The 55713-nt window shown below is 69.8% G+C and carries 56 protein-coding genes; 27 read left to right on the top strand and 29 right to left on the bottom strand.

Features of this window, described 5'->3' with window-relative positions; genetic code table 11:
- The first annotated feature begins 131 nt into the window (after positions 1-131).
- Positions 132-2825, top strand: a complete 2694-nt coding sequence (locus Aco03nite_RS47110) for a CBS domain-containing anti-phage protein (protein ID WP_203808700.1) — start codon at positions 132-134, stop codon at positions 2823-2825.
- Between the two features lie 1027 nt (positions 2826-3852).
- Positions 3853-4086, top strand: coding sequence for a hypothetical protein (locus Aco03nite_RS47105; protein WP_203808698.1), 234 nt, complete (start codon positions 3853-3855; stop codon positions 4084-4086).
- A gap of 81 nt (positions 4087-4167) precedes the next feature.
- Here the strand turns inward: Aco03nite_RS47105 and Aco03nite_RS47100 are convergent, their stop codons facing one another.
- The gene (locus Aco03nite_RS47100; protein ID WP_203808696.1) at positions 4168-4464 is read right to left on the bottom strand and encodes a chorismate mutase; all 297 of its coding nucleotides are present in this window, start codon (positions 4462-4464) and stop codon (positions 4168-4170) included.
- A gap of 76 nt (positions 4465-4540) precedes the next feature.
- On the opposite strand from Aco03nite_RS47100, the gene Aco03nite_RS47095 reads away from it, so the two are divergent.
- Positions 4541-4765: a hypothetical protein gene (locus tag Aco03nite_RS47095; protein ID WP_203808694.1), complete on the top strand. Its 225-nt coding sequence runs from the start codon at positions 4541-4543 to the stop codon at positions 4763-4765.
- 32 nt (positions 4766-4797) lie between these two features.
- On the opposite strand, the gene Aco03nite_RS47090 is transcribed toward Aco03nite_RS47095, so the two are convergent.
- The 3 genes from Aco03nite_RS47090 to Aco03nite_RS47080 form a co-directional block, all read right to left on the bottom strand.
- On the bottom strand, positions 4798-5568 hold the full coding sequence (locus Aco03nite_RS47090) for a HoxN/HupN/NixA family nickel/cobalt transporter (protein ID WP_203808692.1): 771 nt from the start codon (positions 5566-5568) through the stop codon (positions 4798-4800).
- Positions 5565-6272: a hypothetical protein gene (locus tag Aco03nite_RS47085; protein ID WP_203808690.1), complete on the bottom strand. Its 708-nt coding sequence runs from the start codon at positions 6270-6272 to the stop codon at positions 5565-5567. Before Aco03nite_RS47085 ends, Aco03nite_RS47090 begins: the two co-directional genes overlap by 4 nt.
- Positions 6273-6355: 83 nt before the next feature.
- On the bottom strand, positions 6356-7009 hold the full coding sequence (locus tag Aco03nite_RS47080) for a Type 1 glutamine amidotransferase-like domain-containing protein (protein ID WP_203808688.1): 654 nt from the start codon (positions 7007-7009) through the stop codon (positions 6356-6358).
- 59 nt (positions 7010-7068) lie between these two features.
- Between Aco03nite_RS47080 and Aco03nite_RS47075 the strand changes: the two genes are divergently transcribed.
- The 4 genes from Aco03nite_RS47075 to Aco03nite_RS54930 all read left to right on the top strand — a co-directional run bounded on the left by Aco03nite_RS47075 (position 7069) and on the right by Aco03nite_RS54930 (position 10233).
- The gene (locus Aco03nite_RS47075) at positions 7069-7419 is read left to right on the top strand and encodes a CATRA system-associated protein (RefSeq protein WP_203808686.1); all 351 of its coding nucleotides are present in this window, start codon (positions 7069-7071) and stop codon (positions 7417-7419) included.
- Entirely contained in the window at positions 7400-9040 is a 1641-nt protein-coding gene (locus Aco03nite_RS47070; protein WP_203808684.1) for a CATRA conflict system CASPASE/TPR repeat-associated protein, read from the top strand. Before Aco03nite_RS47075 ends, Aco03nite_RS47070 begins: the two co-directional genes overlap by 20 nt.
- Positions 9041-9101: 61 nt before the next feature.
- Positions 9102-9650 carry a Pycsar system effector family protein gene (locus Aco03nite_RS47065; protein ID WP_239146011.1) on the top strand — a complete coding sequence of 183 codons (549 nt, stop codon included), beginning with the start codon at positions 9102-9104 and terminating at the stop codon, positions 9648-9650.
- A 181-nt stretch (positions 9651-9831) separates the two neighbouring features.
- The gene (locus Aco03nite_RS54930) at positions 9832-10233 is read left to right on the top strand and encodes a DUF6896 domain-containing protein (RefSeq protein WP_373872696.1); all 402 of its coding nucleotides are present in this window, start codon (positions 9832-9834) and stop codon (positions 10231-10233) included.
- Between the two features lie 5 nt (positions 10234-10238).
- Here the strand turns inward: Aco03nite_RS54930 and Aco03nite_RS47055 are convergent, their stop codons facing one another.
- Positions 10239-10862: a DUF998 domain-containing protein gene (locus Aco03nite_RS47055; protein WP_203808679.1), complete on the bottom strand. Its 624-nt coding sequence runs from the start codon at positions 10860-10862 to the stop codon at positions 10239-10241.
- Between the two features lie 96 nt (positions 10863-10958).
- On the opposite strand from Aco03nite_RS47055, the gene Aco03nite_RS47050 reads away from it, so the two are divergent.
- The 4 genes from Aco03nite_RS47050 to Aco03nite_RS47035 all read left to right on the top strand — a co-directional run bounded on the left by Aco03nite_RS47050 (position 10959) and on the right by Aco03nite_RS47035 (position 20171).
- Positions 10959-12464: an AfsR/SARP family transcriptional regulator gene (locus Aco03nite_RS47050; RefSeq protein ID WP_203808677.1), complete on the top strand. Its 1506-nt coding sequence runs from the start codon at positions 10959-10961 to the stop codon at positions 12462-12464.
- Positions 12465-12566: 102 nt separating this feature from the next.
- Complete coding sequence (locus Aco03nite_RS47045; protein ID WP_203808675.1) at positions 12567-13598, top strand: hypothetical protein; 1032 nt, start codon at positions 12567-12569, stop codon at positions 13596-13598.
- A 73-nt stretch (positions 13599-13671) separates the two neighbouring features.
- Positions 13672-14460, top strand: a complete 789-nt coding sequence (locus tag Aco03nite_RS47040) for a siderophore-interacting protein (protein ID WP_203808673.1) — start codon at positions 13672-13674, stop codon at positions 14458-14460.
- Between the two features lie 239 nt (positions 14461-14699).
- On the top strand, positions 14700-20171 hold the full coding sequence (locus tag Aco03nite_RS47035) for an ATP-binding protein (protein WP_203808671.1): 5472 nt from the start codon (positions 14700-14702) through the stop codon (positions 20169-20171).
- Positions 20172-20244: 73 nt separating this feature from the next.
- Here the strand turns inward: Aco03nite_RS47035 and Aco03nite_RS47030 are convergent, their stop codons facing one another.
- Positions 20245-22170 (bottom strand): Xaa-Pro dipeptidyl-peptidase, encoded by a 1926-nt coding sequence (locus tag Aco03nite_RS47030; protein ID WP_239146007.1) that lies wholly within the window; start codon positions 22168-22170, stop codon positions 20245-20247.
- A 205-nt stretch (positions 22171-22375) separates the two neighbouring features.
- On the opposite strand from Aco03nite_RS47030, the gene Aco03nite_RS47025 reads away from it, so the two are divergent.
- Positions 22376-22747, top strand: a complete 372-nt coding sequence (locus Aco03nite_RS47025) for a YciI family protein (RefSeq protein ID WP_203808669.1) — start codon at positions 22376-22378, stop codon at positions 22745-22747.
- A 41-nt stretch (positions 22748-22788) separates the two neighbouring features.
- On the opposite strand, the gene Aco03nite_RS47020 is transcribed toward Aco03nite_RS47025, so the two are convergent.
- From Aco03nite_RS47020 to Aco03nite_RS47010, 3 genes are read right to left on the bottom strand one after another with little or no spacing between them, the layout of a single operon-like run.
- The gene (locus Aco03nite_RS47020) at positions 22789-24510 is read right to left on the bottom strand and encodes a glycoside hydrolase family 3 protein (protein WP_239146006.1); all 1722 of its coding nucleotides are present in this window, start codon (positions 24508-24510) and stop codon (positions 22789-22791) included.
- A gap of 10 nt (positions 24511-24520) precedes the next feature.
- A complete protein-coding gene (locus Aco03nite_RS47015; RefSeq protein ID WP_275415988.1) occupies positions 24521-25018 on the bottom strand; it encodes an MFS transporter in 498 nt (165 codons plus the stop codon).
- A 25-nt stretch (positions 25019-25043) separates the two neighbouring features.
- A complete protein-coding gene (locus Aco03nite_RS47010) occupies positions 25044-26276 on the bottom strand; it encodes an RNA-guided endonuclease InsQ/TnpB family protein (RefSeq protein ID WP_203808667.1) in 1233 nt (410 codons plus the stop codon).
- Between the two features lie 25 nt (positions 26277-26301).
- Here Aco03nite_RS47010 and tnpA point away from each other — a divergent pair, with 25 nt between their 5' ends.
- Positions 26302-26718, top strand: coding sequence for an IS200/IS605 family transposase (tnpA, locus tag Aco03nite_RS47005; RefSeq protein ID WP_203808665.1), 417 nt, complete (start codon positions 26302-26304; stop codon positions 26716-26718).
- An 8-nt stretch (positions 26719-26726) separates the two neighbouring features.
- On the opposite strand, the gene Aco03nite_RS47000 is transcribed toward tnpA, so the two are convergent.
- Positions 26727-27518, bottom strand: a complete 792-nt coding sequence (locus Aco03nite_RS47000) for an MFS transporter (protein WP_203808663.1) — start codon at positions 27516-27518, stop codon at positions 26727-26729.
- A gap of 121 nt (positions 27519-27639) precedes the next feature.
- Between Aco03nite_RS47000 and Aco03nite_RS46995 the strand changes: the two genes are divergently transcribed.
- Positions 27640-28320, top strand: a complete 681-nt coding sequence (locus Aco03nite_RS46995) for a TetR/AcrR family transcriptional regulator C-terminal domain-containing protein (RefSeq protein ID WP_203808661.1) — start codon at positions 27640-27642, stop codon at positions 28318-28320.
- Here the strand turns inward: Aco03nite_RS46995 and Aco03nite_RS46990 are convergent.
- From Aco03nite_RS46990 to Aco03nite_RS46970, 5 genes are all read right to left on the bottom strand, one after another.
- Entirely contained in the window at positions 28294-28863 is a 570-nt protein-coding gene (locus Aco03nite_RS46990) for a DUF998 domain-containing protein (RefSeq protein WP_203808659.1), read from the bottom strand. The two genes, Aco03nite_RS46995 and Aco03nite_RS46990, sit on opposite strands and share 27 nt — an antisense overlap.
- Positions 28864-28897: 34 nt before the next feature.
- A complete protein-coding gene (locus Aco03nite_RS46985) occupies positions 28898-30301 on the bottom strand; it encodes a hypothetical protein (protein WP_239146005.1) in 1404 nt (467 codons plus the stop codon).
- A 289-nt stretch (positions 30302-30590) separates the two neighbouring features.
- A complete protein-coding gene (locus tag Aco03nite_RS46980; protein ID WP_203808657.1) occupies positions 30591-30950 on the bottom strand; it encodes a hypothetical protein in 360 nt (119 codons plus the stop codon).
- A gap of 212 nt (positions 30951-31162) precedes the next feature.
- Entirely contained in the window at positions 31163-31480 is a 318-nt protein-coding gene (locus Aco03nite_RS46975; protein ID WP_203808655.1) for a hypothetical protein, read from the bottom strand.
- 28 nt (positions 31481-31508) lie between these two features.
- Positions 31509-31856: a hypothetical protein gene (locus tag Aco03nite_RS46970; protein WP_203808653.1), complete on the bottom strand. Its 348-nt coding sequence runs from the start codon at positions 31854-31856 to the stop codon at positions 31509-31511.
- 128 nt (positions 31857-31984) lie between these two features.
- Between Aco03nite_RS46970 and Aco03nite_RS46965 the strand changes: the two genes are divergently transcribed.
- Positions 31985-32368 (top strand): DUF1801 domain-containing protein, encoded by a 384-nt coding sequence (locus Aco03nite_RS46965; RefSeq protein WP_203808650.1) that lies wholly within the window; start codon positions 31985-31987, stop codon positions 32366-32368.
- Positions 32369-32417: 49 nt separating this feature from the next.
- On the opposite strand, the gene Aco03nite_RS46960 is transcribed toward Aco03nite_RS46965, so the two are convergent.
- Positions 32418-32933, bottom strand: a complete 516-nt coding sequence (locus Aco03nite_RS46960; RefSeq protein ID WP_203808648.1) for a hypothetical protein — start codon at positions 32931-32933, stop codon at positions 32418-32420.
- 96 nt (positions 32934-33029) lie between these two features.
- Here Aco03nite_RS46960 and Aco03nite_RS46955 point away from each other — a divergent pair, with 96 nt between their 5' ends.
- The gene (locus Aco03nite_RS46955) at positions 33030-33353 is read left to right on the top strand and encodes a YciI family protein (RefSeq protein ID WP_203808646.1); all 324 of its coding nucleotides are present in this window, start codon (positions 33030-33032) and stop codon (positions 33351-33353) included.
- Positions 33350-35212 carry a DUF6596 domain-containing protein gene (locus Aco03nite_RS54605; protein WP_203808644.1) on the top strand — a complete coding sequence of 621 codons (1863 nt, stop codon included), beginning with the start codon at positions 33350-33352 and terminating at the stop codon, positions 35210-35212. The genes Aco03nite_RS46955 and Aco03nite_RS54605 overlap by 4 nt, the downstream gene beginning before the upstream one ends.
- On the opposite strand, the gene Aco03nite_RS46945 is transcribed toward Aco03nite_RS54605, so the two are convergent.
- The gene (locus Aco03nite_RS46945; RefSeq protein WP_203808642.1) at positions 35161-36288 is read right to left on the bottom strand and encodes a M20 metallopeptidase family protein; all 1128 of its coding nucleotides are present in this window, start codon (positions 36286-36288) and stop codon (positions 35161-35163) included. The two genes, Aco03nite_RS54605 and Aco03nite_RS46945, sit on opposite strands and share 52 nt — an antisense overlap.
- 89 nt (positions 36289-36377) lie before the next feature.
- Here Aco03nite_RS46945 and Aco03nite_RS46940 point away from each other — a divergent pair, with 89 nt between their 5' ends.
- On the top strand, positions 36378-37169 hold the full coding sequence (locus Aco03nite_RS46940) for a hypothetical protein (protein ID WP_203808640.1): 792 nt from the start codon (positions 36378-36380) through the stop codon (positions 37167-37169).
- A gap of 102 nt (positions 37170-37271) precedes the next feature.
- On the top strand, positions 37272-37532 hold the full coding sequence (locus Aco03nite_RS46935) for a hypothetical protein (RefSeq protein ID WP_203808638.1): 261 nt from the start codon (positions 37272-37274) through the stop codon (positions 37530-37532).
- Here the strand turns inward: Aco03nite_RS46935 and Aco03nite_RS46930 are convergent.
- Positions 37517-38332: an SDR family oxidoreductase gene (locus Aco03nite_RS46930; protein ID WP_203808636.1), complete on the bottom strand. Its 816-nt coding sequence runs from the start codon at positions 38330-38332 to the stop codon at positions 37517-37519. The genes Aco03nite_RS46935 and Aco03nite_RS46930 overlap by 16 nt on opposite strands.
- An 83-nt stretch (positions 38333-38415) precedes the next feature.
- On the opposite strand from Aco03nite_RS46930, the gene Aco03nite_RS46925 reads away from it, so the two are divergent.
- Positions 38416-38988, top strand: a complete 573-nt coding sequence (locus tag Aco03nite_RS46925) for a TetR/AcrR family transcriptional regulator (RefSeq protein WP_203808634.1) — start codon at positions 38416-38418, stop codon at positions 38986-38988.
- A gap of 281 nt (positions 38989-39269) precedes the next feature.
- On the opposite strand, the gene Aco03nite_RS46920 is transcribed toward Aco03nite_RS46925, so the two are convergent.
- The 3 genes from Aco03nite_RS46920 to Aco03nite_RS46910 are packed head-to-tail and all read right to left on the bottom strand — an operon-like array spanning position 39270 to position 41215.
- A complete protein-coding gene (locus Aco03nite_RS46920; RefSeq protein WP_203808632.1) occupies positions 39270-39623 on the bottom strand; it encodes a hypothetical protein in 354 nt (117 codons plus the stop codon).
- Between the two features lie 18 nt (positions 39624-39641).
- Entirely contained in the window at positions 39642-40460 is an 819-nt protein-coding gene (locus Aco03nite_RS46915; RefSeq protein ID WP_203808630.1) for a hypothetical protein, read from the bottom strand.
- The gene (locus tag Aco03nite_RS46910) at positions 40457-41215 is read right to left on the bottom strand and encodes a hypothetical protein (RefSeq protein WP_203808628.1); all 759 of its coding nucleotides are present in this window, start codon (positions 41213-41215) and stop codon (positions 40457-40459) included. Before Aco03nite_RS46910 ends, Aco03nite_RS46915 begins: the two co-directional genes overlap by 4 nt.
- 174 nt (positions 41216-41389) lie before the next feature.
- On the opposite strand from Aco03nite_RS46910, the gene Aco03nite_RS46905 reads away from it, so the two are divergent.
- Genes Aco03nite_RS46905 through Aco03nite_RS46890 form a run of 4 tightly spaced genes read left to right on the top strand, consistent with a single transcriptional unit; the run spans position 41390 to position 44821 of the window.
- Positions 41390-42373: an ABC transporter substrate-binding protein gene (locus tag Aco03nite_RS46905; RefSeq protein ID WP_203808626.1), complete on the top strand. Its 984-nt coding sequence runs from the start codon at positions 41390-41392 to the stop codon at positions 42371-42373.
- A complete protein-coding gene (locus tag Aco03nite_RS46900; protein WP_203808624.1) occupies positions 42370-43089 on the top strand; it encodes a class I SAM-dependent methyltransferase in 720 nt (239 codons plus the stop codon). Before Aco03nite_RS46905 ends, Aco03nite_RS46900 begins: the two co-directional genes overlap by 4 nt.
- Entirely contained in the window at positions 43086-44066 is a 981-nt protein-coding gene (locus Aco03nite_RS46895; protein WP_239146004.1) for a FecCD family ABC transporter permease, read from the top strand. The genes Aco03nite_RS46900 and Aco03nite_RS46895 overlap by 4 nt, the downstream gene beginning before the upstream one ends.
- A complete protein-coding gene (locus Aco03nite_RS46890) occupies positions 44063-44821 on the top strand; it encodes an ABC transporter ATP-binding protein (protein WP_203808622.1) in 759 nt (252 codons plus the stop codon). Before Aco03nite_RS46895 ends, Aco03nite_RS46890 begins: the two co-directional genes overlap by 4 nt.
- Here the strand turns inward: Aco03nite_RS46890 and Aco03nite_RS46885 are convergent.
- The gene (locus Aco03nite_RS46885; RefSeq protein ID WP_203808620.1) at positions 44775-45923 is read right to left on the bottom strand and encodes an alpha/beta hydrolase family protein; all 1149 of its coding nucleotides are present in this window, start codon (positions 45921-45923) and stop codon (positions 44775-44777) included. The genes Aco03nite_RS46890 and Aco03nite_RS46885 overlap by 47 nt on opposite strands.
- A gap of 184 nt (positions 45924-46107) precedes the next feature.
- Between Aco03nite_RS46885 and Aco03nite_RS46880 the strand changes: the two genes are divergently transcribed.
- Entirely contained in the window at positions 46108-46320 is a 213-nt protein-coding gene (locus Aco03nite_RS46880; RefSeq protein WP_239146003.1) for a DNA-binding protein, read from the top strand.
- Between the two features lie 61 nt (positions 46321-46381).
- Here Aco03nite_RS46880 and Aco03nite_RS46875 read toward each other — a convergent pair whose 3' ends face one another.
- Genes Aco03nite_RS46875 through Aco03nite_RS46855 form a run of 5 tightly spaced genes read right to left on the bottom strand, consistent with a single transcriptional unit; the run spans position 46382 to position 52131 of the window.
- Positions 46382-46846, bottom strand: coding sequence for a GNAT family N-acetyltransferase (locus tag Aco03nite_RS46875; protein ID WP_203808618.1), 465 nt, complete (start codon positions 46844-46846; stop codon positions 46382-46384).
- Positions 46843-48558: a dipeptide ABC transporter ATP-binding protein gene (locus tag Aco03nite_RS54470; protein ID WP_203808616.1), complete on the bottom strand. Its 1716-nt coding sequence runs from the start codon at positions 48556-48558 to the stop codon at positions 46843-46845. Before Aco03nite_RS54470 ends, Aco03nite_RS46875 begins: the two co-directional genes overlap by 4 nt.
- Positions 48558-50207 carry an ABC transporter substrate-binding protein gene (locus tag Aco03nite_RS46865; RefSeq protein WP_203808614.1) on the bottom strand — a complete coding sequence of 550 codons (1650 nt, stop codon included), beginning with the start codon at positions 50205-50207 and terminating at the stop codon, positions 48558-48560. Before Aco03nite_RS46865 ends, Aco03nite_RS54470 begins: the two co-directional genes overlap by 1 nt.
- A gap of 41 nt (positions 50208-50248) precedes the next feature.
- Positions 50249-51241: an ABC transporter permease gene (locus Aco03nite_RS46860; protein ID WP_203808611.1), complete on the bottom strand. Its 993-nt coding sequence runs from the start codon at positions 51239-51241 to the stop codon at positions 50249-50251.
- Positions 51238-52131: an ABC transporter permease gene (locus Aco03nite_RS46855; RefSeq protein ID WP_203808609.1), complete on the bottom strand. Its 894-nt coding sequence runs from the start codon at positions 52129-52131 to the stop codon at positions 51238-51240. Before Aco03nite_RS46855 ends, Aco03nite_RS46860 begins: the two co-directional genes overlap by 4 nt.
- 180 nt (positions 52132-52311) lie before the next feature.
- Between Aco03nite_RS46855 and Aco03nite_RS46850 the strand changes: the two genes are divergently transcribed.
- Positions 52312-53169: an alpha/beta fold hydrolase gene (locus Aco03nite_RS46850; protein ID WP_203808607.1), complete on the top strand. Its 858-nt coding sequence runs from the start codon at positions 52312-52314 to the stop codon at positions 53167-53169.
- Here the strand turns inward: Aco03nite_RS46850 and Aco03nite_RS46845 are convergent.
- Both Aco03nite_RS46845 and Aco03nite_RS46840 read right to left on the bottom strand, forming a co-directional pair.
- A complete protein-coding gene (locus tag Aco03nite_RS46845) occupies positions 53145-53954 on the bottom strand; it encodes a class I SAM-dependent methyltransferase (protein ID WP_203808605.1) in 810 nt (269 codons plus the stop codon). The genes Aco03nite_RS46850 and Aco03nite_RS46845 overlap by 25 nt on opposite strands.
- The gene (locus Aco03nite_RS46840; RefSeq protein WP_307837684.1) at positions 53951-54787 is read right to left on the bottom strand and encodes a helix-turn-helix transcriptional regulator; all 837 of its coding nucleotides are present in this window, start codon (positions 54785-54787) and stop codon (positions 53951-53953) included. The genes Aco03nite_RS46845 and Aco03nite_RS46840 overlap by 4 nt, the downstream gene beginning before the upstream one ends.
- Positions 54788-54952: 165 nt before the next feature.
- On the opposite strand from Aco03nite_RS46840, the gene Aco03nite_RS46835 reads away from it, so the two are divergent.
- The gene (locus Aco03nite_RS46835) at positions 54953-55591 is read left to right on the top strand and encodes an SDR family oxidoreductase (RefSeq protein ID WP_239146002.1); all 639 of its coding nucleotides are present in this window, start codon (positions 54953-54955) and stop codon (positions 55589-55591) included.
- Positions 55592-55713 lie beyond the last annotated feature (122 nt).

Below are 55713 nucleotides of genomic sequence, written 5' to 3'. Positions count from 1 at the left end.
CGGTTTACGTGGACCAGCTTTTGCCTCCGGAGCGTCTTGTCGCGCGATCACGCGCAGGCTGGCCAGCCGTCGGCGGTGTAGCAAGCGGTTGGGTATCGTCGCCGTGGTCGTGAAGTCCGTAGGCTGTGTGGGTGGCGATCCACGATGAGAACAACTCGGCAACGCCGTCACCAGACCGCATGGGTTCCTCGTCACCCGCGCAGGCTCTGCTCCGCCCGCCCCAGGCTCAAGCTGTGGAAGCCGTCATGGCGTTTCTCGCCACTGAGAATCCACGTCGGGCACTGCTCCAGGTGCCGGTTGGCTTCGGTAAGACGATCATCATCGCTGAGCTGTGCTCGCGACTAGTGGAGACGAGGCGAGCACGGAAGATCCTGGTGGTCACCGATTTGAGGTCGGACACGGCAGCCATCTTTGACGTTCTTCGCCGTTACCACCCGGCTGGTGCTCACGGTCGTTTGGATGGGTCGCTCTACGTCGATGAGTACGTCGGCGGTGTCTCTGTACCGGGAAACGTCGTGGTGGCCACCAGCCAACGCCTTCTGAGCCACGTGAAAGCCCATGCGCAAGGTGACCAAGATTCCCCGCTCGCCGACGATGGCCTCGACGGAATCGACGTTGTTCTCGTCTACGAGTCTCAACGGGCAACGCTATCCGCTCTGGTCGAGTTTTCGGACAAGATAGCTGCTCCTCTTATCGCCTTCGGCTTCAGCGCTGATGAGCGGACGCTCGACTTGTTCGGAGGGGACCTGCTCTGGAGATATACCTTCGAGCAAGCATTATCCGACGAATACAACATCCCTCCTCGCATCTATCGTCTGACGCACGCGCTTGAGACATCTGTAAGGTCAGACGAACCATGGGCGCCGATCCGGGAGGTCGTGACGGAGTTCCGGGACAAGCTGTTCTCGGAAGCCTTCCCGGACCGGACGATAGTCCCGAAGACGGTGATATTTGCAAAGAGCAGCGCGCACGCGGATGCCGTCGTTGAAGCTTGCCAGCGGGTATTCGAGGAGGGGCCGGACTTCGCGGTGAAGATTACCGCTCATGTGGTGAACCCCCGGGAAATTCTGCACCGCTTCCGCAGGGATCCGGAGCCCCGAATCGCCGTCACGGTCGATATGTTGGCGTCAGGCGTCGACTTACCCGCCGTGGAGTGTCTCGTTTTCCTGCGGCCTATCAGGTCGGAGCTGTTGTACCAGCAGATGTTGGGTCGAGGGACCCGAATCATCGCCGGTGACTCACTGCGGGCGGTGACGCCCGATGCTACCGAGAAAACCTATTTCGCTGTCTTTGACGCGGTCGGGGTCACGGACGAAGGACACTTCGCTACGGCCGACCGGGTACCTCGGCAAGATCATCACCGTCTCACCGCACGACGGTTCCGTCTGTCGGATCTCCTGGCCGGTGGTGTCCTGTCGGTTGGCGCATACCTCAGGTACAAATCCCCCGGCACCGGATCGGTCACGACGGCAGTGGTGCGTGACGACGGCGGTCTCGGCTTCCTGGACGGCCGAGTGTTCTCGTCTCCTTCTGCCGCAGCATTAGCCGTGGCAGGTTATCCGGTCAATGGGTGGACCGCCTGGGTTACGGAGGAAGAAGACGCGCCCCTGGACCAGTTGCGACAAACGATGCTCAGCGCAGCTGTGGACGACCTTGACAGATTGGCCCAAGAGTCCGCGGCCCTCCGTAAAGCTGCCGATGCTGAGGAGCAGGGAAGCCCCGATGAGCCGGACTCCGAGGTGGGTAGCGAGACCGAAGATCGGGTCAGGTGCCTGGCCGAGCTGCGGAGATTGCGCCGGGACGCGGATGCCGGCATGGCGCACACGCTCAGCGTCCGGGAATTCATCGGTCTTTGGGGCGCCCGCGGACGTGACGCCCGGCTGATCGAAATAATCGAAACTGATCTTTCAAACCACGGTCTCGTCACAACTCCGGACTTCCGCCTGGTCACTTTAGAGGAACAGGTCACGGTCGAGGTGTCGGTCGCCGCGGCCCCCTCGCCGCAGGCTACCGCCGAACCTGACATCGTGGGTGGTCCCCTGAGGGAGACACCCGAGACGACGGAGATCATCGAGGCGACGGAGCCCTCGAAGATGCGGCAACGGCCAGAGCGCGGTCTGGTGGTCGGCAACCTACCCTCCGCGAGTCTAGGCGTCGAGTCGGTGAAACCGGCGGCCACGATCGAGCAGGCAATCACGACGATGCTGCTTCACGACTATTCGCAGCTGGCGGTGATGTCCGGGCAGCGGAACCTAAGCGGCGCAGTTACTTGGAAGTCGATCGCCAAGGCACGTCACCAGAAGCGGGACGCTCCTTTGTCCGCCGCCGTCATCCCGCCAGAGGAGGTGAGTTATGCGGATGACCTAATCGACGTCTTGCCCAAGATTACAGCTCATGACTTCGTCTTCGTTCGGGGACCGCATAATGCCATCTCGGGGATCGTCACTGCCAGTGATGTTGTGCAGATCTATGGGATGATGACGTCGCCGTTCTTCATCATCGGCGAGATCGATCAGACTCTTCGCTGGATCATTGAGGAGTCCATCGATATCGAGCGGGTTCAGACGCTTTGTGACGCGGACGGGACACGCCAGATCGACGGCTTCTCCCGGTTGACGATGGGCGACTACCAACGAGTCTTGGAGAACCCCGATGCATGGGCTGCGCTTGGTTGGCCACTGGACCGAAAGGTGTTCTCGCAACAGCTTAGGATCATCTGCGAAATACGGAACAACATCATGCACTTCAATGGCGACCCCCTACCCCACGAAACGGTCACCATGTTGAAGAACTTCCTGTCTCTGCTCCGCGAGTACTGCCCCTGACAGTTTGCCCGGCTACGGTTTGTGGCCGGGAGCCGGCAAGGTGCTCCGCGGGTGAAGGAACAGTGCGGTAAGACAACGGGCCTTTCTGGTCGGTCCTTGAGCAGATGGTGCTTCCAACTTGCTTCCTGTCGGGCGTCTTGCCGGTCGTTCTGGGGTGAATCGGGCTTTCCTGCCTCTCGAGTGTTGAACAAGGGAGGGCTGTTGCAGAGTGGTACGTCGCACTGGGCGGGCCGGCGCCAGAGGGGTGGCAGGAGACCTGCAGGCAACGCTATCCGGGCTGGTCGAATCGGCGCCCGATCGATAGCCATGCAGGTGCACAGGGCCAGCGGCCCCCGGTTACCCCCCAGAACTGCCCGTGAACGGTAACGTTGGGTGGTAAACGATGACCGGTCTCCGGAGGTATTCGTGCAGTTCAACCCCAAGTTGCGGCGATCGATGACAAGTCGATGATAACCGCGTGTTGGCACAAGGGGCCGCAGGTTCAAATCCCGTCAGCCCGGCCGTTGGAAGCCCTGATCAGTGCGGATGCGGTCAGAGTTCGGCCTGATCTGCGTGCGTGCGTGCCTCACGGCTGAGTGCTCGGATGGTTGAGCGAGTCCTACCGTGCCTTGGATGCGGCCGGCTGCTCCCGGACTACCTACGAGCGCTGAACCTGATGCTGGTGAAGGCGTTTGTCGACGGGAAGATACGGGTTGCCTTACGTTAACGATGAACTGGAGAGATGTCTCTTTTGCTCGCGGAGAAGGTCGAGCGTTGCTGTGCCGTCCGGACGGCAGGCTGCGCTCCTCCACGAACATCCGGCCAGGATTCTCAGGACGGCTGTTGGCGGGCCGATGGGCGCGTCGTGACAGCTCTTCAAAGCTCCGCGGTCTCCACCGGCGGCGAGCGCGACTGGTTCAAGACCTGCACCTTCATCGGAGTGTTCGACGTGGGCGCCGCGAACCGGAGATGAACCCTTACGTCGATTGCGCAATACTCTGCGGCGTTCGGCGCATCCTGTCTGGAGGCGTACCCGATTATGGAAATCATGCAGTACGTGTCTGACTCTGGTAGCCGTTCTCGGAACCATAGTTGGTGGAACTTCGAGTTCCCGAACAATCGGGGCGCCAGCGTTCGTCCATCGCAAACGGCATTTCGTTTTGATGTTGACTTCGACCTGGAAAACGGCAAGGGCCATGACCTGGTCCGTGGGCTTGATTCGATGGAGGTGGAAGCACTGTTGATCGAGATAGCGAGTAGTGCTCCGGCTGATTCTGATTGACACCGGCGCTCATGGTCTTTGGTCGGCCGCCGTCAATCAGATTTGATGGCGTCGGTGTGAGGCTGGTGTCGTGCCGGCCGGTCAGCCCTCGGTGAGCCGGCGGTGTTCGACGGTCTCCATGTCGATGTATGCCTGGATCATGTCGCGGTAGATCCGCTCCACCAGGTCGGGGTCCGCGCCGGCTTCGTCGGCCAGGGCCCGGACCCGGGCCACCACCTGCGCCACCCTCTCCGGCGCCCGCACCGAATGCCCGTCGGTCTTGAGTGGGGCGGCGCGGCGAACCAGGTCCTCGCGCCGGGCGAGCAGGCGGACGAGGTCTGCGTCCAACTCGTCGATCGCGGCGCGGATACCGGCCAGCGCCGACGTGGTGTCTTTCATGCCGGAAATCTTTGCACGCCCCGCCGCAGCCCGGTACGCCGTGAGCCGGACCGCTGACGCACGGAAGGGGAGGCCGATGAGCCCGACGCCGGAGCTGTACTGTCGGCAGGCCCCGGCCCGCGACGACACGTTGATGGTCGACTACCCGGCCGCGGTCGGCGACTGGGACCTGTTCCTGCCGCAGCGCCTCCTGGTGGTGATCGAGCACGGCGGCCATCACCTCGACCACACTCGCCCGGCCCTGCTCGCCGCGGTTGTCGAACGGGGCCTGGCTTCCCTGCGTCTGTCCCCGGGGCCGTGAGAGGCACCCGTGCGGGGGAGGTAGGAGGGCGGTCAGGCCAGGCCGGCGAGGTGTACCGCGGCGACGGTGACCAGGCCGGCCCCGAAGAGGGTTACGCCTCCGGCTGCGAACAGTGGGGTGACCTTGGTGGCTTTCTGCAAGAAGGCGTAGGTGCGGGAGCTTCGGGTCACCAGGGAGCTGCCGGCCACCGCCAGGGCGCCGACGCCGAACAGGACTACGGCCATGCCGATGCCGAAAGTGATCACCATCAGCAGGGCGAAGCCGGCTCGGCCCAGGAACAGGCCGGTTACCAGGACCAGGAACGCTGCCGGGGAGGGCGTGAGCCCGCCGGAGATGCCGAGCAGCAGCAGGCCGGGGCGCCGTTCGTGGTCGTGTGAATGGCCGTGATCGTGGGAGTGGCCGTGGTGATGGTGGTGGTGGCCGTGGTGGTCGTGGTCGTGGGAGTGCCCGTGCAGGTGGCGGCGGAGCATCCACGCGCCGGTGGCGATCACCAGGACTCCGGCGGCTATCTGCAGCCACGTCGTCAGGGTCTCCAGTTGCATCACGTCGGACAGGGACAGGAACGTCCACGCCACGCCGATCACCAGGACCGACACCGTGTGCATGACCGCTACTGATCCGCCGAGCCAGGCGGCGTCGCGGATCCGGCCTCTCGTGCCGGCCAGATAGGCGGCGGCCAGGGTCTTGCCGTGGCCGGGCATGACCGCGTGCCACGCCCCGGCGAGGAAGGCGAAGACAAAGGCCAACGGCGTGATTCCCGGTACGTTGATCAGGTCCTGCATCCGGTCGGCGAAACCGTTCACGACGCCACCCGCCGGCGCAGCGAAGGACGGCGCAGCGAAGGACGGCGCAGCGAAGGACGGCGCGAGGAGCGGAGCAGCCACGTGCCGGCGGCCAGCAGCAGGATTCCGCCGAGCACTGCTGCGATCTGCAGGAACGCGTCCCGGCCGCCCGCGGTTTCGGTCAGTGCCCAGACGTGGCTGTCGTTGTCCCGGTCGTAGACGGCGCGTTCCCCGTTCGAGCCGGTCGCCATGGTCCGGTAGGCGGGGTGCAGGTCGGTCAGCATCCGGACCGCCACGGTCGCCTCGGTCACCGGGCGCCCGCAGGTGAAGTCGGCTGTCGCACCCTTGAGGGCCAGGGCGAGCACCGGCTCGACCGTACCGGCGCAGGGGGTGGTCCCGTCGTTGACCGTGATCCTGTCCAGCAGGTAGCCGGTGAACTCGCGGGAGGCGCCGACCACGCCCGGGTCGGTGTACCGGTAGTCGACGGTGCCGTCGGCGCGGGCCCGGTCCGGCGGGATCAGGCCGAGCGACATGCCCAGTACGGTCAGATCGTCGGGTCCACCGACGCGCCATTTCACGCGTACGACATCAGGCCTTTGATCGTCGAGAGAGACGACCACGGTCTGCGGGTCACCGAACGGATGTGCGGACGCCGGATCGGGCGTCGTGACGACCGCCCCGATCACGGCCAGCGCGATCAGGGCGCGGAGGTATTGCGAAGACACGCCGGACAGTGTCCGTGCCGGTGGTCGACAGTAGAACCGGTAAAAGATGATCTTCAAGCGTCGGCTGTGTGAACAGCCCGGCATCACCGATGGTGCTGCCAGACCCCCTCGGAGACCACGTCCACCTCGTCGCCGCGTACCCGAACGGCTGAATCGTCGTCGAGCAGGTAGAGCGGGAAGCCGGCGGTCGCCTCCAGGTTCTTCGCCCAGGCGTCGTCGCGGTCCGGGAAGTCGGGGGAGTGCAGGTGCGGCTTGAGGTACCAGTCGAACCGGGCGAACGGCGAGGTGACGTCCTGCTCGCCCAGCGCGTGCAGGTCGGCGAGGTCACCCATCACGGCCGCGGAGTGCGCGTTCAATGCCCGGCTGAAGATCATCGAACCGGCGCTGGCACCCACCCACACCTTCTCCGCGACCAGGTCGAACAGTTCGGGGGAGAGGCTGCGGGCCAGGTGGTAGTGGTTGCCGCCGGTCGCGTAGACGACGTCGGCCCGCGCCAGCCGCCCGGCGACCACGGCGTCCGGCAGCCCGTTGAGGGCGAGCAGGCTCAGCTCGTTCCAGCCGAGCGCGCGCAGCCGGGCCAGATCGTCGAGCATCCATCCGTGATCGCCGGGCTCGGCCACCGTCGCGGTCGGCAGGACCACCACGTTCGCCTCCGCGAACGGCTTGCCGAGCAGGTCACGCAGGGCCTCGACGAGCGTGTTGTTGCTCAGGCCGCAGGAGGTCAGGAGAAGGCGCACCGGCGTCAATCTACCGGGCGTCGTGTCCTGTCAGTGTGCGCCGGGACACACTACGATGGGTGATCGTGGACGGACACTGGGATACCGAGACACTGGAAGACGCCCTGGCCGTGCTGGGCGACCTGCCGCTGTGGATGCTCCCCACCGAACGCTGGAACCAGATCGGGACGATCCTCGACCGGATGGAGCGGGCCTTCACCGCCGGGGACGACGAGGAGCTGCGCCGGGCCACCACCGACCTCGAACTGTTCGGGCCGGTCCGGGTGAACCGGATCGGCACCCGCGAGGTCGACCGGCCGGACCCGTCGATCACCGAACGGCAGAACCGCCTGGTGAACGCGATCGGCGAGGCCCTGCCCAGCACGTCCGGCCGCGACCTCGGCGGTGGTGATGACCGGGTCACCCGCTGAGCAGGAGTTCATCGCCCATCTCTTCGCCCCGGCGGACGGGCCGCACGCCGGCACCGCCCGGGGTCAGCTCGCCGGGATCTGGTCCCGGTGCCGCACCGAACTGCGGATGACCGAACCGATCCGGGGTGTGCCCGCCGTGGACCTGCCCGGCCAATGGCCCGGAACCGGGCCCTTCCAGGTCGTCGCCGCCCAGCAGGACCTCGGCTCCGACAGGCAGGCCATTCTGCGGCGCAGCCACGACGTGCTCAACCTGTCGGTGGTGTTCGCGTGGCCGATCGGCGCGGGCCGGGAGCGGCTCGGCCCGGCCGTCCCGTTCGGCTGGACCGACTACCTGCGCTGGTGGGAACAGCTCACCGTGGACGGTGTCACGGCGATGCTCGGCACGGCGCTGATCCTGCAGGGCAAGACCCCCGCCCCGGACGCCGACCCGGTCACGCTCGCCGACGGGGCCCGGGCGGTTCTGCCGGCCACCTCCGGGGACTCGCCGGGCTGGTGGCGGTCCGAACGGCGTACCGGCGCGGGAATCGTCCTCTGGGAGATCTCGCCGCTCGGCGACGACCCGGACCGTCGCCTGGTCGTCCTGTCCGGTCTCGATCAGGACCGCGAACTCAGCGACCTGACCTGGTCCGACGGCAGTGTCACCATCCCGCCGCTCGGGCGCTATCTGATGCACGCCGCGAAACTGCGCTACGAGTCGCGGCTGCGCGGTGACGGCGCCGGCCTGCGCGCCCTGCACGACCAGGTCAGTGCGCACCTCGGCCCACCTGCCGGTCCCGCGGACCTGCTGGCCGGCGACGTGGAGACGGTGGCCGGAACCCTCCACGAACTGCGGAACCTGCTGCGTACGGCCGAGATCGCGGCCGCCAACATGTCCAAGGCGTTCACGCCCCGGCTGGACGGTGACGAGATCGCCGCGGCGGTTCTGGAACGGGTGCCCGACGACATCGCCTACCTGGAGAACCTCGCCAGGCGGCTGGACACGGTCCACGGTTCCCCGGCCGGTCCGTTCCGGTCGGTGCTGCGAGCCCCGGAGCCTCCTCCCGCACCCGTCGTCGCCGACCGGCTCGACCTGCGGATGTGCCTCGCGGTCGACATCGTCGCCTTCACCCGCCGGTCCGGGCCGGCCCGATCGCGCGCTCAGGAACGGCTCGTCGCGATCATGCGCGCGACGTTCGGCCGGTTGTCCCTGGACCTCGACGAGCTGCCCCGGCAGGGGCTCGGCGACGATCAGAAGGTCATCCTGCCGGCCGCCGAACAGTTGCATCTCGCGCTGCCCCGGTTCCTGGAGGCGCTGGTCCAGGAACTCGCCGCCGACAACGACATCTACCAGGACCGTATCCGGCTGCGCGCGTCGGCGGCGGTTGGCACGTTCGGTCCCGGAGCGATCGGTTTCAGCGGTGAGGTCGCCATCGAGGCCCATCGCCTGCTCGAGAGCTCCCAGCTGCGCAAGGCGGCCACGGCGAACCCCGGTGTGGACCTGGTGGCGGCGATCTCGGACATCCTGCACCGCTTCGTGATCAAAGAGGATTGGGCCCGGATGCCGCCCGGCACGCTCACCCCGTGCCGGATCGGCAACAAGGAGTACGCCGAACGGGCCTGGCTGTGGGTGCCCCAGGGTTGATGTGCACTGTGGAGGTGGATCGGTACAGTGGGTGACATCGAAGGAGGTGACCTTGGCGACTGTGTTCCGCCGCCGCCACGCTCAAGTCCCGCCACCGCCCCCCGAACCCGACGCCACTCCGGAAGACGCCTGGCGCACCCTGCTCCTGGTCGTCGAGTGGATCAAACACGCGGAGAGCAAGGCCGCCGCGACACTCGCCGCGGCCGGTGTCGCCGGTGGACTGCTCTACAGCCTGGTCAACACGGCCACCCCGCGCGGCCCGGTCCTCGTCGTCGTCGCCTCGCTCTGCGCGGCCACGATCACCGTCGTCGCCGTGGCCGCGTCGATGGCGCTGGTGCCCCGCCGCCGCTCCGGCCGCGACCCCGGGGGCCTGATCTTCTACCAGGGCATCGCCGACCGCTTCGGCACCGACGCCCCCGGTTTCACCAGGGCCTACACCGACCTGGTCACCGACCGGCCGGCGTTCCTGCACGCCTTGACCCGCCAGATCTGGGCCAACGCCAACGTGGCCGCCCGTAAGTACCGGGCCCTCAACGTCGGCGTCCTGTCCCTGGTCCCGGCCTTTCTGCTGCTGGCCGCCACCGCCCTGATCACCCTGCTCTCCCGGTGACTGCTGTCCGCGGTGGCCGCCCGGGGCGGAGAGATCGTCACGTCCCTGACCGCCCGGACCACCGCCAGTCCCCGAAACCTGGCCACCATCGGCGGCGAAGTAGCCGGTCGGAACAGACACCGCAAGATCAAGGCACGCGGGCAGCGGCCTGCTCGTTCGCCGGCCTTGCATACTCGGGTGTGTGATCGATGATGTTGCCGGCGTTCGGGAGGTCCGGGGGCGTCTGATCCGGGACCTGGCACCTGTCCCGGATGTGGCGGGTCTTCTTTCCGCTGTTCGTTCGGCTCGGACATTGCCCCGGGAAGGGGTCACCCGGAGCGGTATCCGGTACCTCGTTCACGGCGCCGGCTGCCGGATGGTCGCTGATGACGGGCGCGAGGTCGACGTTGATCTCGTTGTCGATCCGGCGACCGGTGAGCGGGTGGAGGCGTTCGACGCCTGGCGGGTTCGCTGGTTTCTTGACGAAGCGGCCGGTGACGGGCTGGATACCGCGGTGGTGAATGCGGCTTGCCGGAGGCTGGCTGTGGCCGGTTCGCTGCGGGAAGTGGTTCCCGGTCGGTGGTTCGCCCTCGGGCCGGACTGATGCGGCTATCGGCGGGGTCGGGAGGTTCCCAGCAGGAGGAAGCCGATCAGGAACGGGTAGATGACGCCTCGTTCGGTCAGGCCGATCAGGACTCCGGTTGACGTTGCCACGGTCAGGTAGAGCGCCAGCGACACGAAGCCGAGGATGCCGAGGATCACCAGGGTTCGGCCCAGGCGTTGGGAGATGCCGAGCTGCCGGTGTGCGCGGCCGAGCAGGATCGCCAGGGTGTTGCCTCCGCCGAAGGCTGCCAGCGCGCCCAGGCCGTGCCACAGCGAGTCCTCGTCGGAGCCGGGGAACAGCGCCACCAGGGTGCTGCCGACTGCCAGCACCGCTGCGGTGGTGACCAGGGCCAGGCGGCGTCCGGTCGGCAGTCCTCGCAGCATCAGGACACCTGCCAGGACAGCCAGGCCGAACAGGACGAAGCCGGTGTTCATCAGCCAGGCCAGGGGTGAGTACATGAACTGGCCGAGCACGGTTGCCGGGCCGTGCACTCCGAGGTTGCTGATGAAGTGGTAGGTGTAGCTGTACGGCGGGTCCGTCCACGCTGCCGCGGTGATGAACTCGGCGGTGAAGTAGATGCCCGCTCCGGCTGCCAGTGCGGTTCCTGCCGGGGTCTTGAGACCGTTCACGATGTCCTCCTGGATTCTCGGCTCGGGGGAAGACTGCGGCGGGGCGCTGACACGGGGCGAACACGGCGCTGTCACGGAGCGCGCGAGGATGTGGTGATGGACGGGACGGCACGGCTTCGGGTCACCCTGCTCGGGGGCTTCGCGGTGACGTACGGCGAAAAGGTCGTGTCTCTTCCGGGTCTGCGCTTGCGGGGGCTGGTCGTGCGGTTGGCCCTGGCCGGTGGGCGGCCGGTTCCACCCGATGATCTGATCGAGGCGATCTGGGGTGAGCAGCCGCCGGCCGGGGTCGCCGCTGCCCTGCACGCCCTCGGCAGCAGGCTGCGCCGCGCCTTGACCGAGGTGGGAGCTGATCCCGGCGTACTCACCCGGGTGGCCGGGGGCTATCGGCTGGCGGTGGATCCCCGCGACGTGGACTCGCTGCGGTTCGAGCACCTGGCCGAGGCCGGGCGGGAAGAGTTGTGGTCGGGTGGCCCGGGAGCCGCTCTCGCCGAGGCCGTCGGGTTGTGGGGTGGGGAACCGGGCAGTGTGCCCGAGGCGGTTGCGGCGGTTGCTCCGCTGGTGGCGAGTCGGCTGGCCCGGATGTCGGTTGAGGTGGTCCTGGACCTTGCGGAGACCGAAATTGCACAGGGGCGTGCGGAATCCGCCGTGGCCAGGCTGACCCGGTTGGTGGCGGAACCTGTGGTTCATGAGCGGGCGGCCGGGCTCCTGATGGACGCGCTCGCCGCGACCGGGCGGCAGGCCGGGGCGCTGGCCGTCCACGAGCGGGCCCGGCAATCCTTGGCCGACGATCTGGGCGCCGATCCGGGATCCGCCTTGCGGGAACGGCATCGGCAGCTGCTGCGACCCGGATGGCAGGCGGCGACCGGCTTCGTCGGCCGGGTCGGTGAACTCGCCCGGATCGGGATGCTGCTCACCACCGGACGCCTGGTCACCGTTCTGGGCCCGGGCGGCGCGGGAAAGACGCGGCTCGCGCGGGAAGCGGCCCGCCGACACCCCGAGGACGTCTGGTTCGCCGACCTCGGAGCGGTCGCGGAAGGGACGGAGTCCAAGGTCGCGGCGGCGGTGCTGGCCGGGATCGGGGTGCATGGTGGCGGGCGGCGGCCGACGCTCGACCTTCTCGCCGAGGAGCTCGCCGGACGGCCCGGGCTGCTGGTCGCCGACAACTGCGAGCACCTCGTCGACGCCGTCGCCGGGCTGGTCGTCGCGCTGCTGTACCGCTGCCCGGACCTGCGGGTGCTCGCCACCAGCCGTGCGCCGCTCGCGGTCGACGGGGAGACTCTCGTGCCCCTCGGGCCGCTGACGTTGCCCGTGGCGGGGGCCGGTCCGGACGAGGCACGCCGTACGGACGCGGTGGTGTTGTTCGCTGCGCGGGCCACAGCCGTACAACCGGAGATCGATCTTGATCTGCCGACGGTGATCGAGGTGGTGCGGCGACTGGACGGCATGCCGCTCGCGCTGGAACTGGCCGCGGCGCGGTTGCGGACGCTGTCGCTCGCCGAGTTGGCCGCCGGGCTCGCTGACCGGTTCGGACTACTCACCGAGGGTGACCCGGCAGCGCCCGAACGGCACCGCAGTCTGCACGCGGTCATCGCCTGGAGCTGAGAGACGCTCGGCGAACCGGAGCGCGTCGTCGCCGAGCGCATCGCCGTCCTGCCCGGCGGTGTCACCGCGGCCTCGGCGACCGCCGTCTGCGCCGGCACCGTCGTGCCCGCCGCCGACGTCCCGGACCTGCTCGCCGCCCTGGTCGACAGGTCGCTGCTGCAGCTCGTGCCGGAGTCCGGACGCTACCGGACCCTGGAGACCATTCGTGAGTACGGGTTGAGCCGCCTGACCGATAACGACGCCCGCGATCGAGCCGCGGCCCACTTCACTGAACTGGCGGCACGCTGGGATCCGGCCATGACCGCGATCGATGCCGAGTACGACAACACCCTCGCCGCCCTGCGCCACCTGTGCACGGTGCGGAACCCGGCCGGCGCGATCACGCTGGCGCTCGCCCTGACCTGGTACTGGCAGCGAACCGGCCGCCAGGACGACGGGGCCCACTGGCTGGAGCGGGCGCTGGCGATCCCCGGCGGCAGCCCGGGCCCGGAACGTGACTGTGCCGAAGCGGTCCTGCTGATCAACCGGGCCGCGACCCCGCCGGGCGCCCTCGGCCTGGCCCGGCGGCTGACCGGTCATGCGGAGCTACCGGCCCACCAGCGCGTGTTCGGCCCGATCCTGCTGTTCCTGACGGGCCACGGCGACGCGGTCACGCAATTCGGGGAGCTGGCCGCCGGCGACGACGGCTGGCTGTCCGGACTGTCCCACATGTTCCTGGCCGAGATCGCCGGCGACGCGGGTGACCCGGTCCGGATGCGCGCCCACGTGGACGCCTCCCTGGCCTGCTTCCACCGGGCGGGCGACGACTGGGGCCGAGCCGCCGTCCTGCCGATGCGCTCCCGGCTGCGCGACGATCTCGACGGCGCACTCGCCGACCTGGACGAGGCCGACACGCTGGCCGCCCGCTTCGGCACCCCGCACGTCAGTGACCAGCTGCTCAGCGACCTGCGCCGGATCGAGCTGCATCTGCGCCGGGGTGACACCGCCCTGGTGACGGCCACGGCGCGAGCGGCCCGGGCCCGGGCGGCACACGTGACCGGCCCGGCGGCCGGGACGCTGGCCCGGATCGCCGAGCTGGAAGCGAGCAGCCGCCCGGGCGAGGGCCGTTCACCTGCCTCGGAGCAGCGGTCGTAAAGCGAGTACCAGAAAACCGAGGGATTGCTCATAATTTTGCCATGACCTGCAACTTCACCCTGGCAGCCGACCGATGATCCCGAAGGTCCGGCTGCCCGCCGAGCGCCGGATGACCACCCTCGAAGTCCGCGCGGTGACACCGCTGTCCGACAGCTTCGTGCGCCTCACCCTCGGCGGGCCGGAACTGAAAAGCCTCGTCGTCACCGGCGGTGACCAGGCCGTCCGGCTGTTCTTCCCGCGCCCGGGCCAGCCCGGGCTGCGGATGCCGACCCGCGACAGCGAGGCCGGTCTCGCCCAGACGATCCTCTGGCCCAAATCCACGCGGCCGTACGTCCGGAACATGACCGTCCGGGCGGTACGCCCCGAGGTGGACGAGCTGGACATCGAGATCGCCGTGCACGGGGACACGCCGATGTCTACCTGGGTGCGATCGGCCCGGCCCGGTGACCCGGCCGGCATCTGGGACATGGGCGCCACCTACGACCCGCCCCCGGCGGGATCCTGGCAGCTGCTGGTGGCCGACGAGACCGCCCTGCCCGCGGTCGCCGCCATCCTCGAGGGAGCGTCACCCGGCCTGCGTGGCGAGGCTTTTGTCGAGGTGCCGTACGCGAGCGACGTACGCCCTGATCTGGTGGCCCCGCCCGGAGTCACCGTGCGCTGGTTCCCGCGTGACGGGGGAGCCGGCGCACTTGATGCGCTCCGGGCCGCGACCCTGCCCGGCGGGCCGTTCACCGCCTGGACCGCCGGCGAGTCCAAACTGGCCACCGGCGTGCGCAGGCACCTGGTCAACGACCGTGGGGTGGCGAAACGCGACATCGCGTTCATCGGTTACTGGCGGGTCGGCCGGTCCTCGCCGGGCTGACGGAGCAGTGGGTTGTCGCGGGTAGGGGTCACCGACGTCCCGGCCGGAATCTAGGGGTTTCCCGTACCCCGGGTTGCTAGAAATTCCGGTGAATGAACGAGGTGAAGGAGATGTCGGCGATCACGGCGATGTTGACCGGTGGCCCCTCCTGCGTTCCCGAGCCGAGCTGCGCTGCGAGGCGGTGGACCTCGCCGGGTAGTTCCGTCCGCCACCACCGCTGATCGCAGGGGAGCTGCCCGGTGTTCCGTCGTATCGCAGTCGTCAACCGTGGCGAGGCCGCCATGCGCCTCATCCACGCGGTGCGGGACCTGTCGTACGAGTCCGGCGTCCCGATCGAGGTGGTCGCGTTCTACACCGACGCCGACCGCGACGCCACGTTCGTGCGCGCCGCCGACACGGGTGTCGCGCTCGGCCCCGCCTCGGCCCGGCCCTACCTGGACCATGCCGTCCTGGAACGGGCCCTGATCGAGTCGGGAGCCGACGCGGCATGGGTCGGCTGGGGCTTCGTCGCCGAGGACCCGGCGTTCGCCGAGCTGTGCGACAGGCTCGGCGTCACGTTCGTCGGGCCGAGCGCCGAGGCGATGCGCCGGCTCGGTGACAAGATCGGCGCCAAGTTGATCGCCGAGGAGGTCGGCGTCCCCGTCGCGCCGTGGAGCCGGGGCGAGGTGGCGACCCTCGAGGACGCGCTGCGTGCCGGCGAGACGGTCGGCTATCCGCTGATGCTCAAGGCGACCGCTGGTGGCGGCGGTCGCGGGATCCGCAAGGTGGCCTCGGCGGAGGAGTTGGCCGACGCGTACGAGCGGACCAGCCAGGAGGCGCTGCGGGCGTTCGGTTCCGGCGTGGTCTTCCTGGAACGGCTCGTCACCGGCGCCCGGCACGTCGAGGTCCAGGTGATCGCGGACGGCGTCACCGCCTGGGCGCTGGGCGTGCGTGACTGTTCGGTGCAGCGCCGCAACCAGAAGGTCATCGAGGAGTCGGCGTCGCCGGTGCTGTCGCCGGAACAGACCATGCAGCTGAAGGAGTCGGCCGAGCGTCTCGCGACGGCGGTCGGCTACCGGGGCGCGTGCACCGTCGAGTTCCTGTACCACCCGGGCGACAAGCTGTTCGCGTTCCTCGAGGTCAACACCCGGCTCCAGGTCGAGCACCCGATCACCGAGATGACCACCGGGACCGATCTGGTACGCCTGCAACTGCACGTCGCGTCCGGTGGAACCCTGGACGGCGCGCGCCCGGCCGAGTCCGGGCACGCGGTGGAGGCCCGGCTCAACGCCGAGGACCCGGACCGTGACTTCGCGCCGTCACCGGGGCGTATCGCCCGGCTGGTGCTGCCCGCCGGGCCGGGCATCCGGGTGGACACCGGGGTCAGCGAGGGCGACACGATCCCCGCCGACTTCGACTCCATGATCGCGAAGATCATCGCGTACGGCCGGGACCGCGACCAGGCACTGGCCCGGCTGCGGCGGGCCCTCACCGAGACCACCGTGATCATCGACGGTGGCACGACGAACAAGAGTTTCGCCCTCGACCTGCTCGATCAGCCGGAGATCGTCGACGCGAGCGCCGACACCGGCTGGATCGACCGGGTCCGCGCCGAGGGCCGCCTCACCGGCAACCGGCACGCCACCATCGCGCTGATCGTGGCCGCGATCGAGGCGTACCAGGAGGAGGAGGCCGTCAGCACGCAGCGGTTGCTCTTCACCGCGCACGGCGGCCGCCCGCAGGTGCAGCACGACAGCAGCCGGCCCCTGGACCTGAAGCTGCGCGGCGCCGCCTACCGGGTCGGTGTCGCCCGGGCCGGCCTGAGCCGGTTCCGGGTCGAGGTCTCCGGCGGTGGCCCGGCCGTCGCCGCGGACGCCGAGATCGAGTCGTTCGACAGGCACAGCGGCCGGATCGAGGTCAACGGTCACCGTTTCCGGTTCGTCACCGCCACCCACGGCCTGATCCACCTGGTCGAGATCGACGCCACCAGCCACCGGGTCAGCCGGGAGGAGGGCGGCGTGGTCCGCGCGCCCGCGCCGGCGCTGGTGGTGGCCACACCGCTGGCCGCCGGTGACGAGGTCGAGGCCGGCGCGCCGCTGGTGGTGCTGGAGAGCATGAAGATGGAGACGGTGCTGCGGGCGCCGTTCCGGGCCCGGGTCCGGGAGTGCTCGGTGGCGGTGGGCAGCCAGGTCGAGACGGGCACCCCGATGCTGCGCCTGGAACCGCTCGCCGACGGCGCCGGGCCGGGAACCACCGGTGCCACCGCGGTCGTGGACGTGGACCTGCCGCGCCGGCCGGTGCCGCCGGCGGCCGCCGAGCGCTCCGGTGACGCGCTCCGGGATCTGCGCAACGTGCTGCTCGGCTACGACGCGAGCCCGGCCGACCGGGAGCGGATGCGCACCGGCCTGCTGGCGGCGCGTGCCGAGCTCGGGGACCGGGTGACGGCCGGGGAGATCGATCTGGTGAACGTCTTCGCCGATCTGCTCGAGCTGAGCCGTAACCGGCCGGGCGGCGACGCGGAGGCCGAACCCGGCAGCCCGGTGCACAGCTCACGGGAGTACTTCCACGGCTATCTGCGCAGTCTCGACGCCGAGCGGTCCGGGGTCACCGGGACGGTCCGCTCCACCCTGGACACGGTCTTCGCCTACTACGGCGTCGACTCGCTGGGACGTACGCCCGCCTTGGAATCCGCGGTGTTCCGGATCTTCCTGGCCCAGCAGCGGGTGGCGCTGGACGCCGGGATCGTCTCGTCGCTGCTGCGGCAGTGGCTGGCCGGGCCACCGCCGGTGGAGTCGCTCAGCGAGCGCGCGAGCCTGGTCCTGGAGCATCTGATCGAGGCCACCCAGGTACGTTTCCCGGCGGTGTCCGACCTGGCCCGCAGCGTGGTGTTCCGCTGGTTCACCCAGCCCGCGCTGCGCCGCAACCGGGCGGTCGCCTACAACGCGGTCCGGGCCGGCCTGCGCCACCTCGACGAGCATCCCGCCGCGCCGGACCGCCAGGAACGGATCCAGGCGATGGTCGCGGTCGCCGAACCCCTGGTCCGGCTGATCGGCCAGCGGATCACCGGGCCCGGCGAGGGTTACGCCCCGCTGCTGGAGGTGCTGACCCGCCGCTACTACGGCAACCGCGGTCTGTCCGGAGTGTCCGCGCGGGAGATCGCCGGCTGCCGGGTCGTCACCGCGGAGCACGCCGGACCGGCCGGGTTCACCCGGGTGGTCGCCACCGCCGCCGACATCGCCGCCCTGCCCGCCGCGCTCGACGCCGTCGCCGAACTGTCCACCGACGTGGCCGTCAGCAGCCTGGTCGCGGATCTGTACGTCGCGTGGGCCGGGCAACCGGACGCGGACGCGATGGCGGCCCAGCTGGGCGAGTCGCTCGCCGGCCGGGAACTGCCCGCCGCGGTACGCCGGATCACCACCACCGTGGCCGGCAGCCGCGGGGCGGTCATGCACCATCACTTCACGTTCGAGCGTGTCGGCGCCACCTTCGTCGAGGACCGGCTGATCCGGGGCCTGCATCCGCAGATCGCCCAGCGCCTGCAACTGCACCGGCTCCGCGACTTCGACCTGTCCCGGCTGCCGTCGGCCGACGAGGAGATCTACCTCTTCAAGGCGGTCGCCACCACGAACCCGGCCGACGCGCGGCTCGTCGCGATGGCCCAGGTCCGTGACCTGACCCCGGTGCTCGACGGGGACGGCCGGCTGGTCGCGCTGCCCTCGGTGGAGAACATGATCACCGGCTGCCTGGACGCGATCCGTACCGTGCAGGCCCGCCAGCCGCAGCACAAACGCTTCGACACCAACCGGATCGTCGTCTACGTCTGGCCGCCCAGCGAGCTGACCACCGCCGAACTGGCCACGCTGCTGCGCCGTGTCGTACCCGCCACCACCGGCGCCGGCCTGGAGGAGATCCAGGTGCTGACCCGGCGGCGCGGCGAGGGCGGCGAGCTGACCGAGTCCGCGGTGCGGATCGTGTTCGGCGCCGACGGGACGCCCCGGCTGGACGTGGGCAAGCCGTCGGCCGAGCCGGTGCAACCGCTCGACGAATACCGGCAGAAGGCGCTGCGGGCCGCGCGGCGGGGCAACGTCTACCCGTACGAGCTGGTCGATGCCATCGCCGGCCCGCGGGGCACCTTCATCGAGCACGACCTCGACGCCGGCCACTGCCTGGTCCCGGTCGACCGGCCGAAGGGCCGCAACACCGCGGCCATCGTCGCCGGTGTCGCGGTGACCCGCACGGTCCGCTGCCCGGAGGGCGTCACCCGGGTGGTGCTGCTCGGTGACCCCACCAAGTCGCTCGGTGCGCTGTCCGAGCCGGAGTGCCGCCGGGTCATCGCCGCGCTGGACCTGGCCGAGCGCAGGCAGGTGCCGCTGGAGTGGTACGCGTTGTCGTCGGGTGCGCGGATCTCGATGGAGTCGGGCACCGAGAACATGGACTGGGTGGCGGCCGCGCTGAAGCGGATCGTCGAGTTCACCCAGGACGGCGGCGAGATCAACATCGTGGTCGCGGGGATCAACGTGGGCGCCCAGCCGTACTGGAACGCCGAGGCCACCATGCTGATGCACACCAAGGGCATCCTGGTGATGACGCCCGATTCGGCGATGGTGCTCACCGGCAAGCAGTCGCTCGACTTCTCCGGTGGCGTGTCGGCCGAGGACAACTTCGGCATCGGCGGCTACGACCGGGTGATGGGCCCGAACGGCCAGGCCCAGTACTGGGCGCCGAACCTCACCGCGGCCCGCAACATCCTGATGGCGCATTACGACCACACGTACGTGGTGCCCGGCGAGACCAGCCCCCGCCGCGCCATCACCGCCGACCCGGTCGACCGGGACGTCACGCTCTTCCCGCACAAGATCGAGGGCATCGACTTCACCACGGTCGGCGACATCTTCTCCGCCGAGCACAACCCGGACCGCAAGAAGCCCTTCGACATCCGTACGGTGATGCGTGCCGTCTGCGACCAGGACCACCCGGTCCTGGAGCGGTGGGCGGGCATGGCCGACGCGGACACGTCGGTGGTGCAGGACGTCCACCTCGGTGGCCTCCCGGTGTGCCTGGTCGGCATCGAGTCGCGCGCCGTGCCGCGGCGGGGGTTCCCGCCCACCGACGGCCCCGACACCTACACCGCGGGCACCCTGTTCCCGCGCTCGTCGGCGAAGACCGCCCGTGCCATCAACACGGCCTCCGGCAACCGCCCGCTGGTCGTGCTGGCCAACCTGTCCGGTTTCGACGGCTCACCCGAGTCGATGCGCAACCTCCAGCTGGAGTACGGCGCGGAGATCGGCCGGGCGATCGTCAACTTCCGGGGCCCGATCGTGTTCTGCGTGATCTCCCGCTATCACGGTGGCGCGTTCGTGGTCTTCTCCAAGGCATTGAACCCGAACATGACGGTCCTGGCCCTGGAGGGCTCGTTCGCCTCGGTTCTCGGCGGCGCGCCCGCCGCGGCGGTGGTGTTCTCCGGCGAGGTCGACAACCGTACCGTCGCCGACCCCCGCGTCCGTGATCTCCAGGCCGGGCGTCCCGCCGCCGGTGGGGGAGCCGAACGTGCCGAGCTCAGCGCCCGCCTGGCCGAGACGCGGGCGGCGGTCCGGGCCGAGAAACTGGGCGAGGTGGCCGCCGAGTTCGACCGTGTCCACAGCATCCGCCGGGCCGTCGAGGTCGGCTCGGTCGACGCGGTCATCCGTGCTGCCGAGCTGCGGCCCCGCATCATCGAGGCGATCACGAGGTGACCGCCTCGGCGGTTCTCCGGGATGACGCCGCGGCGTCATCCCGGAGAACCGCCGTCCGTCTCCGGCCGGTTCCCTACGGCAGCAGCGGCTGGAATCGCGGCGGGGCCGTGCGTTTCGCCGGCGGGGCCGTGGACACGATCGGGGCCGTCGCACCCGGCTTCGGCAGCGCGCCGGCCAGGGGCAGGGTGAGCGCGCTGGCCCGCAGGTCGAGGGTGATCGTCGCGCCGCCGGACTGCGGCGACGAGTACTCGTCGTCACTCGCCTGGATGATCAGGCCGAGCACGTGACCGGCGGCGATCCGCTGGTCGGTGGCCTGCATCGGGACGGTCACCGAGTACCACTTCCCGGGCCGCAACGGCGTGACGAACCGCAGCGACACGTGATGGGCGGCGTCCTGCCAGCCGCGGGCGAGCACCGCCAGGTCGTTGGTGACCACGTCCTCGGCGGTGTCGCGGTAACAGGCGTCGTCGAGCGCGGTGGACGCACCCCAGCACGACTCGGTGGCCAGAGTGGTGATGCCCTCGCCGCGGCCGTCGAAGTTCACCCTGGTGGCGGTGCCGTAGTCGACCAGCCGGGCGGTCAGCTCGGTGGTCGGCTGGTCCACCTTCACCCGCAGGGTCACCGACGGGGTGCCGGAGACGCGCACCTCCCGGGTCAGCGGCGCCGACAGGAAGGCGACCCGGCCCGGGACCGTGCTGTTGGGGGCGGCCACGGCGGCCTGCTCGCTCAGGTCCGGGTTGTCGGTCCACGTACGCGAACCGCTGGTCGACCCGCCGCCGAGCGTGCCCGTCACGCCGTCGCCGTCACCCAGCGCCACCCTGGTCTTGCGGGCCGCCGCGGCCGGCCAGGTCCGCTCGGAGACCCAGGTGCCCGGCGCCGTCTCGATCGTCACCTGCGGCTCACGGTCGATCCCGTTGCGCAGGCCCTGCAGATAGCGGTCGAACCACCGGTGCAGCAGTGCGACCCATGCGTCGCGGCGGATGTCGAACGGGTCGACGTGACCCTGCTGCGCGAGCCAGACCTTCTTCGGTACGTTCAACCGGCTCCACCACTGCGCGAACTGCCCGGTGGTCACGTTGGTGTCGTTGAGCCCGTGCGCGATCAGGACACTGGCGCGGACCCGGCCGGCGTCGCGGCGGTAGTCCCGCTCGGCCCAGTAATCGTTGTAGTTCCCGGTGGCGTCGTCGCTGCCCTCGTCGAGCTGCTGAACCACCGGCGCGCAGGTCGTCCCGGGGCGGCCGTTGACATACCGGTGCAGGTACTCGGGGTAGTCGGGGGAGCGGAGCACACCGTTGTAGCGCTGGTAGTCGTACCAGCTGGAGATCGCCGCGATCGGCACGATCGTCTCCAGCCCGCGCACCCCGGTGGCGGCGACCCCGTTGGCGACCGACCCGTCCCACGACTTGCCGATCATGCCGGTCCTACCGTTGGTCCAGGTGGTGGCCACGGCCGGGGTGCCGTCGGCGTAGGTGGCGGTGGCCCGGCCGTTGAGCCAGTCGACGACGGCCTTGGCGCTGAGGACCTCCTCACGCCCGCCGACGTCCATGCACCCGGTGGACCGGTTCGTCCCGGCCAGGTCGGCGGCGACGAAGGCGTACCCGCGCGGGACGAAGTAGTTGTCGTAGAAGAGCGGCTGCTTGGTGATGACACCGTTCGCGTCGTACTGCTTCCGTTCGCTCTCGTTGCCCCGCCCACAGCACGAGTAGTAGGGCGAGGCCTCGAGGATCACCGGAATCTTCAGCCCGCGATCGGCGGTCTCCCGCGGCCGGACGACGTCGACGGCCACCCGGTCGGGCACCCCGTCCCGATCGTTGTCGAGCGGGGTGTTCACCCAGACGCTCTCCCGGACGGCGTCCGCGTACGAGTAGACGGGCACCGTCTCCCCACCCCTGACATGCGTTCCCCCAGCAGCACCGGCCGGCATGGCAGCGACGGCGACCGAGGCCCCGACCCCCACCACCACGGCCATCACGAGCCTACGAGCAAATAGTCCAGACATCGACGCATCGTAATTCAACGATGTAACCGCCCGATGGCGCGTGTCGGAGAATCCAGACATGGACACGCTGATCGGCCACAGTCTGGCAGGCCGCCCCGACTGGTCGCTGGAACTGACGGCGACGATCAGAAGTTGACACTCACCACACGGGAGGGAGAGGTAACGGCATGATGGCTGTGGCGGCCGTGCGGGCAGGGAGACGTGGATGACCCGGTATCTGATCTCGTTCGATGACGGATCGATGGACCATGTTCGGGACGAGGAGTTTCCGGCGTTGAGCCGGGCCTCGCATGCGGTCATGCAGGAGGCCGTGGATGCCGGGGTGTTCGTGGCCGGGGGTGGGATCGGGCGCCAGCGCGCGAGCGTGGTCGCCACCGACGGGACCGTCACTGATGGGCCCTACCCGGAAGCCAAAGCGGTCCTCGGCGGGTTCGTGGTGTTCGAGGTGGCGTCCCGCGAAGAAGCGCTGGCGTGGGCGGCCAGGATCGCCGCAGCCTGCCGTTATGCTCAGGAGGTCCGGGAGATCATGCCCGATCCGGAGACGGACGCGATGCTCGCCGCCGCGCGGAAGGGCTGAGCAGCGTATCCCGGGCCGCCGCAGCGGCCCGGGAACGGCGGCTATGCGGTGTAACGCAGGCCGTGGCCGAAGCGGAACGTCGGGTTCGCGGTGCTGAACGGCTCGTCGGGGTTGCTGGCTTGAACCGCTGCCATCGACGACGGGATGTCGAACGGGAGGTTGCCCTCGGGGGCGGCCTCGCCGAACAGGATGCGGGTCAGGGCCTCGGCGCTCGAACCGAAGTTGGCCAGGATCGTCGGCACGGAACCGGTCAGGTCGGCGAGGATGGCCGGGCGGTCCAGGTAGACGTCCACGATCGTCGGCGTGCCGGCGGCGACGGCGCGGATCCGGTCCAGGTCCTCGGGCGGGAACGCCAGCGAACCGGCGTGGAAGAACGACTCGACCGACATCGGCTCGCCGCGCTTCTCGTACGGCGCGCTCAGCCGCAGCACCGCCACGTCCGCCTCGTCGACCGTACCCACCAGTGTCGCCCGGTCGCCGAGATCCGCCTGGCTGAGGCCTTCGGCGTAGACCCGCAGACCGGACGCCAGCGGAAGCCGGGCCGCGCCGTCTTCGGCGTTGGTGAGCAGGGTGTAGGCGGCAGCCTGGGTGGCCAGCCCCAGCTCCCGGGACGCGGCACTGCCGACCACGGCCTGCGCCCGTTCGACGTCCACGAACGGGGTATCGAACAGTCCCAGCCGGAACTTGTCGCGCAGCAGCCGGCGGACCGACACGTCCAGGCGTGACTCCGCCACGACGCCGTTCTTGACGAGTTCCACCAGATCGCCGGTACGGTGTTCGCCGCCGAACTGGTCCACCCCCGCCTCCAGGGACTTGGCCATCCGCTCCTGGTAGGTGAGGTGCTCGACGCCCCAGAACGTGTTGGACAGGATGCCCCAGTCGGTGCAGACGATGCCGTCGTAGCCGAGCGTCTCGCGCAGCAGCCCGGTGATCACGTCCTTGTTGAAACCGAACGCCACCTCCTCGAACCCCATCCCGACCGGCACGCCGTAGTACGGCATCAGCTGGGCCACTCCGGCGGCGATGGCGTCCCGGAACGGCTGCAGGTGCAGGTCGAACTTCCCACCCGGATAGACCTGCTCCTTCCCGTACGGGAAATGCGGGTCCTCGCCGTCTTTCTGTGCTCCTCCGCCGGGGAAGTGCTTGGCCATCACCGAGATCGAGTCGGCGCCGAGACCGGTGCCCTGCAGCGCCTTGATGTAGGCCACGCCCAGCCGGGAGGTCAGGGCGGCGTCCTCACCGAACGTGGTGCTCTGCCGGGCCCAGCGCGGATCGGTGGTGAGGTCGATCTGCGGGTGCAGGGCGGCCCGGATGCCGACCGCCAGGTATTCGCGGCGGGTCAGGTCACCGAACCGGGTGATCAGATCCTCCGAGCCGATCGCGGCCAGGCCGAGCGGTTCGGGGAACTGGGCGAAGGGGCCGGCCAGCATGGCGGTGGCCGGGTTGTCGGTGAAGTGGTGCCGGGGGTCGCTGGCGACGGTGACCGGAATGCCGAGCGGGTGCCGCAGGGCGCGTTCCTGGACGGCGTTGTGCCAGGCGGCGATGTCCCGAGCCGACGTGGCGGAGAGGATGTTGACGTGGCTGACCCGGCGGTCGAGCAGTTCGCCCAGTGGCGGCGCGCCCATGAAGCCGGGGTCGTCGAAGCCACCGACCAGGGTGAGCGGCTGGAACAGCTGCCCGGCCTTGTCCGGCAGCGTCATCCGGGACAGCAGATCCTCCACCCGCTGGTCGATCGGGAGGGCGGGGTCCTGGTAGGGGAGCACGGGGGTCCTTTCAGCGGACGGACTTGATCGGGACGACGGCGAGGCCGCCCAGGAGCATGAGGACGATCGCCACCGGGAACAGCGCCGCGTATCCGGCGAGCCCGACGACGGCGCCGGCGATGGCGGGGGCGAGCATCTGCGGCAGGGTGGCGGCGATGTTGACGACGCCGAGGTCCTTGGCGAAGTCCTCCTGCGCCGGCAGCACCTGGGTGACCAGCGCCTGGTCGACCGAGCCGAACAGGCCGAAGCCGAGGCCGGTGACGACCGCGAAGATCAGCATGCCGGTGGTGGTCGGCAGCAGCCACGGGCCGACCAGCCCGGCGGCGCAGATGACCGAGGCGGCGTAGACGAACGGTTTCCGGCGCCCGGCGCGGTCCGACAGCGGCCCGCCGATCGCGGTGGTGAGCAGGGTGGCGACCAGCATCAGGATGCCGACGACCGGGATGAACCCGACGGCGTCGGCACCGAGTCCGATGTGCTCCTGCAGGATGTACAGCTGGTAGTTGATGATCAGGAATTGACATCCTCTCCGCCTAAAGGACGGAGATTCCCTCCACGCTGCGCGTGGACCGCGCGGCGTCCGGGTGGGTTACCGCTTCGCTGCGCGGTGCCGGGACGAGTCCTGGTCTTATCTGCGCTCCACGGTCGTTTGAGTTGTCCGCCTGTCCGGCGGCCAACACGTTCTTCGCGGCGTTGACGTCCCGGTCGTGGACTGCTCCGCAGGGGCAGTGCCACGCTCGGACGTTGAGTGCCATCTTCTCGTTGATGCGGCCACACTGCGAGCACATGCGGGTGGACGGGAAGAACCGGTCCACCCGGGCGAAGGTGCGCCCGTACCGGGTGGCCTTGTACTCCAGCATGGCGGTGAAGCTTGCCCACCCGGCATCGTGCACCGATTTGGCGAGCCGGGTCCGGCCGAGAGCGACGACGCATAGGTCCTCGACGTACACCGCTTGGTTGTCGCGGATGATTGCCGTGGACAGCTTGTGCTGCCAGTCCCGCCGGGTGTCGGCCACCCGGGCATGAGCCCGCGCGACCTTCACGACGGCCTTCTTGCGGCGGTTGCTGCCCTTGGTCTTGCGGGACAGATCCTGCTGCAACCGCTTGAGCTTGCGGGCAGCTCGGCGCAGGAACTTCGGCGCGGCCACCTTCGTGCCGTCGGACAGGACCGCGAAGTGCGTCAGCCCCAGGTCGATACCGACCTCGGACTCGGCTGGTGGCAGCGCCTCGTCGGTGGTCTGGACGACGAATGAGGCGAAGTAGCGCCCGGCCGCATCCCGGATGATCGCCACGCTGGACGGTTCCGACGGCAGGGTCCGTGACCAGCGCACCGCCAGGTCGCCGATCTTCGGCAAACGCAGGCGGCCGGTGTCGAGGATCTTGAACCGGGAGTTCTTCGTGAACCGGATGGCCTGACGGTTGTCCTTGCGTGACCGGAACCGGGGCGGGGCCACCTTGCGACCCTTGCGCTTGCCCGTGATCGAGTTGAAGAAGTTGCGGTAGGCGGTGTTCAGGTCCGCGAGGGCCTGCTGCAACACCACGGCCGACACCTCGCCGAGCCACTCCCGTTCCGGGGTCAGCTTCGCCTCGGTGATCAGACGACGGGACAACTCGCCGTCGGAGATGTAGCGCTCGCCCGCCTCCCGGGCCTGCCGGCGCAGCCTGAGCCCGTCGTTGAACACCACCCGCGCGCACCCGAACGCCCTGGCCAGCTCGATCTGCTGGCCGGGCGTCGGGTAGACGCGGAACTGGTAACGCAGCTGCACGAGACACACAGTACCGTGTTGGTTCATGGCCGAACTTGCAGGCATCCGCACTGGTAGACACTGTGTCTTTGCGATGCACGTCCACTTGGTTTTCGTGACGAAATTCCGGCACAAGGTATTCACCGACCGGCACCTGACCCGGATGGAAGAGATCATGCGGGACGTGTGCCGCGACTTCGAGGCCGAGCTGATCGAGTTCAACGGCGACAACAACCACGTGCACCTCCTGGTCAACTTTCCACCCAAAATCGCCGTGACCCGGCTGGTCAACTCCCTCAAGGGCGTCTCGTCGCGCCGACTGCGGCAGGAATTCCCCGACCTGGTCCGCCACTACTACCGGGCCAACAAGCTTTGGTCGGGCTCGTACTTCGCGGGCTCTGCCGGCGGCGCACCACTGAACGTCGTCCACCAGTACATCGAGCAGCAGAACCGTCCCGGTTAAGGCACTGCTCAGGCCTGGCGGCCCTCCCAGCGCGAGCCTTCACCCCCAGCCTGAAAGCCGGAGCACTGGCCCGCACCTCGGTAGCCGAGGTAGAGCACCAGGCGGCCGAGGAACGCCCAGCCGAAGTCCGGGTACTTTCGCGGGTTGAAGTAGTAGCTGCGGGCGAGCGCGGCCAGGTCGAACGGGCGGCGGGGCTCGTCGCGGTTGTCGCGGTCCGGGTTGAGCAGCAGGAGCAGTCCGAGGCAGAGGATCGCGACGCCGGCGAAGGTGACGTACCCGGTGCCGATCCGCTCGGCGAAACCGGTGCCGATGATCTGCCCGCCGAGCGAGCCGGCCATCGAGGCGAAACCGACGACCGCCGAGAAGGCGCCACGTCGCTGGACCGGCACCCGGTCCGGGGCGATCGCGCTCAGTGGCCCCTGGACGAAGTTGAAGGCGATCTGCACGATCGTCCAGGACAGGGCGATCTGGATCAGGGTGCTGGCCGAGGCCATGCCGAGCAGGGACAGCCCGCCGATCAGGGCGCCGCCGGCGATCCACGGGGCGCGGGCGCCGTAGCGGGTGCGGGTGCGGTCCGAGATGGTGCCGGCCAGTGGCTGGGCGAGCATGGCGGCGAGGGCGCCGATGGTGGAGACCAGGGCCAGGTTGGTGGCCTTGTTCGCCGGGTCGAGGGCCTCGATCTGCAGCGGGAGCAGGATCGCGGGGACGGCGCCCCAGAGCAGGAACAGGCTTATGTTGGCGGGGAACATCCAGACGAGCAGGCGGCGTACGGATGTTCCGGGGCGGGTTTCGAGTGTCACGCCGACCTCCGTGATGTTTCACCGGGGTTACTTTTTCCCGATGGGGAAAAGTTAGAGTCGCGACGTTCCGCAGGTCAAGACCCATGACAGAATATTTCCCGTACGGGATTAAGATGGTGAAGTGCCGGAGACCCGCAGACCCCGCCGAGGCCGCCCCGCCCGCATCGACCGCGCCCGGATCGTCGCCGTGGCCCGCACTATGGACCCGGAGACGCTGACCATGCAGGCCGTCGCCGAGGAGCTCGGGGTCGACCGCAAAGCCCTGAACTACCACGTCAGCGACCGGGACGGCCTGCTCGAACTGGTCGCCCTCGACGTGCTCCGATCACAACCGGACATGCCCGTCCCGCAGCCCGGCGACGACTGGCGCCAGGCCCTGCGCGCTTTCGCGGTGGCCATGCACGACGGCATGGTCGGCATGGGCGCCCTCTTCGAGTACACCCGGATGCCCCTCGCCGCCGGACTGGGCCCACTCGAATCCGGCGAACAGATGCTCGCCATCCTCACCGGCGCGGGCTTCTCCGGCGAGGACGCCGCCCGCACGGTCACCCTGATCACCCAGTTCGTCTACATCTCCGCCCGGGACGCCATCCTCGCCACCCGGCACGGCGGCACCCATCCCCAGGTCAGCGGCATCCGCGACCTGCTGGACAGCGCACCCGGCGACCGGATGCCGCACATGCGGGAGTTCGCCCACCTGCCGCTGTCCGGCCACCGCTCCCAACTCGACTTCGACCTGGACATCGTCATCAGCGGCCTGGACCTGCGCCTGGAGTCAGCGCGCCCGCCCGGCGGCCAGTGACAGGTGGAGCATCGCGGCGATCGCCCCGACCGCCAGGGTCAGCGTGCCAGCCGTGCCACCGGCCATCGCCCACCCCCAGCCGACCAGCAGCGCGGTTCCGGCGACCACGCCAGCCGCCGTCCAGATCCGGGTCGCCGCACGCCGGGCCAGCACCCAGCAGACCGCAATCAGCGCGGTGAAGGTGACCGAACCGGCCGCCATGTGCCCGAGCCCGTGCCAGGACATCGTCGTCGGCACCTCCGGGTGATCCACCGGAAAGCCGTTGCCCGGATCCATCACCAGCACCCCCGCACCGATCATCCCAACCCCGGCGATCCGGGTCAGGCGGGGCGCCCACGTGCCGCCCAGGCTGCCCGCGCCCACCACCAGCAGCAGCCCGGCGACCACGAAGTTGACGATCTGCAGCCACCCCAGCGAACCGGTACTGAGCAGACTGAGCGGATGCCGCAGCAGGTCGAACCCGTCCCGCGTGGCGACTTGGGCCAGAGACACCGCCGCCCAGAGCGGCCCGGCGACGGCGAGTGCGATGTGGTTGGTCTTCATGCCCGGTCGTCGGTTCCACCGATGTGGCAGGTAATCACCGATGACGTGGATTCTCGCCTCCGGAGTGATCGCCGCCTTTCCGGGCCGCTTGCCACGCCGCGCTGAACAACGAGACTATCCGGTACAGCGCGTATGCCGCCCAGACGGTGGCCAGAGCCACGCTGATGAGAATCACCGCGCCGCCCAGATAGCGGGTCGTCTCCAACATCCAGCCGCCAGCCAGCAGGACGGAGCCCACGACGACGGCCCAGGCCAGGATGCGGCCGGCCTTGGTCATCGAAATCCACAGGTGGGCGTTCTCGGCGCCACCCGGCTCCGACGGGTCGCCGACCTGCGACTGCACGGTGAGACTGTCGAGATCCCGCGCGGCGGCACGGTCGGCGTCATGTGGTGAATCGCGCATCACGGTGGACAAGGCGCGCAGGTCATGAGGGCTACGAAGCCGTCCGGTCCGCGGATCGCCGAGCAGCACCACCGCGTGCGGGAACCCGAGCAGCCACGCTTTGCCGTAGTTCCGTTTCGCCCCTGGCGGCAATACGACAGCTTTGCCGGCGTGCATGTCGTCGCGGAAGGTCCGGTCACCGATCACTCTCACCAGGCCCGTGCCGGAGATCGCCACCTCCGCGTCAACAAGGTCAGTGGCATGGCTGAACAGCGAGACGAACTGGGCGTACGCAGCGACGACCACCAGCAGACCCAGTACCGCGACCGCAGCGCCGAACAACTCGTGCAACCGGGCCGCAAATCCGGTGAGCAGCAGCGTGGGGACGACGACGAGCAGGTACCAGCCGACGAACAGTAGGAAACGCCGCCGGTTCAGCCAGCGCTGCGTCCGCACGCCCTCCGCGCCAGGCGGGAAGGCCGGGAGAGCTTCCCCGCCGTTCAACTGTTCCGGGACGTCCTCGCCGCCCAGCAACCGGCTGAGTCTGTGGACCCGTACCTCTAGACGGTCGCCGGCCAAACTCGCGATCTCGCGGAGAAACTGCTCTTCCTCGATCCTCGGTTCGTCCAGGTCGAACAACCGCACCGCCGGGCGGCCGTCCACGGTGGCGCGCAAGTCGTTGGGAACGCCGACGCTGACGCTCGATTCCGGCACGAGGTAAAGCGCGGGAACCATCCGGTGATCTCGCCCCTCGATCACCCGGTTCTCGATGACCACCGCCAAGATCTCAGCCCATCGCAGGTCATGCCGGTAGCTGCCGATTCGCACCGTCCAGCCGTCCCGGTCGACGCCGACCTGAAATCGCTGCAACGCGTACCAGAGCATGCTGGCCGCCATGAGCAGGGCGAACAGCGACATCGCGCCGACAAGGAGCCACCCGGACACCGAACCATCGGCCTGGAACTGCCGGCTCACCAGAAAACCGGCAAAACCCGTCATCGATGCCGCGACAACCGCCGGGAGCACGCGGGAGCCTACTGAACGACGCAGAATCACCTACTCATCATGATTCAGGCGGCCAACTCCACCGCGGCTCCGCCCTCAGCGAACCGCAACAACACGCTCACTCAACTGCCGCAGAGAAAACGCGGAGCGCACTCGTGTGCTGGTGGCGCGTTGCCCGTCGGTTTCGTGGCGGGATCCGTGTAGGAGCACCTCGATGTTGACGACATCAGCACTCAGCCGCCACTGATGTCGCTGCAGCAGTAGGGGCCGTCACCGGTCCGGGCGCGATGAGCTGCGGCAGCGTGTGCGGTCCGGAAATGGTCGGCGCAGCACTGTGCTGTCAGTGGTTCGGGGTGCGCAGAACGGTATCGAGCCGGCCGTCGCGGTCGGTGTCGAGGTAGGTGAGTTCGGGCACCCCGTCACCGTCGAGGTCGAGCTGCACCACGTCGGCGATGCCGTCACCGTCGAGGTCGGTGACAACCTCGATCGATCCGTCCGGGTGCCGACTGACAATCGATTTCGCGGTGGTGGCGGCCTGGCCTGCCGGTCCGGAGAGGGGCGGCAATTCCGGCGTGGTGGACGGTGGCGGGCCGGGTCGGCTGGCGTAGGCCGCGACGGGGCCGTCGGTGCCGGCCGGATCGATCTCCTCTTCAGAGGGGTAGACGTCGCCGTGCCAGGCCGGATCGGGATAGGTGCTCATCTTCTTACGGTTCCCGGACGGAGCCGGCGGTAACCGTCGATGCAGGAAGAAGCAACGCCGCTGTTCCGAGCACCACGGCAACCCGGTCGTCAGGGTCGTCCGCCCGAGCCTGGCAGACCGGTTGACCACCAACAGAACGATCACCTCGCGACAAGTCCAGAACACGCTGCCGCACAGTTGTCCAGGGCACGGATCTGCCGCGTACTGCGTAGTCAGGTTGGCTTGGGGGCCGGGTACCACTGGTTGTGGATGTCCTCGTAACGGAGTGGATCGACGGCGGCCGGGTCTTCCAGGAGGTTGACCTGTAGAGCGCCGTTCGGAAGCGGGCTTGTCCGGGCGGTGCCTTCGGGTAGCGCGACATCCAGATTTTGGACCGTTCGGAGGCCTCCGGCCGAGTCGTCGAAGATGTTGATCAGGCCGTCCGGACGCTGTGGATGTAGATCTCGCTCAGCGGCCAGATCGTAAAGTTCACGAAGCGCAGGTTCCGCCGCGAGGGGAAGTCGAAGTTCCCAGGTCCAGTCCGATCCCACTTCGTCATCATCCTGGCTCGTTCCGACTTCAATTTCGTAGCGGGCGCTTGTCCACCAGCACGTCGACGGAGTTACCGAGCTCGTTCTGGACTGCATAGGCGACGTCGAGTGTCTCCGCTCGTAGGTCGGCCATGTCTCTGCGCTCCTGGTCCGTATCCTCCTCGGCTCCGGCCATCGACTGCTGAACCCAGTACCCGTACACCCGTTCATGACGGTCCAGCAGGGCCTCGAGACGGCGGGTCAGGCCGGGGGAGAGGCCGAGATCAGAGGGATTCAGCTCGTCGACGCCGATGACGCCGGGCGAGCGATCCAGCAGGAGCGAGTCGTATCCGAAGTCCCACTCGATGGCGACGGTGGCCGGCATTTCATACCCCATGGCCGCAACCATAAGGCTCGCACGCAGGTTCGGGACGACCTGTCCCGTCAGCGCCCCTGGAAGTGGGTCGGCTGCCGTAAAATCGGCGGCGCCAAGCCGCTGGGCATTGCCGGATTGAGGAGTGTCACATGGGGACCTCGGCCGAAAGTGTCGACCAGTATCTGACGCGGCTGCAGCACCCGCTCAAGGCAGGCGTTCTTGTTCTCAGGACGACGATCCTGGCTGCGGACCCGGCGATCACCGAGCACATCAAGTGGAACGCCCCCAGCTTCTGCTACGACGGCGAGGACCGGGTCACGTTTCGTCTCCAGCCGCGGGAGCGGCTCCAGCTTGTCTTCCATCGCGGTGCGAAGGTGCGTTCCGATGCCGCCACGTTTGCGTTCGAGGACCCCAGCGGGATGATGACGTGGCCGGCTCCCGACCGAGCCGTGATCGACTTTCCCGATCTGGCCAGCGTCACCACCCGCGAAGCGCAGGTCGGGGAGCTGGTCGCCCGCTGGGTGCGGAGCTGACCGTCGATGAGGGCCGAAGTCGATCCGGTGCATCGGGCGGCGCACGGGGTCAGCCGGCTTGGTCCAGCGTCACCGCGCTGCTCGACGGCACGCTCTTCCACAGTGCCCGCAGGGTCGGGTAGTGGTTCATCTCCCACTCCGCCTCGCGTATCGCGTGGTCTCGCTCGGCGCCGGGCGGGCTGAAGTCGAATCCGGTGTCCTGCACGTTGAGTTGGCCCAGATCGGCGAGTGCGGGCGCATCGGGGAACACCAGAGTCAAGTTCACGTGCCAGTGTTCGGGTTGGTACCAGTCCGGCTCGGTCCACGTCGCCCGCATGTTCACGGCGTACTGCCTGGTGAAACTGAGACTGGGCAGCCTGTCGTGCCACCCGTAGCGGCCCCACTGAACGATGAAGCCGTCCGCATCGCTGTCGGGGTCTGGTTCCAATCCGTCGATCGGCTCGCGGAGGAACTCCCCGAACGCTGCCCACGCCGCTTCCACGTTGTCGACCCTGTCCGGATCCAGACCGCGCCGGCGCAGGATTTCGACAAGTGCTTCAGGGGAGTCGCGCCAGGCGATGGCCATGGATTCTCCCGGTGTGGAGGCTGTCCCATGATATTACTTGTCACATCAGCTCGTACGACGTCGGTGCATTGAAGGTCGACCAGAGGGAGAGACACGATGCGTTACCTGATGATGCAGAAGGCCGGCGGCGCGGAACCGGACGCCAAGCTGTACGCCGACATGGCCGCGTTCGTCGAGGAGCTGACCGCCTCCGGGGTGCTGCTGGCCACCGGTGGCCTGGACCCGGACGGTTTCAAGATGACCTCGGCCGGTGACGAGATCACCGTGACCGACGGGCCGTTCACCGAGGCCAAGGAGGCGATCGGCGGGTTCGCCCTGATCGAGGTCCGGTCCCGGGAGGAGGCGATCGAACTCGGTCGCCGGTTCCGCCGGATCGTCGGTGACGGGGAGAGCCTGATCCATCAGGTCTACGGTCCGTGACCGATCTCCCGGCCACGGTCGGCGCCGTCTGGAAGCAGGAGTCCGCGAGGATCGTCGGCGGGCTCCTGCGGCTGGTGCACGACGTCGGCCTGGCCGAGGAGCTGGCGCAGGACGCCCTGGTCGCGGCCCTGGAGCAGTGGCCGGCGAGCGGGATCCCGGACAATCCCGGCGCCTGGCTGACCACGGTCGCCCGGCGCCGGGCCGTGGACCACATCAGACGTGAACGCCACGCACCCGATCCGGCGCCGCTTCCGGAACCGGCCGAGGACGACGTGCTCCGGCTGATGTTCATTTCCTGCCATCCGGTGCTTCCGGCCGAGGCCCGGGTGGCGCTCACCCTGCGTGTCGTCGCCGGTCTGAGCCACGCCGAGATCGCCCGCGCGCACCTGGTCGGTGAACGGGTGATCGCCCAGCGGATTGCCGCCGCCAAACGCACACTGGCCGAGTCCGGGGTCGGCTATGCGCCGTCCGCGCAGCTGTCGTCCGTACTCGAAGTCGTCTATCTGATCTTCAACGAAGGGTATGCGGCGACGTCCGGGACCGGCCTGATCCGCGCCGACCTCTGCCTGGAGGCGCTGCGGCTCGGCCGGATGCTCGCCGTTCTCGCCCCCGGCCAGGCCGAGGTGCACGGACTCGTCGCGCTGATGGAGATCCAGCAGTCCCGTTCGGCGGCGCGGACCGGCCCGGCCGGCGAGCCGGTCCCGCTGCACGAACAGAACCGGGGCCGCTGGGATCAGCTGCTGATCCGCCGCGGCTTCGCCGCGATGCTGCGCGCCAGGGAGGTGGGTGGTCCGGCCGGCCCCTACGTCCTGCAGGCGGCGATCGCGGTCTGCCACACCGCGGAGCAGACCGATTGGGTACGGGTGGGCACGCTCTACCAGGCCCTGGAGCGACTGCTGCCGACCCCGGTCGTGCGACTGAACCGGGCGGTGGCGGTGGCATTCGCGCACGGTCCTCAGGCCGGGCTCGACCTGCTCGACGAGTTGCGCGCCGATCCGCAGATGGCGTCGTATCACCTGTTGCCCGGCGTACGCGCAGATCTGCTCGTTCGTCTCGGTCGTCTGCCGGAGGCCAGGCGGGAGTTCGAGCGGGCCGCGTCGCTGGCCGGTAACGCCGCCGAACGGGAGTTCCTGCTGCGCCGGGCGGCGGGTGTGGACGTGCCCGAGGAGCGGGGGCGGTTGTTGGGTGCGGCGGTGGAGTCGTTCCTGGCGCCGCTCGGGCCGGCGACCGCTCGCGCCTACGGTCAGACCCTGTCCCGGGTGGCCCGGCTCGCGGGTGAACGTCTGCTGTTGACCGATCTTGATCCGGCTCGGTTGGCGGAGATCTTCGCCGTGGCCTGGCCGGGTGTCTCGCCGAGGACGTGGAATCGGCACGTGGCCGCGGTCCGCTCGTTCGCGGCCTGGGCCGGTGCGCCGTCACTCGCCGCGGAACTCCGCCCTCGTCCGGTGACCGCGGTTCCTGTCGTTCCGGCCGTTGCGGCGCCGGTGCCTGACTCGGCGCTTCGTGAGCGGGCGCTGTGGTGCCTGCTGCGGGACTCGGCCGCGAAGGTCGGGGCGGTGCTCGCCCTGAACGTCGAGCACCTGAATCTCGCTGAGCGCCGCACCCACGACGCGTCGATTGTCTGGGGTCTTGAGACGGCCGCCCTGCTTCCACAGCTGATCGACGGCCGGGCGCGTGGCCCGCTGTTCCTGTCCGACCGGCGTCCCGGGCCCGGCCGGCCACCCGCGCCGGCCGATCTGTGCCCGGAGACCGGACGACGGCGCCTGTCCTACGAGCGGGCCGCCTACCTGTGCAAACGCGCCACCGGTCACACGCTCAGGCGATGGGTCAGCAGGGCGGACATGGCGCGAACGCCGTGACCGATGGCCCGCTCGTCGGCGGCGAAATCCACGGTGTGCGGGGAGCCGTTCATCCCGGTCTCCGGGTTCGCCACGCCCAGATAGAACATCGCGCCCGGGGCCTCTTTCAGGAACAGGGCAAAATCCTCACAGTTGTACGGCCAGGAAGCGCGCGCCCACAGCACGGCGTCGTCGCCGAGCACGGTGCTCAGGAACTCGCCCGCCCTCGTGCTCAGGTCCGGTGTGTTCACCATGGCCGGGAACGGGTCCGCCGGGAACTCGACCTGCCCGCCCGCTCGGGACGCCAGCTGTTGTATCCGCGTACGCAAAGCCGGAAATTGCTCTTGTGGCCAGACCCGGGACAGCACGTTCGTCACGGAGCCGGCGGTCCACTGGCTGACCGAGACCGAATCCCGGGGCTCGGTTTCCAGCAGGGCCCGGAAACGGGCCTGGTAGTCGACGGTGTCCGCTGGATACTCCACCGTGGAGAGGGTGGTGAAGTCGGCTGTCCGGCCGTCGGGAAACTCGATGCGGGCGTGGTCGATTCCCGGCAGGCCGAGTCCGGGGGACACCGCCAGGGTGCCGACCGGGAACGGGGCGCAGTGCAGGGCATAACTCTCGGCCGGGGCGAGCCGTTGCACCAGGCCGGTGTCCAGCATCGCCCGCGCACCTCGCAACGGTTCCTCGGCCGGCTGGAACACGAACGCCACCCGGCCGCGCACCGGGCCTCGCGCCAGGAAACGCGCCACGCCCACGCCGATCGCGGTGTGCAGGTCGTGGCCGCACAGGTGCGCGGCGCCCGGGGCACGTGACGCGAAACCGTCGTCGAAGATCCGGCCGGAATGCGGATAGGGGTGCACGGCGTGTGCGGTGTCGACGGCGTCCATGTCGGCCCGGTACACGAGCGTCGGGCCGTCCACGGAGCCGTCGAGCACCGCCAGGACGCCGTGCCCGCCCACACCGGTCGTCACCTCCAGTCCGGCCGCGCGCATCTGCTCGGCGACCAGCCCGGCCGTCTGCCGCTCCGCCCCGGCCAGTTCGGGGTCGCGGTGGATCGCCCGGCGCAGCGCGATGAGCTCCTCGTCAAGATTCGTCATCGGCGAATCTTGCGCCCGGTCGCCGGGTTCCCGCATCTCGTTTCGGCTGTTAGCTTGGCCTGCCAAGATCATTACGGGGAGTCGGAGCGATGCGGACCAAGAGCCTGATCAGGATCGGTGCGGTTGCCGCCGCCTTCGGTGTTCTCGCGCCCGGGGCCGCGCACGCGGCGCCCAAGAAGCGGGCGGTCACGATCACGTTCGCGGCGGCCGTGGACGAGGCCCGGCAGGGCGCGGCGGTGCTGCTGTCCGGGCGTGCGGGCTGGTCACCGGCCGGGAACGCGGCGACCGTCGACGTCTTCTTCCGCAAGAACGGGTCGCCCGGTTACACCCTGCTGACCTCGACAAAAGCGGATGCGCGTGGTTCCTTCCGCAAAACCATAACGGCAGTTTCCGGCGGTACGTTCAAAGCCGTCTACCGGGGCAACAGCAAGCGCAAGACGGCCACCGCCACGGACGGGTTGCGGGTGTGGACGCTGAAGACCGTGACCCGGACGGTGTTCTCGCATTCGGAGGCCGGCGCCGACTGCTCAGCCGTGCCGAACCGGTGCCGCTACACCGGGCCGACCGTCACGCTCGCCCACTCGCCGATCACCGTGACCGGAAAGATGCACTGCAGCACGCCGAAGCCCGGGATGGGAATCGCCTTCACGGATGCGCCGGACAACTCCGTGCCGCCGGCGAATCCCGGTACTCCACAGGCCGGACCTGGCTGGGTTGTGCAGTCCTACTACGCGGTGGGAACCGTCGTCCTCTCGGATCCGTTGTCCTGGACCGGGCACTTCCACGCCGGAGTGGGCTGCCCACCCTACGGGCAGACGCGGCCGATCGCCGACTGGTCGGTCATCGCCACCCAGGACGTCCCCGAGAAGCGGTTCGTCTGAGAAGTGCCGGGCCGCGGCACTGATGATCGACAGCCGGTGGCCCGAGGACCGGCGTGCCTACGGGTTCCGGGAGTGTGTGCCCGCCCCGCCCGGCCTCCCCATGTGCCGGCCCCCGATGAGCTGGGCCGGGCGAACCTGCACCACGACGGACAGACCGCGGTCATCTGTTCGAGCCGGGACTACACAGACGAGTGGGAGGAGGACACGGTCGACGAACTGTACTGGTGCGCGCCCAGCGTGGAGAGCTTCGCCTACCGGTTCCTGATCGAGGGGCGGCTCGTCTCGGCGATCCGGAACCGGGAACGGGCCGGGGATCTGGCTCCGGTCGAGGTGGCCTATCTGGCCCACTACCTGCCGGGGTAAGCGCCGGCCCGGACCGCGGCCACCACGCCGCCGTCGACCAGCAGGTCGGTGCCGGTGATGAAGGTGGACTCCGGGCCGAGCAGGAACGCGGCCGCCGCGGCGATGTCGGCCGCGGTGCCCAGGCGGCCGGTTCCGGAGGCGTCGATCATCGCGCGCATGGACGTGCCGCTGGCGCCGGCCAGTTCCTCCTGGCCCATCGGGGTGGCGATGACGCCGGGGCTGATGCTGTTGACGCGGGCGCCGCGGGCACCCCAGGCGAGGCTTGCGGCGTGGATGCGGAGTTGGTTGGCGCGCTTGGCGATGCCGTACGCCGCAGCCGGGTCCGGTCCGAGGTGGGGGAGTGCCAGCAGCTCCGCGGTGGGGGTGGTGGCCAGGGCCGCCTCCAGTTCGGCGGGGATCCGGCCGGCGGACAGGGCGCCGGCCATGCTGGCGATCACCACTCCGGCGCCGCCGGGGGCGATCACCCGGGCGAACTCGTCCAGGACGAGTGCCACCCCGAGCAGGTCGACACGCAGGATCGCGTCGGCCGGGGCCTGCACCGGCGACAGTCCGGCGGTGTGTGCCACCTGGGTGACCGGGCCGAGTGCGGCGGCGGTGTCGGCGAGCGCGGCCACCGACGTGTGGTCGCCGACGTCGACCTGGGCGGTGGTCACCGTGTAGCCCTCGCCGCGCAGCGTTCCGGCGACCCGTTCCAGGGTGTCGGTGTTGAAGTCGGCGAGCACCAGGTGCTTGCCGGTGCCCTGCCGGCGGGCGATCGACTCGCCCATGCCGCCCACGCCGATGACCACTACGACTGACATGTGTTCCACCTTTGTTCGGATCTCCGCAGCAATATACGAGACTTTCTGTCTCGATAAAAGGTGGAGTTGGTAGCGTCCCGGGCATGGTCGAGGTTCGGCGCGGGCGCGCCCGCAGCGAGGTCACCCGGCGTGCGATCCTGGCGGCCACCCGCGACGAGCTGACCGCCCACGGGTACGACAGGTTGTCCATCGACCGGATCGCCGCCGCTGCCGGGGCCGGCAAACAGACCGTCTACCGGTGGTACCCGTCGAAGGTCGCCCTGGTCGCTGACTGCCTGCTGGCGGACCGGGTGTTCGACGGCGTCGCCCCGGTCGCCGACACCGGGGATCTCGTCGCCGATCTGCGGGTGTGGCTGCGGGCTTTCGCGGCCCAGTTCGACCGGCCGGACACGGCAGCGTTCATCCGCGCCGCCACCGCCGCCGCGGCCGAAAGTGATCAGGTGGCGATCCGGTTCTACGAGCAGAGCACCGCGGCCGCCGAGACCGCCCTGGCCGAACGGCTCCGCGCGGGCGAGGCGGCCGGCCAGCTGAAACCGGGAGTGGCGGCGGCGACCGCGCAGTCGCTGATCGGCGCGATGCTCTACCGTCTGCTGACCCGCCAGCCGGTCACCGCCGAGTTCGCCGACCAGCTCGTCTCGGCGCTGCCCGTCCGGTGACAGTCACGGCTCGGGCCGTCTTCGCGGCTCGGCCGAGCGGCGCAAGTTCGGTCGCGAGCCCCGGCGGGGCTCGCGACAGGTCGGGGCTGGAATCAGGGGCGGTGGCGCGGGGCGGGCAGCAGCACGCCGTCGATGATCGAGGTGAAGAACGGCAGGTCGACCGGCTGTCGCAGGAAGAACGCGCGGTGGGCGGCCATCGACGGAATCACCTGGGCCAGGGCGGCGACATCGGCGGCGACGGCGATCCCGAGGTCCTGACCGTCGCGGTGAGCTGACCCGGATCAGGAGTCGCTTTCCGCCGGGCGCTCGTGGCTCAGGTAGCGGACCGGCTTGCCGAGGGACTCCGCGTAGTCGATCTCGCGCCGGGCCGATTCGCCGAGGTAGCCGCCCGGATCCACGATGTACACCTCGTCGGCCATCCGGATCTTCTGGAAGTGCACGTCGCCCAGACGGGCCTTCAGGTTCGAGGGGTCGGTCGTCCAGTCGTAGCCGGGCAGGTCGGGGAGGCGGAACAGGCCGAGGCTGAGCACGACGCAACCCTCCAGCGTGAGCCGCTGGTTGACCTCCGCGAACTCGGCCTCGAACTTCGCTGATCCACAGAGGGTCACGACCTTCGCCGGCGGCTTGTTCTCCATGCACCCCATGATCGCGGCTCAGTCGGGCAGTACACCAGGGCAGTGCTCCTTCAGGCCGCCCTGGGCGTACTGCTCCCGGCCCGACAGGATCGGCAGCGGCGGGTTCACGTTTCGGCTGATCGCCAGGCCCTTCTCGTAATGGTCGCGGGCCACCGCGCAGTTGCGGTAGGACGCCTCCGCGTACGACCAGGTGAAATGGGCCCGGGCGACGTCGGTGGCGCCCAGGTTGGCGTATCCGTTGCCCTCCGCCTGCAGCCGGGCGTACCGGGCGGTCTGCACGGCCACCACCTCGCCGGCCGCCGCACGCAGTTTCGCCAGCTCGCCGGTCTGGTAGTAGACCGACACCGCGCTGTTGAGCAACAGCAGGCGTACGTCCGTGTTGGTCCGGCGCTGCAGGGCGATCCCGATCGCCTTCTCGGCGTCCTCGTACAGTGCCGACAGCGCCAGCGACTGTGCGGTCAGGGCCAGGTCGATCGGGGAGACCCGGTCCGGCCCGATCTCGTTGATGATCTCCCAGGCCTCGGCGGACCACACACCCAGCTGGATGGCCGCCGCGTTGCGTTCCGACTCGGTGCCGCGCAGGTCCACGTCCAGTTCGCCGAGTTTCGACATGTCGTCGCGGAGCCGGGCCTTCAGCTCGTCGACACGGGTGCGGTCGGCGCGTTCGTTGCCCGCGGACGCCGTCCACACCGAGATGATCAAAGCCAGACAGGCCGCCAGTACGGTGGTCATCTCCCCGTACCGCCGCCATCTGGTGGTCTTGATCTTCTGTTCGACCCTGGTCCAGGCTCCGGCCACCCACTGCCGACCCCGTTGGGCGTACGCCGGGAATCTCATCGTCCTCGCCCCAGCCGGTCCGCGGCGCGTTCCATCTGCCGGCCGGCGACCGTCACGGCGACCTGGTCCATGAACGTGTTGCGGGCAGCCGGCATGGCGATCACCGACGACCCGACCACGTCCCCGAGCCGGAAGAACACCCCGACACCGTCGGCGACCCGCTGCCCGCCCCGGGACTGCAGCACCTGGGCGCTGAGCACCTCCGAGTCCACGCCGGGATTCGCCGTCCGCCGGAACAGTTCGATCTCGTCGAAGACCATCTCGGCGTCCTCGGTGTCCGGAACCGCAGCCGGTTCACCCGCACAGTCCCGCAGGTTGTCCCGGAGATCGTCGAAGTAGTCGGCGGCCTCCGCGGCGGTGCCGAAGGCCAGCAGGGTGACGACCGCGTTGGTCATCGGAACCCCGTTGTGCATCATCGACCGTCCGGCCTGCACATCAGGTACCGGCCGGGGTTCCTTCGCGCACGGCCAGGTGCCCTTGGCATCGATGCCGACGGCCAGGCCGGAGGTCCAGCCCGGCCCGATGTCGCCGCTTCTCAGCAGCGCGTCCTCGAGATCGCTCGCGCTGAACCCGGTGCGAGCCTTTTCGGACGCCTCGAGTGACGGCGGGACCGACGCAACTGCCGGGATCGACGCAACTGCTGGGATCGACACGACTGCCGGGGCGGCCGTCGGCTCCTCGGTGACCGGGGTGCCGCCGGAGCAGGCGGACAGGACGAGAGCTGTCAGGACGGCGCCGCTGCGGATCCTCATCATGTCCGGCTCCTTCGCCGAGCAGACGCAAACGAGTGTGTGGAGTCATCGTGAGCGCGCCGTCTCCCGGACTGCCACCGTCGATCCGGTATCCACCGTGGCTGTTCGGGCACCGTCGCCGAGATCAAGATCACCGTTGCCGGTGCGGCGGGTCCGCACCGTGCTAGCTTGCCGCACATGAAAACCGTTGTCATGTTCAGTCTGGTGGTGGTGCTGGGCGTCGCCGGCGGCTGTTCGCGTGGCGCCGCGAGCCCGGCGAGCAGCACGCCGCCGGCCGGCACCACGATCACCAACTGCGGGCGGACCGTCAGCGTCACCACCGCTCCGCAGCGCGCCCTCACCCTGGAACAGAACGCCACCGAGATCCTGCTCTCCCTCGGCCTGAGCGACCGCATGATCGGCACCTCGTACCAGACCGACCCGGTCCTGCCCGAGCTGACGGCCGCCTACGACGCCGTACCGAAGCTCGCCGACCTCTACCCCAACCGGGAGGCCGTCCTGCAGGCCCGGCCCGACTTCGTCTACTCCACCTTCACCTCGGCCTACGCCACCGACGCCGCCGGCCCGCGCGCCGAACTGGCCGACCTGAAGATTCCCGCCTACCTGTCCCGCTTCGCCTGCGAGGACCCCACCACCGGCGAGAAGGCGGTCACCTTCGACGGCATCCTGGCCGAGATCACCGAGATCGCCGGCGTCTTCGGGGTCGACGGCAAGGGCGCCGAGATCGTCGCCGCCCAGCGGGCCCGCCTCGACGCCGTCAAGGGCGCCGGGACGGACACCACGGAGGTGCTCTGGTACTACTCCGGAACCACCACGCCGTACGTCGCCGGACCGAACGGCCTGCCGGCCGCGATCAGCACCCACCTGGGCGTACGCAACACGTACGGCGACGCCTCGCAGACCTGGCCGGCCGGCAACTGGGAGCAGATCGCCCAGCGTGACCCGGACGTCATCGTCCTGGCCGACCTGACCCGCGGCGGTGACGGCGACAGCGCCGCCGCCAAGGCCGAGTTTTTGCGCACCAACCCGGTCACCGCCCAGCTCGACGCGGTGCGGAACAACCGCCTGGTCACCGTCTCCGGGTCCTCGATGGACCCGTCCATCCGCTCGGTGACCGCCGTCGAGCAGGTCGCCACCGCACTGAAGGAGTTCGGCAAGTGAGCCGGGAACTGTTGACCGCCTGGGACACCCAGCAGGAGGCCTACATCGCGCACCGCGAGCAGCGCTTCACCGTGATGCTCGAAGTGCTGCGCCTGCACCTGGGCGAGGAGTTCACCGTCCTCGACCTGGCCTGTGGGCCGGGCGCCATCTCCGACCGGGTGCTGCGCGCCTTCCCGAAGGCCCGGGTGATCGCCGTCGACTACGACCCGATCCTGCTGCACGTGGCCCGCGGCGCCCTCGGCGACCGGGCCACCGTCGTCGACGCCGACCTGCTCGGCACCGGCTGGGAGACCCCGGTCGACGCGGTGCTCAGCTCGACCGCCCTGCACTGGCTGTCCCCGGGGCAACTGCTCGACGTCTACACCCGGGTAGCCGGCATGCTGGCGCCCGGTGGTCTGCTGCTCAACGGCGACCACCTGCGCTGGGGGCCGGAGTCACCGACGATGCGCGACCTGGCCGACCGGCACGACGCGCTGACCCAGCGGGAGGCGTTCGCGGCGGGCGCCCTCGGCTACGACGACTGGTACACCGAGGCCCGCCGCGACCCGGCCATCGACGCCCTCGCCGCCGAACGGGAGCGCCGTTTCGCGAACCGGCCGCCCCAGCCGCTGTCCTCGCTGGAATTCCACCTGGCGGCGCTGCGCACGGCCGGGTTCGCCGAGACCGGCACGATCTGGCAGTACCTCGACGACTACGTGGTGTACGCGCGCCGGTGAGAACAGTGCTGATGCTGGCGGCGTTGCTGTTCAGCGCGGTCGGCGCGATCACCGTCGGGGCCGCGGATCTGACCTTCGTGGAGGTGGCCCGGGCTCTCACCGGCACCACCGGTGACCCGATCACCGACCACATCGTGTGGGATCTGCGCGCCCCGCGGGTGCTGCTCGCGGCGGTCGTCGGCGGTGGCCTGGCAGTGTGCGGCGCGGTGCTGCAGGCGCTCACCCGCAACGCGCTCGCCGACCCGTACCTGCTGGGCATCTCGGCCGGCGCCTCCACCGGCGCGGTCGCCGTGCTGGTGCTGGGCATCGCCTCCGGCGCCACCGCGCTCGCCTCCGGGGCCTTCCTCGGCAGCGCCGCCGCCTTCGCGGTCACCCTGGCCCTGGCCGGGCGGCGCTGGACCGAACCGGCCCGGATCCTGCTGGCCGGTGTCGCCGCGGGCCAGCTGTTCGCCGCCCTGACCAGCCTGATCGTGGTCTCCGACGCCACCGCGCAGAACACCCGCAGCATCACGTTCTGGCTGCTCGGCTCGCTGACCGCGGCGTCCTGGCCGGCCGTCGCGCTGTCCGCGGCCGCCGCCGGGGCGGTGCTGCTCTGCTGCTGGGCGGCCGCGCCCGCCCTGGACGCCTTCACCTTCGGCGCCGACGTCGCCCAGTCGCTCGGATTCTCCCCGGCGCGGGTCCGCGCGCTGCTGTTCACCGCCACCGCCCTGCTCGCCGCGACACTGGTGGCCGCCAGCGGCGCGATCGGATTCATCGGCCTCACCGTTCCGCACGCGGCCCGGGTGCTGGCCGGTTCCCGGCACCGGGTGCTGCTGCCGGCCTGCGCACTGCTCGGCGCGATCTTCCTGATCTGGGCGGACACCGCCGCCCGCACCGTCTTCGCCCCGCAGGAGGTGCCGGTCGGCGTGGTCACCGCGCTGCTCGGGGTGCCCGCTTTCGCGATCCTGCTCCGGCGCGGACAGAAGGAAAAGGCATGAACCTCGAAGCACAGGAGGTCGCCGTACGGGTGACCGGACGGTCCCTGCTGACCGGGGTGAACCTGACCGCCCTCCCGGCGACGCTCGTCGGTCTGCTCGGCCCCAACGGCTCCGGCAAGTCCACCCTGCTGCGGGTGCTCGCCGGTCTGCGCCGCCCGGACCAGGGCCGGGTCCTGCTCGACGGCGCCGACCGGGCGGCCGTGCCCCGCCGTGCACTCGCCCGCCGGGTCGCGATCGTCACCCAGCACGTCCCGTCGGATGTCGACATGACGGTCCTGGACGTGCTGCTGCTGGCCCGGATCCCGCATCGTTCCCGGCTGGCCCCGGTGTCGGTGGTCGACACCGCGATGGCCGGGGAGGCGCTGGTGCGGGCCGGCCTCCCCGGTTTCGGCGGGCGGCGCTGGAACGGGCTGTCCGGTGGCGAACGCCAGCGGGTCGACATCGCCCGCGCGCTGCTGCAGCAACCGGACCTGCTGCTGTTGGACGAGCCCACCAATCACCTCGACATCCGGCACCGCCTCGACCTGTTCCACCGGTTGCGCTCGTGCGGGGCGACCGTGGTGGCGGCCCTGCACGACCTGGAACTGGCCGCCGCCTTCTGCGACCGGGTGATAGTCCTGCAGCACGGGAGCGTCGTCGCGGACGGCCCGCCCGCCCGGGCGCTGACCCCGGACCTGATCCGCCGGGTCTACGAGGTGGACGCCGATGTCACCGCCCGCCCTGACGGACGGGCCGACGTGCGGATCCGGACCTGATGGACTCGGGGCAGGCCGCCGACGGCCCGGTGAACAGGGGTGTCGGGCGGTTGCGGAGGTGCAGGTCGAAGAACGCGCGGACGTACCGGAGGGTGATCGCCGTACCGCGCGGTGCGCGTAGTTCGGCTCCGAGGTCGATGCCGATCTGTTCGGCGATCAGGGCCAGGTCGGTGAAGGACGAGTGGACCGCGCCGTCCACGACGAGCCAGCGTTTCCAGCCGGTCAGCAGCGGCCAGTCGCGTTCCCACGTGTCGGCGGCCGGCATGCCGGGGCTGAAGTTGTCCTGCCGGCCGAGGAACAGGAACGGCCGGGCCAGCCCCGGGGACACCTCGCCGGCGGTCAGGCCGTCGACGTCGATCCCGGCACGGATCCTGGGGTCCGTCACCATCGCGGCCTGGGTGGCGGCCCCGCCCACCGACTGTCCCGACATCCCGATCCGGTCCGGGTCGATCAGCGCGGCACCGCTCCGCCGCGGAAGCTGATCGAGGACGAAGGAGACGTCGGCGGCCCGACCCTGGGTGGCCTTGCGCCAGAACGCGGTGTCCCGGATCGGGTGATCGCACGCGGCGCAGGTGGTGACCCGCCAGTCGGGGAACGTGGTGGCGACACTCTCATAGGTGTGCTCGACCGCCACCACGACGTACCCGTGGCTGGCCAGGTCCTCGGCGAGCCCGGTGAGTTCGCTGCGGGGTTTGCCGAAGCCGGGGGAGAGCACGATCAGCGGCGAACCGTGCCGTCGGCCGGCCGGTGCGGCATCGGTCCAGGCGTTCGTCCGGACCGTGCTCAGCAGATCGGACGGCAGGTCGGTGAGCCCCGCGTCCTCGAGGAGCAGCCGGGATTCGGTCGGTGTCAGATAGGCGGCCCGCCGCGTCCCCGGCACCCGTGCGGGATGCCAGAGCGAGACCATCATCTCCCGTACGCCGATATTCGGCACCCAGGGGTCGGGTCGGGAGGTATCGGTCAGGTGCAGGGTCGTGGTCCCGACCGGACGTGACCCGCTCGGCGTCGGCAGATGCGGATCGGCGGCCGCGTGCACGGGCGCCGCGGGCCCCGCCACAGCCAGGCCCACCAGGACAGCGAGAACTTTTCGAATGCTGTTCACGGCGGGAAAGCCAGGCGCTCCACCGGGGACGGCACATCAACCGGCGGAGGTGTCCGGGTAGTCCTGTCGAATGACGACGGTCGCGCGCGCGATTCCATCGACCGGGGGACTAGCTCGACGGAGATGTGTCTGCAGCCGCTCGGAGGAGTTTGGGACACCTAGTCTCGACACTATAGTCGTGAGCATGTCGAAAGAGCAGTTCAGGTTCATGGGCGCCCACGAGATCCGCGTTCGTCTCGGCGGGGTCAGCCGCCAGCGCGCTTACATGATCACCAACCGGACGGACTTCCCCGAGCCGATCGCTGACCTCTCCCAGGGCAAGGTTTGGCTGACCGGGGACGTCGAGTCCTGGATGAGCATCCACCGCCGAAACCAGCCCGACACCGCCGATTCCTGACCACCGCACCCCCACCCGGCCTGGCCTGATGCGTAGCCGGGCCGGGTGGCGATCCCCGCGATCATCCGGCTCGGAGGACGAAGCGTTGCCGGGGACCGGAGTGGGGCTGCCGGGTCATGCCGAGACTGTGCAGGATTCGGAGGGAGCGGTGGTTGCCGGTGGCGGCCTCGGCTCGGATCTCGTGCAGGTTCAGGCTGTCGAAGCCGTGGGCTGTCGCGGCCTCTGCTGCCGCCCGGCCCAGGCCGGCGCCCCAGCGGGAGCGTTCACCGATCACAAAACCCAGTTCACGCCAGTGCGGGTCGTCGCCGTGCAGGTCCACATAGCCGACCAGGTCGCCGTTGTGGATCACTCCGAGCCTCAGCAGGTCGGGCGGCGGCGAGGTGATCAGCCCGCGGTGGAAGGTCAGGTATTGCTCGGGTGTGCGGTCTGGCCAGTCGGCGACCGCGCGGAAATCGGGGTCGGCCGCCCAACCGGCGATCACCTCGGCGTCGGCGATGGTCAGGGGCCGCAGCCGGACCGAGCTCAATGGTCGGCCGGGACACGGGCGGCCCGGCGGTCGGCCTGACGCTGCGGGTCGGCGACCGGGATCGCGGCCAGCAACCGCTGGGTGTACGGGTGTTGCGGGTTGTGCAGCACCTGCTCGGTGGACCCCTGTTCGACGATCAGGCCGCGGTGCATGACCGCCACCCGGTGGGCGAGTTGTTCCACCACGGCCAGGTCGTGGCTGATGAAGAGGCAGGCGAAACCGAAGTCGTCCTGCAGCGACCGGAACAGTGCCAGGATCCGGGCCTGCACGGACACGTCCAGGGCGCTGGTCGGTTCGTCGGCGATCAGCAGTGGCGGGTTCAGGGCCAGGGCGCGGGCGATGGCGACCCGCTGGCGCTGGCCGCCGGACATCTCGTGCGGGTAGCGCCTGCCCATCGCCGCGGGCAGCTGGACCGCGTCGAGCAGTTCGCCGACCCGGACGCGCTGCTGGGCGACGGTCAGGTCGCGGTGCAGGACCAGGGGTTCGGCGATGCTGTCGGCCACGGTGCGGCGCGGGTTCAGGGAGGACGCCGGGTCCTGGAAGACGATGCCGATCCCGGAGCGGGCCCGGCGCAGCGCGCGGGCGTTGCGCCACGGATGCCGGGCCAGCCGCGCGATGTCGATGCCGGCGGCCGGGGAGGTGCCGGTGACCGGGGAAATGCCGGCGACGGGGGAAGTGCTGGTGACCGGGGAGGTGCTGGTGACCGGGGAGGTGCCGGCGACCAGGGCGGCGCCGGAGGTGACCGGGGTCAGTCCGGCCAGCACCCGGCCGATGGTCGACTTGCCGGAGCCGGATTCGCCGACCAGGCCGAGCACCTCACCGGCGGCGATCTCGAGGGAGACGCCGCCGACCGCGCGGACCCGGCTGGAGTAGTCGACGACCAGGTCGCGTATCGACAGGATGCCCGCCCCGGCAGCGGGGGCCGGGCGGGTCGCGCCGAACGTGGGCACCGCGTCGAGCAGCGTCTTCGTGTACTCGTGGGCGGGTTCGGCGAACAGCCGCGCGACCGGCGCGCACTCCACCACCCGGCCGTTCTCCAGGACCACCACGTCGTCGGCGAGGTCGGCGACCACACCCATGTCGTGGGTGATCAGCAGGATCGCCGTGTCGATCCGGCCGCGCAGTTCGCGCAGCAGGTCCAGGATGCCGGCCTGGGCGGTGACGTCCAGGGCGGTGGTCGGTTCGTCGGCGATCAGCAGGACCGGGTCGCAGCTGATCGCCATCGCGATCATCGAGCGTTGGAGCTGTCCGCCGGAGAGCTGGTGCGGGTAGGAGCGGGCGATCCGCTCCGGGTCGTCGAGGCCGACGGTCCCGAGCAGGTCGCCGACCCGTTCCCGGACGGCGGCGGACGTGAGGCGGCGGTGGGTGCGGATCGCCTCGCCGATCTGGTCGCCGATGGTGAAGACCGGGTTGAAGGCGGCCATCGGCTCCTGGAAGACGGTGCCGATCCGGCCGCCGCGCAGTTCCCGCAGCCGGTCGGGGGCGGCGCCGAGCAGCTGCTCGCCCTCCAGGGTGATGCTGCCGCGCACGGCGGCGGTGCCGGGCAACAGTCCCAGGATCGCCATGGCGGTGACGCTCTTGCCCGATCCGGACTCGCCGACCAGTGCGAGGACACGCCCGCGGCGCAGCTCGAAAGCCACGCCGCGGGTCGCCTCGGACAGGTCACCACCGGCTTCGAACGAGATGGTGAGGTCCTGCACCGAGAGAAGCATCAGTTGCTCAGCGTCACCTTCAGGTAGTTCGGGTACGCCGGGAACGCGGCCACGAAGAAGTCCTTCACGTTCGAGCCGTGCAGGAACGAGTTCTTCGTGTAGATCAGGGGCACCACCGGGGCGTCCTGCAGGATCCGCTTGTCGGCCTGCGCCCACAGCGCCTGCGCCTTGGCCGCGTCGGTCTCGCCGAGTGCCTGACCGATCAGGGTGTCCACTTCGGGGACGGAGTAGCGGGAGATGTTGTAGCCACCGCCGCCGATCTCACTCGTACCGAAAAGGGGCTGGATGTTGCCGTTGGCACTGGGGAAGTCCGGCTGCCAGCTGCTGATCGCCAGGTCGTAGTCGGGTTTGTCGCCGGTCGTCTGCTCGATGACGGTGTTCTCGTCGGCCGGTTTGATGGTGACGGTGATCCCGGCGCGCTGGATGCCCTGCTGGATGGCCTGCGCCTGGGCGAGGGACTGCGGGTCGTTCTCGGAGAGCAGGACCAGGCTGAGTTTGCTCTGCCCGGCCTCGGTGAGCAGCTGCTTCGCTTTCTCCGCGTCGCCGGACGGGTCGGCCGGGTAGAGGTCGTATTCCTGGCGGCCGGCGATGCCCGGGGTGATCAGGGTGGTGGCGATGTCGCCGCCGACAGCGCCGCCGGACGCGACCTGGAACGCCTTCTTGTCCACCGCGTACTGCAGAGCCTGCCGGACCTTGACGTCCTTGAGCGGGCCGCGCTGGGTGTTGATCGCCAGGTAGGCCAGCGCGCCCGCGTCCGACGTGACCAGGCGCTGCTTGGCGGAGGCGTTGGACTCGATCTGCACCAGCTGGGCCGGCGGCACAAACCCCGCGCCGAAGGCGAACTTGTCGTCGCCGGAGTCGGCGATCAGCCGCTGGGCGGCGACCGTCGCGTCCTGGCCGAGCTGGAAGACCACCTCGTCCGGGCCGGCCGCCCGCACGGTGTCGGTGGCGGCGTCCCACTTCGGGTTGCGTTTGAGGACCACGGAGGTGCCCTGCTGGTAGGAGGCCACCTGGTACGGGCCGGACGCCACCGGGTTCTGGGTGTACGTCTTCGGGTCGTCCTTGGCCTTCGGCACCGGCGCGAACGCGGGCATCGACGCGATCCACGGCCAGTCACCGTAGGGCGCGTTCAGCTTGAAGACGATGGTCTTGGCATCCGGCGTCTCGATCGAGGCGAGTTCCCCGCCGGTGTACGGGCCTTTGTAGTCGCCACCGCCCACGAGCAGGCCCTTGTGGTAGCCGAGGCCGCCGGACAGTTCGGCCGCGAACGAGCGCTCCAGGCCGTACTTGACGTCGGCCGTGGTGATCGGCGAACCGTCCGGGTAGAACAGGCCGTCCTTGAGTGTGTACGTCCAGGTCTTGCCGCCGTCGCTGCTGGTGCCGGTGTCGGTGGCCAGGTCGGGCACCACCGTGGCTTCCTTGCCCGCCTGGATGTCCCAGGTGGTGAGGCGGCGCAGCACCAGCCCGAGGGTGGTGATGGCCAGGTTCTGGCTCTTGGCCGGGTCGAAGTTGATGTCGGTGGACGCGCTGAGGATGGTCAACTTTCCACCCTTGCCGCCGCTGTCACCTCCCTCGGCCGCTTTCGGATCGTTGGCGCCACAGCCGGTCAGGATGAGCGTGGCGGCCAGAGCCACCGCGGTTCTGCGCATCAAGGTCAACACCTTCCTTCTTCGGTACGGGGGACAGAGGGTCACCGGGACACCCGGGGATCCAGTGCGCTGTAGACCAGGTCCACGGCGAAGTTGGCGACGATCACCAGAAGCGCGGAGAAGAGGGTCACGCCGACGATCACCGGCAGGTCGACGGTGTTGACCGCGTCGATCAGCAGCGCGCCGAGGCCCTGCATGCTGAAGACGCGTTCGGTGATGACCGCGCCGCCGAGCAGGCTGCCCAGGTCCAGGCCGAAGACCGTGATCACCGGGATCAGCACGTTGCGCAGCGCGTGCCTGCCGATCACCCGGCGTTCCCGCAGGCCCTTGGCCCGGGCGGTGCGGATGTAGTCCTCGCCGAGCACCTCGATCATCTGCCCGCGGGTGAGCCGGGCGTAGATCGCGGCGGACAGCAGCGCGAGCACCGTCCAGGGCAGGACCAGGTGCCACAGCCAGTCGACCGGGCTCTCGGTGAACGGGACGTATCCGCCGACCGGGACCATGTCCAGGGTGAAGCCGAAGAGCAGGATGCCGAGCAGCCCGACCAGGTAGCTGGGGGCGGAGACGCCGACGGTGGAGAGCAGCATCGCCGACCGGTCGACGGCGGTGCCGCGCTTGACGGCGGCGGCGACCCCGGCGGAGACGCCGATGATCAGCCACAGCACGGCGGCCCCGGCGGCGATCGAGAAGGTGACCGGCGCCCGGTCCAGGATCAGTTCGGTGACCGGCGTGTTCAGGCGGAACGAGAAGCCGAAGCAGGGTGCGGCGCAGTCCACCGCGGCCAGCCCGGACCCGAAGTGCCGGCCGGTGACGATGCCGGCGAGGAAGTCCAGGTACTGCGCCCACCAGGGCTTGTCGTAGCCCATGAAGGCGCTGGCTTCGGCGAGCCGGGCCGGGGTGCACGGCTTGCCGCAGGACAGCATGGCCGGGTCGGTCGGCAGCAGATAGAAGACCGCATACGTCAGTACGCTGATCACCAGCAGTGTTCCGGCCATGCCGAGCAGGCGCAGCCCGAGGAATCGCAGAGTCGTCATCGGATGGTCCTCGGGTCCAGTGCGTCGCGCAGGCCGTCGCCGAACAGGTTGAACGCGAGCGTGACCAGGAACAGCGCGGTGCCCGGGAAGACCAGGAACATCGGGTCGGTCGGCGCCCACGCGACGGCGTCACCGATGGTGCGCCCCCAGGCCGGTGTCGGCGGCGGCACCCCGACACCGAGGAACGACAGGGCGGCCTCGGCGCCGATCATCGACGGGATGGTCATGGTGCTGTAGACGATGATCGTGGAGACCAGGTTCGGCAGGTACTGGTGGCGCAGCAGGTGCCCGGGGCCGGCGCCGAGCGCGGTGGCGGCGACCACGAACGTGCGCTGCCGGAGGGCGATCGTCTGGCCGCGTACCACCCGGGCCACGCCGGGCCAGCCGAACAGGCCGATCACCAGGATGATCAGCAGCTGCTTGGGGAAGGCGGCCGGGACGATCGCGCCGAGGGCGATGACGAAGACCAGCCAGGGGAAGCCGAACATCACGTCGATGAAGCGGCTGATCGCCCGGTCGTACCAGCCGCCGAAGTATCCGGCGGTCACGCCGGCGACGACGCCGATCAGCATCGACAGGGCGGTGGCCGCGAATCCCACCAGGAAGGACGTGCGCGCGCCGTGCACCACGATCGCGAACAGGTCGCGCCCGGTCATCGGCTCGACACCGAACCAGTGGTCGGCGCTGATCCCGCCGCCGAAGCCGATCGGCGCCCCGGAGTCCGAGACGGCGTTCAGGTCGTACGTGTACGGATCCTGCCCGGCCAGCCCCGACAGCAGTGGCGCTGCCGCCGCGACCAGCAGGAACGCGACGATGGTGACACCGCCGGCGACCGCCCAGCGATCGGCAGTCAGCGACCGCAGTGGATGCCGGGAGACGTCGACTGTCACGGTGCCTTCTTCGGGTGTGAAGTGGGATCACGGCCGCGGGAGGGGTGGTCCCGGCGGCCGGCGTGCATGATCGTATGGCCGTCTCGTCCCTTTCGGACCGAGAAGAGACCCACAACACATATATAGTCGATAGGATTTGGTCTCGATAGGGTGTGATCGCTGTCAATCGATGGGAGTGGTGTGGCCGACCTGTTCGTCCGGCGCCTCGGCGACCCGGCGCTGCCGCCGCTGATCGTCATCCACGGCGGCCCGACCTGGGACCACTCCTATCTGGTGCCCGCCGTGGAACCACTGGCCGACATTGCCCACATCGTCCTCTTCGACCTGCGCGGATGCGGCCGCAGCAGCCGGATTCCACCGATCGGTGACCTGCCCGTCGAGGCCCTGCAACCGGACCTGCTCGCCGACGACGTCGCCGCCCTGATCACCGGCCTCGGCACCGGCCCGGCCGACGTGCTCGGCTTCTCCTACGGCGGCATGATCGCCATGCGCACCGTCGCCCAGCACCCCGGCGTGGTCCGCTCGGCGATCCTGGCCTCCACCTCGGCCTACCGCGACTTCAGCCGCGACGACTCACCGGACCACCGGCACCGGCGCACCCTGTCCGCCCCGATCGACCCGGCCCTGTACCGGCCGGACGCCCCCGACGGGGCGCTGAGCCGGGCGATGGCCGTCGCGAGCGCCCCACTCGACCTGTGGAACCTGGACCTGCTGCCTCACTGGCTCCAGTTGATCGACGCGGTCCGGTTCTCCAGTGACTGGAACGCGCCGTACGCGGCCGGCACCCTGCGGCCCGGAGCACCCGACGACCCGGATAGTGCGCTGCGCGACTGGGGCGGGCCGGTGCTCCTGCTGCAGGGGGAGCGGGAGATGACCTTTCCGATCGGGCTGGCCCGGCGGCTGCACGCGGCGGTGCCGGGCAGCACCCTGGTCGAGGTTCCGGACGCCGCGCACGTGGCGTTTCTCGACAACCCGGCGGTGTGGACCGGCGCGATCCGGGACTTCCTGACCGGTCAGGCGGGGCGGCGGCCCAGGTAGAGCAGGTGACCGGCGGTGCCGAGCAGGGCCGGGTCGGTGGCGGTGCGGGTGAGGATGTCGAGGGTCGCCTCGTGCGTCGTGGGGTCGTCGATCCGCAGCTCGTCCAGCTGGCTCTCCAGGCCGGTGGCGAAACCGTGGGTGGAGGCCAGCAGGATCCGCTCCAGGCCGGGCGGGTCGAAAGCGGTGTCCGCGCCGTAACCGCCGGTGAACCGGCCGGCGATCGGATTGGTGAACTCGCCCCGGGTCAGCAGCGCGTCGACGAACTCCGGGTCGGCCAGCCGGTACCGCTCGTCCGGGATGGACAGGGTGCGCCGCAGGAGTATCCACCGGGGGATCAGCGCGATCGCCACCAGCCCGCCGGGCGCGGTGACCCGCACGATCTCGTCCACCGCACGCCGCCGGTCCGCCTCGTCGGGCAGGTGGTAGAACGGCCCCAGCGCCAGCGTCGCCGCGAACGTGGCGTCCGGCCAACGGCTCAGGTCCCGCACGTCGGCCTGGACGATCTCGTCGACCCCGGTCGTCCCGGTCTCCGTCAGATGCTCGGCCGCCAGCTCCAGGAGGTTCGGCGACAGGTCGGCCAGGGTCACCCGCAGCCCGCGCCCGGCCAGCCAGGCCGCATACCGCCCCGGCCCGCCGCCGATGTCCAGCACCCGCCCCTCGGTGGGCAGCCGCGCATCGAGCAGCCGGGTGGTCAGCGCGAACTCCACCCGCCCTTCCGCTGTCTCCAACCGGCCGAGTTCCCGTCGATGGAAGGAGGCGTAATAGGCGCGCACGGCGTCGGTCACGGGGTGGAGCTTAACGCTCCCGCGAGCAGTCGCAGCTTCTCGTGGCTCTCGCTGCCCGGGACCGCGGTGTAGACCAGCAGCATGTGCGACTGCGCCGGATCGAGCAGCGACTGGCACTCCAGCTCCAGCAGGCCCAGCTCGGGATGGACGAACCGCTTCTGGTCCTCGAAACGGACCCCGACCTCCTGCTGCTCCCACACCTTCCGGAAGCACTCGGACTGGTCCAGCAGCAGACTCTGCAGGTGGGCCGCCCACGAGCCGGGGCCCCGGCGGGCGACCGTCTCCAGCAGCCCGGACGCGAAGACCCGCGACATCAGCTCGTGGTCGCCGGGGTGGTAGAGGGCGCGTGTCGCCGGATCGGTGAACCAGCGGTAGCCGATGCTGCGGGCCGGGCCGGTCCAGCGGGTGAGGTCTCCGGTGAGCGCGACACCCGCCGGGGTCTGGCGCAGCGTCTCGCCCAGCTCGGTGACGATCTCGGCCGGGGTGTCGCCGAGCCGGTCCAGGATCCGCAGCAGGCCGGGGCTGACGTGGACACTGGACGCGCCCCGCTGCGGCGGGTGGTGCCCGGCCAGCCGGAACAGATGGTCACGTTCGTCCAGGGACAGGCGCAGGCCCTGCGCGATCGAGGCGATCATCTGCTCGGACGGGTGCGGACCGCGCTCACGTTCCAGCCGGCTGTAGTAGTCGGCGGAGATGTGACAGAGCGTGGCGACCTCCTCCCGGCGCAGCCCGTCGGTGCGCCGCCGGGAGCCGCGCGGCATGCCGACGTCCTCCGGTTGCAGCGCCGCCCGGCGCCGGCGCAGGAAACCGGCGAGTCCGGCTCGATCGATCACGTGGGTGCCTTCCCGGGTGGAGAACCCCGTTCTACCACCGGCGCCGGAGCGTAACCACGGCCTGCCGATCCCACCCTGACCGTGTCGCGCAGCCTGGGATCGGGAGGCCCTGGATGAGGTGCCGGCGCGGCCGCAGGCTGGGAGCACCCGAAACGAGGAGCAACCGTGGACTTCACCGTGCAGAACCTGGCCGGCCGGCTGGCCGTCGTCACCGGCGCCAGCGACGGCGTGGGGCTGATCGTCGCCACCCGGCTGGCGGCCGCCGGCGCCGAGGTGATCCTGCCCGTCCGTAACCGCCGCAAAGGCGACGCCGCGCTGGCCCGGATCCGGCGGGAGCACCCGCGGGCGGTCGTGTCGCTGCGGGATCTCGACCTGTCGTCGCTGGCGTCGGTGACTGCGCTGGCCGCGACCCTGACCGGTGAGGACCGCCCGGTCCACCTGCTGATCAACAACGCCGGGGTGATGACGCCGCCGCAGCGGCAGACCACCGCGGACGGGTTCGAGCTGCAGTTCGGCAGCAACCATCTCGGGCACTTCGCACTGGTCGGGCAGCTGTTGCCGCTGCTGCGGGCCGGGCACGCCCGGGTCACCTCACAACTGAGCGTGGCGGCGAACGGGGGCTCGATCAACTGGGACGACCTGAACTGGGAACGGTCCTACGACGGTCGTCACGCGTACAGCCAATCGAAGATCGCCTTTGGTCTTTTCGGTCTGGAACTGCAACGTCGCAGCGTCTCAGTTTTCCTGTGCGATCCTGGGTGTTCCGGGCGTTTCGCCGCCGCGTGTGCTGGCCCGCTGTTGTAGCGGTGTCGAGTTCACGTGGTGGTGGAAGCCTCGGCCGAGGACGGCCCATCGCACCCGGTGTGGGGTGCGGGTGTGGTTGGAGGAGAACGTGTGGGACACAGTGGTCCCCGGCACCTGAACGG

It is taken from the genome of Actinoplanes couchii, assembly GCF_016862075.1.
In the GTDB taxonomy this organism is placed as follows: domain Bacteria; phylum Actinomycetota; class Actinomycetes; order Mycobacteriales; family Micromonosporaceae; genus Actinoplanes; species Actinoplanes couchii.
Note: the sequence above shows the minus strand (reverse complement) of the source record. Positions and strands in the feature narration are given on the sequence as shown.

Bases quoted from the DNA above. Each gene is read 5' to 3' on its own strand.
- Aco03nite_RS47105 (WP_203808698.1), top strand. From the start codon at position 3,853: ATGCAGTACGTGTCTGACTCTGGTAGCCGTTCTCGGAACCATAGTTGG.
- Aco03nite_RS47100 (WP_203808696.1), bottom strand. From the start codon at position 4,464: ATGAAAGACACCACGTCGGCGCTGGCCGGTATCCGCGCCGCGATCGAC.
- Aco03nite_RS47095 (WP_203808694.1), top strand. From the start codon at position 4,541: ATGAGCCCGACGCCGGAGCTGTACTGTCGGCAGGCCCCGGCCCGCGAC.
- Aco03nite_RS47070 (WP_203808684.1), top strand. From the start codon at position 7,400: ATGACCGGGTCACCCGCTGAGCAGGAGTTCATCGCCCATCTCTTCGCC.
- Aco03nite_RS47050 (WP_203808677.1), top strand. From the start codon at position 10,959: ATGGACGGGACGGCACGGCTTCGGGTCACCCTGCTCGGGGGCTTCGCG.
- Aco03nite_RS47040 (WP_203808673.1), top strand. From the start codon at position 13,672: ATGATCCCGAAGGTCCGGCTGCCCGCCGAGCGCCGGATGACCACCCTC.
- Aco03nite_RS47030 (WP_239146007.1), bottom strand. From the start codon at position 22,170: ATGTCTGGACTATTTGCTCGTAGGCTCGTGATGGCCGTGGTGGTGGGG.
- Aco03nite_RS47025 (WP_203808669.1), top strand. From the start codon at position 22,376: ATGACCCGGTATCTGATCTCGTTCGATGACGGATCGATGGACCATGTT.
- tnpA (WP_203808665.1), top strand. From the start codon at position 26,302: ATGGCCGAACTTGCAGGCATCCGCACTGGTAGACACTGTGTCTTTGCG.
- Aco03nite_RS46990 (WP_203808659.1), bottom strand. From the start codon at position 28,863: ATGAAGACCAACCACATCGCACTCGCCGTCGCCGGGCCGCTCTGGGCG.
- Aco03nite_RS46980 (WP_203808657.1), bottom strand. From the start codon at position 30,950: ATGAGCACCTATCCCGATCCGGCCTGGCACGGCGACGTCTACCCCTCT.
- Aco03nite_RS46970 (WP_203808653.1), bottom strand. From the start codon at position 31,856: ATGGGGTATGAAATGCCGGCCACCGTCGCCATCGAGTGGGACTTCGGA.
- Aco03nite_RS46965 (WP_203808650.1), top strand. From the start codon at position 31,985: ATGGGGACCTCGGCCGAAAGTGTCGACCAGTATCTGACGCGGCTGCAG.
- Aco03nite_RS46960 (WP_203808648.1), bottom strand. From the start codon at position 32,933: ATGGCCATCGCCTGGCGCGACTCCCCTGAAGCACTTGTCGAAATCCTG.
- Aco03nite_RS46955 (WP_203808646.1), top strand. From the start codon at position 33,030: ATGCGTTACCTGATGATGCAGAAGGCCGGCGGCGCGGAACCGGACGCC.
- Aco03nite_RS46945 (WP_203808642.1), bottom strand. From the start codon at position 36,288: ATGACGAATCTTGACGAGGAGCTCATCGCGCTGCGCCGGGCGATCCAC.
- Aco03nite_RS46940 (WP_203808640.1), top strand. From the start codon at position 36,378: ATGCGGACCAAGAGCCTGATCAGGATCGGTGCGGTTGCCGCCGCCTTC.
- Aco03nite_RS46930 (WP_203808636.1), bottom strand. From the start codon at position 38,332: ATGTCAGTCGTAGTGGTCATCGGCGTGGGCGGCATGGGCGAGTCGATC.
- Aco03nite_RS46925 (WP_203808634.1), top strand. From the start codon at position 38,416: ATGGTCGAGGTTCGGCGCGGGCGCGCCCGCAGCGAGGTCACCCGGCGT.
- Aco03nite_RS46920 (WP_203808632.1), bottom strand. From the start codon at position 39,623: ATGGAGAACAAGCCGCCGGCGAAGGTCGTGACCCTCTGTGGATCAGCG.
- Aco03nite_RS46915 (WP_203808630.1), bottom strand. From the start codon at position 40,460: ATGAGATTCCCGGCGTACGCCCAACGGGGTCGGCAGTGGGTGGCCGGA.
- Aco03nite_RS46910 (WP_203808628.1), bottom strand. From the start codon at position 41,215: ATGATGAGGATCCGCAGCGGCGCCGTCCTGACAGCTCTCGTCCTGTCC.
- Aco03nite_RS46905 (WP_203808626.1), top strand. From the start codon at position 41,390: ATGAAAACCGTTGTCATGTTCAGTCTGGTGGTGGTGCTGGGCGTCGCC.
- Aco03nite_RS46890 (WP_203808622.1), top strand. From the start codon at position 44,063: ATGAACCTCGAAGCACAGGAGGTCGCCGTACGGGTGACCGGACGGTCC.
- Aco03nite_RS46880 (WP_239146003.1), top strand. From the start codon at position 46,108: ATGTCGAAAGAGCAGTTCAGGTTCATGGGCGCCCACGAGATCCGCGTT.
- Aco03nite_RS54470 (WP_203808616.1), bottom strand. From the start codon at position 48,558: ATGCTTCTCTCGGTGCAGGACCTCACCATCTCGTTCGAAGCCGGTGGT.
- Aco03nite_RS46865 (WP_203808614.1), bottom strand. From the start codon at position 50,207: ATGCGCAGAACCGCGGTGGCTCTGGCCGCCACGCTCATCCTGACCGGC.
- Aco03nite_RS46860 (WP_203808611.1), bottom strand. From the start codon at position 51,241: ATGACGACTCTGCGATTCCTCGGGCTGCGCCTGCTCGGCATGGCCGGA.